Raw genomic sequence first — 57,671 nt, forward strand, 5'->3', positions numbered from 1 at the left:
AATATCAACCCCCACTGGCGCTCGTTTATCAACCTTCTCTGGTGCTTGTCTGCGACGAGTACCTATTTAAATTAACAGCTAAATCGTAGCGTTTGTAGCGCGGTTAATGACAAGAAATTGTATTTTGCACTTAGGCCAGCTATTGGTGCTTTGCTTTTGCCGCCCACAGCTAATCGAAGGTTGCAGGAAAGAGTTTGAATTGTAGTTGAAATCCCATATATTTACTTTCTAATTAACAAAATTGAGTTCGTTTGGAGGTTTTTAGACGAACTGACGTTGGTGGCAATTCAAAAAAAAAAGACAAAATTGAAATAAAATGTAAAAATTTATTTTGATTCATATTTAATTCAAAATAAATTTAAGGATGACAGAAATTCCATATAAAGAAATATCGCTATTAATTTTAGGTACATTAAGTACATTTTTGATTTGGAGAATTCAGTATCAAAAGGATAAAATTAAGAATATTGAAAGCCAACTTTCAGATAGAAAATACAAAATGTATTCAGAACTTATTTACTTAATTTTTGACATAACTAATGCTGAAAAATTAGGCGAAGAAATAACCCAACAAGATATATTAAAACGAATTTTAGGTATTAAAAGAGATATGTTTTTATATGCCCCAGATGAAATGTTCAAAACATTTACAAATTGGACACTTGAACTCAAAAATCAAACAAATGGGACACGACATTTTAAAACATATTTTGAGTTAATGAAATTAGCAAGAAAAGATATGGGGCAAATAAAAACAAAAATAAAATTAGACGATTTTATGCTTTTTTATATGCAAGATGAATTAGCATATAAAGAATTTAAAAGAATAAATGGTTGGTAAAGGAACTGCCACCAATAGCTAGAGTTTCGTTGCGTGCGCAGCACGAACAATGAAACTCCTGTTGAACAGCCTGTCCCGCTTTTTCGGGAGAACCGTTCACTGGCAGGTAATATGGAGTTTTCGTAAAGTTTTGAGAGAGAATATCAAGAGGATTTAGTATCCTCTTTTTTTGGAGTAGTTTTAAGCTTGGTTTTTTGAGTGTTTTTCTTCACTTTTGTGCATAAGTGCCGACCTCGCAGATATACGGCAGTTTTCTAAACTGTGCCCATAACAATGAGCAAATAATGATTGATTTTTCACCCTACAATCTGCAATTGATTTTTTACTTTGATGGATCAAAATCTAGTAAAAACAGTATATAAAATTATTGGCATTGCATTTTGAGGATATAACAGCCATTTTTAGTGCTTTTCACGAATTGTTTTCTTTTAAGAACCATCAAGCAACTTTTTACAGAAAGAATCTTAATTGTAGTTTAAATCCCATATATTTACTTTCTCGGTAACAAAATAAAGTGCGTTTAGAGATTTTTAGACGAAATGAAGTTGTGGGCAATGTTATTGAGTTAATACCTAAAAATTAATGAATCATAATCCTAAAATTTTTATCCACTATTCTTGGGACAATGAACTCCATAAGACATGGACACTTTATTTAGCAAATAGACTTAGCTCAGATGGTGTTGACGTAATCTTTGATCAATATGATTTAAAGTTAGGATCAAACAATAATTATTTTATGGAGCAAATTTCAAAAGCATCGAAAGTTCTCTTGATTATGACTCCAGACTATAAAATTAAAGCAGACAATCGAATTTCGGGTGTGGGATATGAATATCAAATAATAAGTACGGAATTTGCAAAAACAATTTCTACTAACACGAAGTTTCTCCCTATTCTCCGAGCCGGTGATATTGAGTCAAGTATACCTACTTTCCTTCAATCCTTTCTTTATTTAGATGTTAGAGCTGACGGTGAGTTTGAAAGAAAGTATATTGAACTTTTAAAGAACATATATGATGAGCCGCTGAATCCAAAGCCACCTCTAGGCAAAAAACCAAACTTTACGGATGCAAAACCTATTTCAAAAATAAAAACAATGACTGATGTTTTGGGATTAGGATTGTCCCGAGCACAAGTACATAAAATTTTAGGAAAGCCTGACACAAAGGACGCTTTAATAGAAACATATTGGAGTCATGGACTAGAGGTTATTTATAATAAGCATTGGGACAAGGTTGATGGGGTTTTAGCAAAGCGGCAACCGTCAGGAATTAGTTTCGATTATGAGGTAAACGGTATATTCCTTGAAGAAAGCTTTGCGGAGATCAAAGCCAAATTAGGAAATCCTTTAAACTGGGGTTTACCGAATCCATTTACTTCATATGCATTTTATAAAATCGATAATAAGTTTCTTACCATAGCTTTATGGAGAGCAACACCTGATAAAGAATATGCAGATTTCAAAATGGGTACAGCTTACGCTATCGCATATTGCGAAGAACATTCCGCCATTGCATGTGAACCAATAATCGCTGCAACTATTGAAGAAATCAGAGCGCGAAAAAATCTAACTTATCTTGAGAGGAAACCAAAAGATTATGAAATTGATTTTAAAGCAGATTTTTTCAATGAAGAATATATGATTTCGCCTCCATACCCGTTTTTAGGCGGTGGCTACATGATTACTGTATTATTTCAAGAGTCAGGAACACTAGTGGATTTTTGGCTTTATGATTTAATGTGGTCATATCTAGTCATAAGAATGATTGGCTTACGAAATATTAATGAAATAGAAAAATAGAACACTGCTTCCCACTACCGCACGAATCTTTTCGTGTGGTACTTAACCTGATTGCTCAAAATGGTAGATAAGAATAGAGCTAAGTGTAGTTTGATTTTTAGGTCTTTACCTTTTATCGAAGATTTATGAGCTTAGGAGTAATTGTGATAAAAATGGTAATTGGAAGAGTAGGAGGAAGAGGTAGAAAGATGCTGAGATGAGGTGTATTTATTTGTTTTGAAAATTTGTAATAAAAAAACTATACATTAGCAAAACAATAAATACTGACGTTTGTCCGACATAGCAACCCAATTTTGGGTAGATATGTCGGACGCTATCAGATATATATACAAGTTAGTGCCAATTTTCGACCTCACATATGAGACAAATAGCTTTAATATTATTGGTCTTCAGTTTTTACAACGTAAAAGCTAAGTCTGCTTTCGATAAAACGACAAAGGTTATCTAGAAGATTATCTAGAACTCTTTAACAATGAATAATTACCTCTACTATCTCTAATAAAATAAACTGTTTCTTTACCTGGATTTCCTAAACGATGTTTAGATAAGAAAGATTTAGATTTTACTAAAAGATTATTACAAGATTCATTTACATCTTTAACATTGAAAATAGGTTTGATATTTGAGGATGTGATTGTGTTAACAATAGTTGACGGTTTCATATATTTTTTTATTTACAATATATAAAAAATAAATGAGAATTCCTAATTTATATCAACAACAAAATCAATTAATTATAGTAAATTTCCGCTGTTAAAATTAATTTTATGTTTAAGAAGATTTGGAATGATTCGGTAGGTTCAAAAGTAATAGCAGGTGGTATACTTGCTGCTCTAGGATATATTTTACTCTATCTCTACAACTGGTACAAAAGCATTTCATTGATTGAGACTTGGAAGCAAACCAAAGATTATGTAATTCCAATTGCTATAACAGTAGTTGTTTTATACATTGTTCTAACAATTTATTCTAGGTATCAGTATAAGAAGATGATGAAGTTAAACAATGAGGAATTCTCAAAGAATTTCAAAAAGATGTTTGAAGATTATAAGCAAGATATAATAAAAAAACGTAGAACTTCCAGTTTTTGGGACAGAGATAGATATTAGAATATGATAAAACATTACATTTTACTATTACTTATATCGCTGGTTTTTGGGCAACCCAAATCAGAAAACAAGGTTACTAAATCAAAACCAAAAGTTGATGTGGTAAAACCTGTTGAGGTTGTTTCTAAAACTAAAACTGACACAGTAGTTGTAAAAAATCTCTATTGCAACAATTGGAATAGCAAAAGAGACTGCCAAAATAGTCTTGAAAGAATAAAAACCCCGCTACCGCACGAATCCTTTCGTGTGGTACCTAACCTGAATGCTCAGAATGGTAGATAAGAATAGAGCTAAGTGTAGTCTGATTTTTAGGTCTTTACCTTTTATCGAAGATTTATGAGCTTAGGAGTGATTGTGATAAAAATGGTAATTGGAAGAGTAGGAGGAAGAGATAGAAAGATGCTGAGATGTATTTATTTTGATAATTTGTAATAAAAAAACTATACATTAGCAAAACAATAAATACTGACGTTTGTCCGACATAGCAACCCAATATAGGGTAGATATGTCTGACGCTATCAGATATATATACAAGTTAGCAGTTATATTGCCAAAAAACTTAAAAATAACATTTTATGAAATATTTTTTTATTTCCTCAGGATGGATTGCTCAAAGAGAAGAAGAATTACCTCCAGGTGATGATTCAAGATCTGATGAAGAACCGAAATAACAAATTTAAAATAAGATGATATGCAATTAAATTTAAGAAAATCAACTTTATTATTAAGAATAATTGGATCAATTTCATTGATTATATTTATTACTATTCAAGTAGCGGAAATTAATAATATAAACGCAATATACTTTTTGTATTCAAGTGTATTATGTTTTCTGATTATTTTAATCTCTAAATTTCTAATTTATTTAGGTAAATATTATTACAAAGAATGAATCTTTTGCCAACAGCTAAGCTTTCGTTGCGTGGGTAGCACGAACAATGAAACCCCATTGGCGCTCGTTTATCAACCTTCTCTGGTGCTTGTCTGCGACGAGTACCTATTTAAATTAACAGCTAAATCGTAGCGTTTGCAACGCGGTTAATGATAAGAAAATGTATTTTACACTTGGACAGCTATTGGTGTTTTGCTCTCGACGCCCGCAGCAATTCGAAGGCTGCTGGAAAGAATCTTAATTGTAGTTCAAATCCCATATATTTTTTAATTAATAAAATAAAGTTAGTTTGAACGTTTTTAGACGTACTGACGTTGTACGTCATCGAAAAAAAAACAAAACCTACATAAAATAAAAGTATGGATTTTTTTGAAAAATCAATTATTGAACTCCAAAATCAAAGACCAATATTTCATTCTGAAGATGATTTAAAGTTAGCTTTAGCTTTTAATATCAAAGAAAATAATCCCGAATTCGAAATTCGTCTCGAAAGACCTGTAGAATTAGAAATGATTAATCGAAATGGAAAAAAAACAACTGTTCGAGCTCCAATCGATATAGTAGTTATTGATACTAATGGAAATTCTTATCCTATCGAACTAAAATACAAAACGCGAAAAGCAAACATTTCCCTTAATGACGAAAATTACATTTTAGCGGAGCACGGAGCTCAAGATGTGGGAAGATATAGTTTTAGAAAAGATATTTATAGAATTGAAAATTATAAATCAAAGAATTTAAATTATAAATATGGATATGTTTTAATTCTAACAAATGACAAAGCATATTTTGAAAAAAATGTTTTTGAAAAAGACAATATTGACAAACATTTTTCATTCCACAATGGAGCACTACTTAATCCTTTTGATTTAAGTTGGAATTATAGTAAAATGGATAAAACCAAATTCATATTAAATGAAAATAATGTTTGGTGTAACATTAAGTCACAAGAACATTGGACATGCAAAAAAGAAAATTTTTATAAATTGGATTTATTAAAAGATTATGAAATAACTTGGATTGATTTTTCAATAATTGAGAAAACAATCTTTAAATATTGTCTCATAAAAATAGAATAGTAAAAGCGACGACGCACAACAGTGTGCGGTTAGTTGCGTGCGCGGTACTAACAATAAAAGCTGTGTTGAACAGAAAAGTAGGTAGTTTGAAGAAACAAAGTGAATTTGATAAAACGTAATTTTCTTTTCAAAATCTAATATTGGCAATAAGAAAATAAAAATAAATATAGAATTATGAGCAAATTTTTAACTGGCAGTAAATTGGGAGAAGCCATTTATGATATTATATGGGATGCTGAAAGAACACTTTTAATAGTTTCTCCATTTATAAAACTTGATGACTATTTCAAGGAGCTTTTTGACAAACATAAAAACAATCCTAAAATTCATCTGATTTTGGTTTTTGGAAAGAATGAAAATGATATTAAGAGGAGTATGAGTAAGTCAGACTTTGATTATTTTAATAAATTCTTAAATGTAAGTATTATATATGTTCCAAATTTGCATGCGAAGTACTATGGCAATGAAAATAAAGGTATCATTACATCAATAAATCTTTATGATTATTCGTTCAAAAATAATATTGAATTTGGTGTTTATTCAGAACAAAGCATATTAAATCATTTTAAAACATCTGCTGACAACGAAGCTTGGAATGAATGTATAGAGATTGCAGAAAACAATGAAGTGGTTTTTATTAAAAGACCAATTTATCAAAATAAAAAAATCTTAATTAATTTAGGTAAAGACTATATTAAATCTGATATACTTTTTGATTCAACTGAAAAATTTTACGGATTTAGAAAGAACACATCTAACTCTGACAAACGTTTAAACGACTTTCCAGATGAGTTAGAATTAGGGGCATCGGGTAGTCAAAGACCTGAAAGGACAGAAAAAACAGAAAAACAAGAAATAGGGTATTGTATTAGAAGTGGAATTGAAATACCGTATAATCCCAAACAACCTATGACTAAAATGTCTTGGAAAATTTGGAATGAGTATGGAAATTCTGATTTTCCTGAAACCTATTGCCATAAAACAGGTAGAAAATCAAATGGAAAAACCTCAATGAGGAATCCAGAATTGAAATAAAAATTTATCGTTTGATAATGGTTTTAATAAATTAGATTTTATGTTTAATTTGAATTTGTTTTATACCTGCAAATTTAATGGATATCTGAAAAAGCATGTTTTTCCCCCTAAATACAAAAACGAATGTAAAAAAACAACGAGGGCAAGTTTTACCTTCAAAAACAGAACGAGGGTAAATTTTTCATGTATTTATACTTGTGTACGAAACGAGTGTAAGTAACATCCTTGTTCAAAAAACGACATTATGAGCATGAAAGCGACATACAATCATGATATATCCTATAACAATTTACCGCTATTACCGCCACAAGTGGAAATAGAGAGGGACTTATAGTTATTTCAGGACAGGTCAAACGGTCTAAAAACCTAAAACAAGTCTCTGAGAATCGTATATTGGAGATTTTTCAAAGATAGGAGTCCGAATAGGCGATATATAAAAAGAGGTTATTAGACACACTGACGTTGTGCGTCAGCTTAAACCAACATTCTGCATGAAAAAACTAACAAAAAAATAGGAACAATTTTAAAATGATAGGAATTTCAACTGAAACGACAAACGAATCAATGATTGATATTGAAACTCTTTGGGGCAAGTTTTGGGGAGAAAATAGCGCTGACAAAATACCTAACAAAGCAAGTGACGAAATTTATGCTGTTTATACCGACTACCAAAGCGATTATACAGGAAAATATACCTTAATCATTGGCTTTCCTGTAACTACATTTGATAATATTCCTGATGGTTTCGTAGAACGAAATATTTCAGTTGATTTAAACGTAAAATACATATCAAAAGGGAAAATGCCAGAAGCAATATTGAAAACTTGGACAGAAATAGGACAAGACACTCAACTAAATAGAGCTTACCGTGCAGATGTAACCATTCACGGACAAAAATATTATCATCGAGATAACGCAGAAGTCGAAACTTATATTTCAATTATCAAATAGAATTTATGATGGGAGAATTGGCTTTATCACAACTTCGCTTTTTGACATTAGAAAGTCAAGGATTAACAAAGCCATATCCTTTTGGAAAAGGTAAAGATGCAGTTCTTAAAACAGTAGAACATCTCGGATATTTACAAATTGACACCTTGTCAATTGTGGAACGAGCCCATCATCACACACTTTGGACAAGAATTCCAGATTATCAAACAGCATATTTAGATGAATTAGTTGAGGAGCGAAAGGTATTTGAATATTGGTTTCACGCAGCATCCTATCTTCCAATGAAAGATTTTCGTTTTGTATTACCTCAAATGCTAAATGTAAAACAAAGTGAGACACATTATTACAACGCAGACCCAAAAGTGATGAAATATGTTTTAGATACTATTCGTGCAGAAGGTCCCAAAAAAGCAAGAGATTTTGAGAATGAAACCAAAAGAGCAGGAAGTTGGTGGAGTTGGAAACCTACAAAAATAGCACTTGAAAGGCTTTTTTTGCAAGGCGATTTAATGATTTCCAGGAGAAACGGAATGCAAAAAACGTATGACCTCACTGAAAATGTGTTACCAAAATCAATTAATACAACCTTGCCAACTGACCTTGAATTTGCAGAATATTTGGTAAAAACCTATTTGAATGCCTACGGATTTACAACCGTAAAGCAAATTACACATCTTAAAACAGGAGAATTAATAAGAAGAAATGTTGATAAAGTATTAAAATCAATGCTTCAAGCGAGAACGATACAACTGATAAATATTGAAAATAGACCTCCTGTTTTTGTATATAAAGACTTACTTGAAAAATCTTTAAATAGAACAGCTTCAAGCATTCGGCTTTTATCGCCATTTGACAATTCAATTATTCATCGAGACCGAGTAAAACAATTTTTCGACTTTGATTATAAAATTGAATGCTACACACCCAAAGAAAAAAGGCAATTCCGATATTTTTGTTTACCTATTTTATTTGGCGACACATTTATCGGACGAGTTGATTGTAAAGCGCATCGAAAAGAAAAAGAATTTGAACTGATACATTTACACATCGAAAACACTAAAATTGATATTGAATTATGGATAAACCCTTTTTTAGAATTAGTAAAAAATTTTGCTACATTTAATAATTGTGAAAATTTGAAACTAACAAAAGTAAGTCCAATAAAGTTTACAGATAAAATAAGACAAGTATTGACCTAAAACAAAAATCCGAACGCACAACACACGCTACAAGCAATTTAGGCAATAGGCTTTCCCGAAGTATCGGGAGGAAAGTTGGTTTTGTATTGGGGATGATTTGCTTCGCCTGTTCTATCGCTCGGGTGACAAATCCGAAGATTGGACTTAATTTACTCCCAAACCCGCTGCAGTTCCAAAACGCTGTTGGCAATACTTCCCGAAAGTACATAAAAACAATAAAGAAATAAAGAAATGAATGCAATTATACTTCCTGATGAACTAAATTTAGAAAATTTACAATCTGTTCAGATTTTCGACTACCGTAGCTCAAAAGAAATTATTAAACAGCAAATTATTCTTAAACAACATACATTTAGTTTTTTAATTGAGGGAAATAAAGATGTTGTCTTTGACAATACAACGTTATCAATTGATAATTCTAAGTTTCTAATAATGAAGTCAGGAAATTGTTTGATGACCGAAAAACTTTCAGTAATCCGAAATTACAGGAGTGTACTTCTATTTTTTTCCAGCGAAACTCTATTGAAATTCATCCGAAATAACGAACTAAATACAACCAAATTAAACAAATATAAATCAGTTTACTCTTTTGAATATAATGAGTTTATTAAACGATTTGTAAATAGTTTACTAGATATTTCAAAACTTTCAAAAGACACACAAAAGAAGCTACTTGAAGTGAAATTTGAAGAGATAATGCTCTATCTGATAGCAATATACGGTACTGATTTTTTATACTCGTTGTCAGAAAAAAGTAATGATACATCACAAAAATTCATTCAAACTGTTGAAACCAACTGGATGTGCAAACTTACACTAAAAGAATTGGCATTTTTATGTAATATGAGTGTATCAACTTTCAAAAGAGAATTTGAAAAACACTATGCTGAATCGCCTATAAAATGGTTTCAAAATAAAAGATTAGAGTATGCACATCATTTGCTGTACCAAGAACAAAAGAGTTCTTCAGAAATATATTTTGAAGTTGGGTACGAGAATCTATCAAGCTTTATTCAGGCTTATAAATTGAAATATGGAGTTACACCCAAACAGCATCATAAGGATTGAACTTTTAGCAACAGTTTTTGAAAGTTAATCTTTATTTAATCTGCAGTATGACCTTTAAATTTGTATTGAATTAATAAATTTAATAAAATGAAAAAAACAAATTTAATTTTAGCAATGTTCTTACTTTTAGGAACAACTGTTTTCGGTCAAAAAACATTTACTTTATCTAGCAAAGATTTGGGTGGAGAAACCACTAAAGTTCAAGAATTTAACGGATTTGGCTGTTCAGGAGAAAACGAGTCACCTCAATTATCTTGGAAAAATGCACCCGAAGGAACAAAAAGTTTTGCCATCACAATGTATGACCCAGATGCACCAACTGGAAGTGGTTTTTGGCATTGGGTTGTATTTGACATTCCAGAAAACATAAGCGAGTTAGTAACTAAGGCAGGTAATATCAAACTAAATTTAGCACCTAAAGGAGTAATACAAAGTAAAACAGATTATGGAATTAACGGATTTGGAGGCCCTTGTCCACCTGTTGGACACGGTTTTCATCAGTACATCATAACAGTTTATGCACTAAAAACTGACAAATTAGGACTTGACGCAAATAGTAATCCTGCTGTAGTTGGCTTTTATCTTTGGAACAACACTCTTGCAAAAGCTAGCATTGTGGCATATTACAAGCGAGACAAATAGTGTTAACAAAATAGTACTGCCTACAACAGCGGTTTTAATTAATTGAGGTTTAAGGTCTTAATCTTAAACCCTTTATGTAATTTTGTTTTTCGGTATTTAATCGAAAGTTTTGGGTTTGCAAATCCCCAACTTCTTAAAGCCGCGAAACGTCAGGCTTTGAAAAAACCTCTTCAAATTTAGAAAGTATGCGTAGGGCTACCAAAGAAAAATCTCAAATATGGGATTCTCAAGAGGCTGATTTTAGTTTTTTCACAGACAGACGTTAGCGGTCAGGCTAAATAACGACTGTAAAGAGTTAAAACTTATTCAACTTAACTTAAATGGAGATGAGACTAGAGGATTTAGGATATAATGATGAAATTGAAAATTTCAGGATGGAACACAACCTTGAAAATTTCGAAATAGGTAGAGTTATTTCAGAACATAGGGAGCGTTACATCATCAAGACAATAAATGGAGAATTCGAAGCAGAGATAACTGGCAATATGCGTTTCAATGCCAAAAACCGCGCAGATTTTCCGGCAGTGGGAGATTGGGTTACACTTACAACCTATGAATCTGATTTTGCAATAATTCACAACATACTGCCGAGATTTTCAACTATCAAACGTCAGGCAATCGGACAATTTGGAGAGGTTCAAATTATTGCAACTAATATTGATTACGCCTTTTTAGTGCAAGCTGTAGATAGGGATTTCAATATCAATAGACTGGAAAGATACCTAACCATATGTAATTCTTCTAAAGTTAAGCCAATAATTATACTAACCAAAACCGACTTAATTGATGAGATTCAAATAAATGAAATAGTAAACAGCATAAAAATCAGGATTAAAAATGTTCCTATTATTCCAATCAGTAATGAAACAAAAAAAGGGTACGAAGCAATAAATACAATAATTGAGAAAGGAAAAACGTATTGTATGCTTGGATCGTCTGGAGTGGGAAAATCAACTCTTTTAAATAATCTTTCTGGAAAAATGGTAATGAGGACTGATGCAATAAGTCTAAGTACAAACAAAGGAAAACACGTTACAAGTCATAGAGAACTAATCATTCTTGAAAATGGTGGAATCTTAATTGATAATCCTGGAATGCGAGAAGTTGGTATTGCTGATACGGCAAGCGGACTTGAAACTACTTTTGATAGGATTGGCAGACTTTCTGGTAATTGCAGATTCAAAGATTGTACGCATACCAATGAGAAAGGTTGTTCGGTTCTTGAAGCCGTTGAAAAAGGAGAAATTGACAAAGCTTCCTACGAAAATTACCTTAAAATGGAAAGAGAGAAAGCGCATTTTGAATCCACATTGGAAGAGAAACGAAAAAAAGATAAAGATTTCGGAAAAATGGTTAAGACCTTTAAGAAGGGAATCAATAGAAAAAAATAAGGCTCTAATAAAAATAGCCCGAACCGCTGACACACGCTAAGCGAGCATTGCTTTTTTTATTCTAACCGTTAGATTTTCGTCACGAAAAAGTTTTATATTGACGATAGAAATCGGTTCGCTTAGTCGCAAAGTCGCCCAGCGCGAAACGTCAGGCTGTGAAAAAAACCCCGCTCTTTGAAGTGTTCTTATGAAATGCTGCGCGAACGTCTTTGACTTCGCGCACTTTTTTCTATTTCTTATAAATTCTAAATAGGATAAAAGTCCCTGCTGCTCGACTAGCACATAAATGTTTTACAGGGCATTCTTTATATTTTTGGGTTCGGTATTTTTTAAATTCGTAATTCTCCTTTGAACTACTTTTTTTATGCCCGACCTTCAGTCTTGAGCGTTTTTACAGCAAAATCGAGCTTAGAGAGGTCAATAAGCGCTACAAAGGCATCTATAAATCGCACCATATTATCGGTACGTATAGTATCTTCTAAACTTGAAAAACGCATTTGCTGACGGGAAATACCTGTGAGATGTTGCATTCTTGATAATGCGAAAAATCTTCTTTTTATACTAGTATTTTGTTACATTTGATGATAATACAACGGAGGTTTTTTTACAGACTGACGCTATGCGTCACCTTATCACAACCGCTTCGAAGGAACAGAAAACTAAAAATGAAAAACGATAGCTTAAGACACTTTTTGCAGTCCTTCAATATATTGACAGATATTGAAATTGACGATTTCCTGCACCTTTTAACGTATAAAATCTTCAAAAAGGCGGAGTATTTTATTAAAGAAGGCGAAACTTGCAAACAAGTAGCATTTGTTTTAACAGGCAGCCTGCGTTCTTATTATACGTCCGACAAAGAGGAAGAAGTTACTTATTGTATCACTTTTCCAAACAGTTTAATGACTGCTTATTCTTCATTTGTGACTTCACAGCCGACAATGGAAAACATACAAGCTATTACAAAAACTGAATTATTAATCATTCCTAAAGACAAGTTTGAAAAATTAGTGCAACAAAAACCTAATTGGGTCTATTTCTTAAAAACAATAGCAGAACAACAATACATTGAATTAGAAAAAAGAATATTTCAATTGCAAAAAAGCGATGCCACTAAACGATATGCAGACTTAATGAAAAATCATCCAGAGTATGTTCAAAAAATCCCTTTACAATATTTAGCCTCTTACTTAGGTATTTCACAACGACATTTAAGCAGAATACGAAAAGAATTTACTTTTTAGACATTTGTCCTATTTTCAAAGTTTGATAGGATTTAGCTTTGCACATCTAAACGTAAACTAAAGAGATGAGCAAAACAATTTTAATTATAGGTGGCACTGGTTTGATTGGAAAAACTATTCATGAAATGCTTTCGAGCAGAAACCCAGCTTTAAAAATTTTAATCGGAACAAGAAATAAAGGTACCAATCCAAATCATGTTCAAATTGATATAAATGACAAAAACTCTTTTGAATCATTATACAAGCATTCAATCAATCTAATCATACTTTGTACAAAAGATCCCGATAATAATGCTTTAGATTATGCAATAAAATCTAAAATTGATTATATCGATATTACAAAACCGACAAGTGAACTGGTAAAATCTTTAGATTTTACTGAGAAAAGAACCATTGAAAGTAAAATTGTATTTAGTTCCGGATGGATGGGTGGTATTGCACCATTGCTATTATATTCAAAAGGTGTTTTAGCAAATGATGTCAAAAATGTTGAAATTTTGGTTTATTATTCTACTAAAGATAAAGCTGGGAAAAGTTCGGCAGATTTTATGGCTGAAAATGTAAGCAAACCATTTAATTTCTATAAAAATAATACTAAGGTTAATACCAAGCATTTTTTAAATTCAAAGTATCATGTTTTTAATTTTGACGGTAAAAACAGGAAAGTTTATGATTTTGATATCCCAGATTTATATATTTTTAATCAAATAGAAAAGATACCAACTGTTTCAGCCAAACTGACCTTTGATTCTAAACTCATTACTTCTGCTTTAGGCATCATGCAAAAAATAAATTTCTTTAAAATTTTAAATTTTAAAGAACGAAAATTAATATTTGGAGGAAGCGGTAGTGGAGATGTTTCAACCTTTGAAATTTTTGTCTCACACAGTAATTCTAAACAAGAAAAAGTTGTTTTAAAATGTCAAAAAGGTCAATCGGAATTGACCTCTTTTTCCACTGTACTACATGTTGAAAAAATACTTGAAAACAGTTTTCCGAACAGTGTTTATTTTAGCCATCAACTACACAACCCAAAAGATTTTACAGTTTCATTAACTTCAAATAGCTCAATATCGATACATTAAAGAATTTATGAAAAAAATAGTAATTATAAATGGTCATCCAAACAAAGAAAGTTTGAGCTTTGCATTTGCAAAAGCCTATAATAGAGGTGCTACAAATTCAGGGACAGAAGTCAAAGAAATAATAATTGCAGACCTCAATTTCAATCCAAATCTGCAATTTGGGTATCAAAAAAGAACAGAATTGGAGCCAGACCTTTTGAATGCTTGGGAAAAAATTAAATGGGCAGACCATTTAGTTTGGATTCACCCTGTTTGGTGGGGCGGACTTCCTGCGATGATGAAAGGATTTATTGATAGACTTTTTTTGCCAGGCTTTGCATTTCAGTACAGAGAAAACTCAATACTATGGGATAAATTATTAAAAGGTAAAACAGCTCATATTATTACGACACTTGACCAACCGAGTTGGTATTATTGGTTGATATACGGCAGGCCAAGTGTCAATCAATTAAAAAAATCTACATTAGAATTTTGTGGAATTAATCCAGTTAAAGTTTCATACTTTGGCATAATTAAAAACTCAAAAGATACAACAAGACAAAAATGGATTTCAGCGGTTGAAAAATTGGGGAAGCAAAATAAATAAATAAATAAAGGCGAATGCCAACAGCTAGAATTTCGTTGCGTACGCAGCACTTACAGTGAAATTCCTGTTCAACAGCCTGTCCCGATTTTTCGGGAGAACCGAAGTACCTGACGTTAACACTCTGCACTGATCGTAAAAATTCCCCACTGGCACTCATTTGTCAAGGTTCTTTGGTGCTTGTTTGAGACGAGTGCCTACTTAAATTAAAAGTTAAAGCGTAACGTTTCTAACGCGGTTAATGATAAGAAATTGTATTTTTACACTTGGAAAGCTAGTGGCGCTTTGCTCTTGACGCCCACAGCGATTCGTAGGCTGCTGGAAAGAATCTTAATTATAATTTAAATTCCAAATAGTTACGCTCGAATTAACAAAATAAAGTTCGTTTAGAGGTTTTTATCCCGATGCTTCGGGAGAACGGACTTTGGGTCCAATTTAATCGCAGATAAACGACAATAAATAAATATTCAAATAAATATAAAATGAACATACTTAAAAAAATCGCATTAACTTTAATTATCATTATAACGGCAATAAGTTGCAACAACCAGGATAAAACCAAAACAACAGAGCGAACTTCACAACCCCAAAATACTACACCAAGCATATCAAATTTTGTTGGAAATTATGTCTCTGAAAGCTATACAAAAAAAAGCGAAGGATACGATTGGATAGCGGTTTCTGTAAATCAATTATCAGATAGTACAGTTCACATTTCGGTGCGTTCTCGTATGGATAAGAAAAAACCATCTTGCACATTTGATGCTGATGCAATTAAAATATCGAACAATCAATTCAAGTCAAATGTTGATGGCAAACTAATTATCTATACATTTAACAAAGGTTCGATCAATATTGAACCTGAGAAAAATGAGGACAAATACATATTGCAATATTATTGTTCTGGAGGTGGAAACTTTAGCGGGGACTATAAGAAGATTAACGAACCTTTAGATGAAAAACAAATAGATGGTAGGGTATTCATAAAGACACTGTCTTTGCAAAATATTGGATTTGATGTGAGTACCACAGGAAAAGGTTCAATTCAACAACTTACAATTCAACCTTTCGGATTGAAAATAGACAACAATAAAATCACTATAGAAATTGACGGCTCTGTTACCAATGCAGAAGTTGAAGATTTGAATGCTGACGGATTTCCAGAACTTTTAATTTATACTACTTCTGCTGGAAGTGGTAGTTACGGTAATGTAATTGGATACTCTGTAAATGCTGGAAAATCAATCAGTCAAATCTATTTTCCACCAATTTCAGATAATCCAAAAGCAAATAAGGGATATATGGGGCACGATGAATTTGCTATAGTAGAAACGACTCTAGTACAACGTTTTAAAACATACAAAGAAGGGGATGCTAATAGCAATCCAACAGGGAATATTCGCCAAATTCAATACAAATTGAAAGATGGAGAGGCATCCCGAAAATTTATTATTGATAAGATAATTGAATATCCAGAAAAATAGAAAACTGCTACTAACAAGTTAGAGTTTCGTTGCGTGCGAAGCACGAATAATAAAACTCGTGTAGAATAGCCTGTCCCGCTTTTTCGGGAGAACCAAAGTAACTATCCTTACCACTATACAAGTATCGTAAAAATTGTAGAGAAAAATCAAGAGGATTTATAGCGATCGTAGAACATTCGTAGAGGGTCATAAAAAGATCCCGAAGCCTCGGGGATTCTATTATACTATGAGTAAGAAAAACAATTAAACGCGCTTCAGCCGATGTTGGTTTAATTTCTCCGCCTACAACTTACGCCAAATTTTCACCGCTCTTTGAAGGGTTCTTATAAAATGCTGCGCGAACGTCTTTGACTTCGCGCATTTTTTTCTATTTCTTATAAATTCTAAATAGGATAAAAGTCTCTGACTTTAGAAAGAAAGTTTTTAGGAAGAGTAAAGCAAGATTTCTCTCTGAATTAATATCTTAAAAAACATCTTGTTTTTTACCGTAGCTCCCCACTGGAGCTCGTTTGGCAACATTCTTTGGTGCTCGTCTGCGACGAGTACCTACTTAAATTTAAAGATAAAGCGTAGCGTCTGCAACGCGGTTAATGATAAGAAAATGTATTTTACACTTGGACAGCTATTGGTGCTTTGCTTTTGCCGCCCAAAGCTAATATAAGGAGGAAGGAAAGAGTTTGAATTATAGTTCAAAGTGCATATCTTTACTTTCTAGTTACCAAAAGAAAGTTCGTTTGGAGATTTTTAGAGGAACTATAGTTAAATATAATTCCCAAAAATAGAGTGATAGTGATAGGCCTGATTTTGCTACACTGATAGACTAGTTAGAGGTTATTTGAAAAGAACTGTTAAGTATAATGGAAAAATAGCAACTCAAAAGCGTAATCAAAACAAATAGTAATAGTATGAAAAAGGTACAATTCAAAGTAGGCATTAATGCACCTGCGAACAAGATTTATGATTTTATGCTTGGCATCAAAAGTAAATCAACGTATGAGCAATGGACTTCATTGTTTAACCCCACATCTACCTATGAAGGAAGTTGGGATAAGGGCAATAAAATACTATTTATTGGAGTAGATGAGAAAGGAGAAAAGGGAGGTATGGTTTCCAAGATAGCTGAAAACATTTCCAACCGATTTGTTTCGATTCAACATTATGGTATTATGAAAGCGGAAAAGGAAATTACAGAAGGACCAGAAGTGGAAAAATGGGCCAACGGATTTGAAAATTATACGTTCGAGGAAAACAATGGAACTACAACCGTTACGGTTGACTTAGACACTAATGAAGATTTTTTAGAGTATATGAACCAGACCTACCCAAAAGCACTCGATAAGTTGAAAGAACTTTGTGAAAAATAACAATTCCAAGGATATCTTTAAAATTCCAAGAAACAAACAAAGCTTGTAACAGCACCTGCAAGAAATCGGCAGTACATTGGTTAAACAATTCGTTGCGCTTCGTATCAAGTTTGGTGTTGTCAGACAGTTTTCGTCTCCACAATCACGACCTACTTGTAGCTGTAAAACGGGACAGAGTATAGCGGAGAAAGAAGGGGAAATAAAAAAACGAATAGACAATATAAATACAGGAAAACATGACAGATGAAAACACAGTAATAACATTAAATTCAATCAATAGCGAGCTGAAAGTTGTGAAAGAATTAGTTTATGATAAGTGTGGTTTTGATTTGATAAACTTGAAATGGAATTTGGAGAGTGCAGAATACGGAGCTTGTTCATTTAAACTAAACGGAAAGACAATTCAATTTCGGGTATCTAAAATTACACCGACAAAAACAGGTCAGTTTGTTACAATTTGGAAGAGAAACAAATTCGGTATAACAGAACCGTTTGATATATCGGACGACATAGATTTTATAATTATTACGTCAAAAAGTGGCGACAACTTTGGACAATTTATTTTTCCAAAATCTGTTTTGGCGGAAAATGGAATAATAACAAAAAACGGCAAAGAGGGAAAGCGCGGAATAAGAGTGTATCCTCCATGGGACATTGCGACAAATAAACAAGCAGTGAAAACTCAAAGTTGGCAAACAAAATATTTTTTGACAATCAAAAAAGACGCTAAAACGGACCTTGATTTGATTAGAAAATTATTATAAAAAAACGAAATTAGCTAACTGGCTGATTGATATGAATTTTTAAACGGTCTAACTTGGCTTTGCGGAACCAATAATGAAACGCCTGCTGAACGGAACCAATTTCAGATCCTATTGGCATGAAAGGATCTGTCGTTCTCTGGAGTTAAACCCAAACTAAATCTGAATTCTTAAAATTGCATGCTGCAATAAAAATACAAACAATTCGATAAAAGAGAAATCGAAATAGAATTAGGTAAAGACGATAAGACAAATCGTCTCAATTGGCGCTTGCTTATCAACTTTCTTTGGTGCTTGATCGCATCGATTATCTACTTAAATTGCTGGTAAAAAGTAGCTTTTATAACGCGGTCAATGACAAAAAATGGTATGCTACATTTCCACAGTTTATGGTAGTAGATACGTGCCCATCTGTAATCGGAAGCATTCGAAAGAGTTTGAATTATAGTTCAAAGTGCATACCTTTACTTTCTAGTTACCAAAATAAAGATCGTTTAAAGTTTTATCCCGAGGACTGGAGTGAAATTAAGCTGGAAGTAGAATGTACTTCAAACAAAAATAAATAATGGAAAAATACATACGCCAATTAATTACAATTGAATTTGAAGACAAAAAAGAAATTTTTAGTGGTTTTCTTATTGACTGGACAGAAGATTGGATTTTACTCAAAAATAATCCGGTCGATTTTATTATTGATGGCTATACAATCTTGAAAAACAAAAATGTAAAGGCCATCATTCAGGACAAAGATCATGAATTCACGGAAAGGGTTATTAAACTGAAAGGGTTAAAAACAAGTGCCGATGAAATAATTCCGCTACAGGATTTGTCTTCCATCATCCATTTTTTAGCCAATAAATATGAAATTTTTCAGATTGCAACCAAGTCTGACAAAGCGGTTTATTTAGGCAAATTGATAGAATTAAATGAAGAAGAACTGGTCATCGATTTTTTGGGAACCGAAGGACAATTTGAAGGGGAGATGAGTTTCAAACCAAATAAAATAAGAGTGATTGAATTTGATACAGATTACATCAATTCTTTAAAACTAATTGTTGACCAAGAAAAGTCATGAAAAAGGAAAACATTAATCCTAAAAAAAAGGAGGCCTTTTTAAAGGGCCTCCGATTGTAGATTCTGATTTATCATTTATCAACTCATACCGTTCCGTATAAAATGACTATTTGAATTAGCTTTTCCTTTCAGATAGTTTTACTCAAGTGATTAATCAAAATCACACTCAAAGATACAATTAAACAAGTATTAAGTTGTTGTTAATGAGTGATTTAACTATTGATTAACTTCTTAATTATGAAAACCCGCTGTATAGTAAGTTCAGGATTAAGGATTATATTTATATAGTTATAAGATGATGTATGTATTAACCGATATAGTTATTTCAGGATGGGACAAGTTCATTTTTAATTAATCCTTGTCGTCTAAGTCTGTTTCTTGTTCAAGTAAAGATTTTATTTGCTCACCAAAATCATGGTGCCCATCATCGTTATCAGTGCTAATTTCAATAACGCCATCGCCGTCGGTATCAAGCAATAGGTTCTGACTGGCTAATGATGTTAGTTTTGCAATTAGAGCATCAAGTTGTATTTTAATATTAAGTGTTACATCATTACTATTAACTGTAAAGTCTTTAGTTGGATCTGCAAAATCCATTTCAAGTTCAGCATCCTTGCCGCTCCATACAACAAAGTTTTTTCCGTCGATAGTACCTTTTATTAAAAAGGTCTTACCTTCCATTTCACCAGGCTGGATACTTTTTTCAAACTTAAACTTGATTTCCTCATATTGTGCATTTGGAACATTAACAGTAGTTATAATTTGAGACAAAGCTTTGTTAGGATCAAGAATATCTAATAAAAAAGGACCCACAAGTTTAACATCATCATGTAAAGAATCAGTATCAAATCTATCATCCTCCACATCAGTCTCTAACTTGATATTTCCAATGTTGATCTTAAAATCCGTAATAATCACTGTAGAGGCCATACGCGCCGAAGTCATGTTTGTAGTAGACACTGCAGATGCTTTCAATGTAACATTCCCATCTGTAGAGGCATTATCTGAACAAGAACTTGCCATTATGGCTAGCAAACCTAAAATTGATAGTTTTTTCATTTTATATAGTATTTAAGGGGTTACGTAATTAAGAATTATTTTTTAGAGCTTTTTTATATATGATTTATAAAATCGGTTTCGCAAAATTTAAAGTAATGAATAGGGTCTGTGTTTAGTTATTAGTTCTTAGTAAAATAAAGATAAGATGTCTCTCCATTACTGCTACTCTCATTTTTTAGTCTAATGTTAGTAGTGGTATATTCTATAATTTTCCAATTGTCCTCTAATTCATCTAACGCACTATTATCAAATTTTAATAGAAATATATCATGTCCGCTATTTACAAACGTTGACCAAGTTCCACCAATAGTATTTGTTCCTTTTACAGCAGCAACAGTCTCATTCGAATTGAAAGTAAAATTATAACCATTGTAAATTGAAGTTTCATCAATTTTGTTAAAAAAGTAAGAAACATTCCATCCGCCATCTGTCAAAATCGAAATGAAATTCGAATTTCCTACAGTTCCTGAATGAGGATCGCAATCCTGTATATTAGCCTCAATGATGTCCTCAAAATTAGAATTATTTGTAATTAATACTTTTTGACCTTTGGAGTCGGTAATAGAAACTGGATAGTTGATAGAAACAATCACATTGCTTTCTATATTTTCGAAAAAATTATATAAATCGGCATCATTTTGAATAGTAATAGTAGTTGCAATTTGATTATTTGAATTATAAATAGCAATCTTTATTGGATAATTTATATGTATACAGTCAATTTCATCAAACCCATCATCTTCATCACAATTTTCGATAATATCTTCTAATTGATCTGAATTTGCAATGAGTTGAGTTTTCCAATTTCGATACTGAATTGTTATTGGATAAACAAAGTTTACTAAATCATCATCACTTGAAAAAGCATCTAACGCGGCTTGAACCGTGAGATAATCATTTTGGTTAGATACTGTGATTTGTTTTCCATTCACGATAACATTAACCGGCAACTGGATATTAAAACAACTAGAATTATCCAAAACATTATCATGGGAAGTAGCGTTTTGTGATACCCTGGAAATCAAACTCGCAAGAGGAGATGATACGGATAGATTTTGAGTAGTATCTTGAATAATTATTGTTTCCTCATTTTGACAAGAAATAAATAATATAGCCGTAAAGCTCATTAATAAGTATTTAATTGTTTTCATATAAAAAATTAGAGGTTCCTGATAATAAAACAATTTACATCAACATTACCCTACCTAAATCAAAAATAAATATACCTTTACAAAGCAAAAAACATCAAAATAAATGCCAACCAGATCACTATCAAATACTTGTGATGAAATTATGTTTTCAAGATTTTTCAAAAGCCATGCAAAATCACTTCGCAATTTTCTCTTTTATAAATATGGAAACAAAGACCATGCTGACGATTTAACCCAGGAAGCTTTCATTAAACTGTGGCAAAACTGTGCCGCAGTTCCTATTGAAAAAGCAAAATCCTATGTATATATAATTGCCAATAATAGCGCTCTTAATGGGATTGCTCATCAAAAAGTTGTTTTGGAATATGAAAAGAATTTCACGGGTTCTGACAAAACAAATGAAAATCCAGAATTTATACTTGAAGAAAAGCAATTCAAAAGCAAGCTTTTAAAAGCAATTGAAAATTTGAATGAAACACAACGTGTTGCTTTTTTGATGCATCGCATTGACGGAAAAAAATACAGTGAGATTGCTGAAGAATTAAACATAAGCATTAAAGCTGTTGAAAAACGAATGCATTTGGCTTTGGTTGAACTAAGAAAACAAATTGATAGTATAAAGTAGGGTAAATCTATTTGTACTTGTTATAAACACATAAGATGAACACAATGGAAGAGAATCACATTTTATCAAAATGGTTAAACAATGATTTGACAGATGCCGAATTAGCTGATTTTAAAGCTGATCCTGATTATGAAAAATATGAAAAAATCAAAAAATATACGGCTCATTTAGAAGTGCCGGATTTTAATGACACGAAAATTTTAGAACATGTTGTTAGTCATAAAAAAACAACGCCTAAAGGTATTGTTTTGTACAAAAACTGGCTGTTTAAAGTGGCTGCCATTTTAGTTGTCGGGCTAGGTATTACATTAATAATGCAAAATTTTGCCACACAAACCCAATATGCACCAAACGGCAAAAAGAACACTTTTTCGTTACCGGACAATTCCGAAGTTGTTTTGAATGCGGGTTCAGAAATTGAATATAAAAAAAGGAATTGGGACAATAATAGAAACCTTGAGCTACACGGTGAAGCTTATTTTAAAGTAGCAAAAGGCAAAAAATTTGAAGTTACAACTGATCTTGGAAAAGTTGCTGTCCTTGGAACTCAATTCAATGTAAAAGCAAGAAAGAATCGTTTTGATGTAACCTGTTTTGAAGGAAGAGTAAAAGTAAATTACAAAAACACAGAGGTGATTTTAACCCAAGGACAAAGCGTTATTTTTGAAAATGGAAAACAAATAAATACAAGTGTTAATTCTCCTAAACCAGAATGGCTAGAAAATCAAATTGCTTTTAACACCGAAAATTTGCGCAATATATTAGATGAAATTCAAAGACAATACGACGTTTCGATTGAAGTGAAAACGAAAGATTCCGATAAATTATTTACAGGAAAAATACCAACCGATAATCTTGATGTTGCCCTTCAAATTATTGCAACAACTTATCACTTAGAACCAAATAAAATTGCCGCGAACAAAATAATTTTTGAAAAAAAATAAATGTTTTTAAGTAAACGTATTCATCTAATGTTTTTTTGCTTTGCTTTTGCTTTGAGTATATCAGCTCAGGAAAAAAGCAAAGCAATTGCATTAAAAGATATCCTGCAATCGTTAGAAAGACAACACCATGTATCTTTTAATTACATCAATAATGAAATAGTTTCTTTAAAAATTATACCTCCCAAAAAACACTTGTCTCTGAATAAGAAGATTGACTATCTCGAAAAAAAAACCAATCTCTCTTTTGAAAATTTAGATAATAAATTCATTAATGTTTTTAGCAATAATACATTGGACTCAAAAACCATTTGTGGATATGTATTTTCTAAACAAGATAATTCTCCACTGGAAAATGTAAATATTCAACTTGATAATGGCAGTGGAACTTCAACTAATAAAAACGGATATTTTGAACTAAAAAAAGAAGAATCAACTGATTTGTTGATTAGCTACATTGGCTTTAGCACAAAAAAAAATTTAGTCTCTGATTTACCTAATAAAAATTGTCTTAAAATTTATCTTGAAGTTGAAGTTTCTCAACTAAATAATATAATAACCAATAGTTTTTTAACGTCCGGTATTTCAAAAATAATTGATGGAACATTTGAAATAAAGCCTAAGAGACTTGGAATTTTACCGGGCTTAATTGAACCGGATATTTTACAAACCATGTTACAAATTCCCGGTATCTATAGTGTTGATGAAAGTATTTCGAGCATTAATGTACGAGGCGGTACACATGATCAAAATTTATTTTTATGGAACGGTATTAAAATGTATCAAACTGGACATTTTTTTGGATTAATTTCGGCGTTCAATCCTAATTTAGCCCATACAATTTCTATAACAAAAAATGGAAGTTCTGCTTTTTACGGCGAAAGTGTATCGAGTGTGGTGGATATTTCCTCAAACCCAAATAAATTTGAAAAAAATAATTTTAGTGCGGGAATAAATATGATTAATGCTGATATTTATTCTCGGTTTAATATCTCCAAAAAAGGTTTTTTAGAAATTGCCGGAAGAAAATCCATAAGCGATTTTGTACAAACACCAACCTATAAACAATATTACAATAAGGCTTTTCAAAATACAAGTATTACTAATTTTTCCAATAACCAAAATGTAGATTATTCTAGTGACGAGAAATTTAATTTTTACGACATTACAGTTAAATATTCACAAAAAATCGGGCAAAAAGACAATCTGATTTTTGATTTTATAACGATAAGTGACCTTCTAAAAGTTTTTCAAACAGCCCGAATTAATAATACAATTCAGTCGGAAAATAATATTTTATATCAAAAAAATTATGGAGGTAACCTTTCTTGGAAACGAAATTGGAATACAAAAAATAGCAGTAAATTCAATTTTTATACTTCTTCCTATGAACTTGATGCCGAAAAAAACAAAATACAGGATAATCTGATTGTAAGACAGGAAAACAAAGTATTAGAAAATGGTTTCAAACTTGAAAATAACCACATACTCAATTCAAAACTTACTTTTAATAACGGATATCAATTAAACGAAATTAGCACTACAAATTTAGATGAAGTAAATGGTCCAATATTTTATCGAAAAATAAAAGAAGTTCTACGAACTCATGCGCTGATAGTTGAAGGAAAATATAATGATACGATATCCAAAATATATTTGAATATAGGACTACGATTAAACTATATCGAACAATTTAAAAAATACCTTTTTGAACCAAGATTACAGTTTAATTATGCTATTACAAATCACTTTAATTTAGCATTGTTAGGGGAATTCAAAAGTCAATATTGCTATCAGGTTATTGACCTGCAGAAAGATTATTTTGGAATAGAAAAGAGAAGGTGGATATTGGCAAACAATACTACCATTCCTATTCAAAAAAGCAAACAAGCATCTATTAGTTTCTCTTATTCCCAAAACAATTGGTTATTTACTTTAGAAAATTTTTATAAAAAAGTAATTGGAATTAACAGCTCAAGCCAGGGATTTCAAAACCAATTGGAATTTGTAAAAATTAATGGTGATTATGAAGTCTTAGGAATGGAAATGCTTGCGCAAAAGAAAATAAATCATTTCATCACTTGGCTAAGTTATACTTATAATAAAAACAATTATCACTTTCCAAATTTAGAGCAACCTGTATTTCCAAACAACTTTAAATTAGATCATAGTATCTCTTGGGCTGGAATCTATGAAAGGAAAAATCTAAAAATAGCATTGGGTTCAAAATGGTATTCTGGTAAACCCGAGACAACTCCTATAAGTTCCATCATAAATTCTAGTAATCCCTCAAATCCAAAAATTGATTACAATACCCCAAATAATAAAGTCTTGGATGACTTTTTTCAAGTTAATTTTTCGACAACATACAAATGGGAAAGCTTAAATGAAATTCAATATAAACTAGGTTTTTCCGTATTGAACGTATTCAATCGAAAAAACGAAATTAATGAATATTACAGAATAAATACCATTACAAATTCTATTGAAGATGTAAAAACATTTTCACTTAAAAGAACTCCAAATTTAAGTTTTAGAATAACTTATTAGACCTACATTTTAATCCCTTAACAAACTGAAAGATGGTGCAAGTGTTACACTTGGATTACTAAAAACGAACTTAATGCATTATATAAATTAGAAACACAGCGTTTAAAATGCGTTTATGAGAGCGTTTTAGACTTTTTCTGAAGAAAGGATAAATAGTCGTGCATTTGTTCGGAATCTAGTTCAGTGGGGATTTTGTCAAAATAAAGCGAAATGGCCACCACGTGGTGGGAATAATTGTTGAAAGTGCTTGCACTTCTGCCCAAGACAGATGCAGTACGCTCAAAACAATGCAAAAGTTCATCAAAACGGGGAACTTACCGCTTGGCATGATTCAGGATTTTGTTTTCCCTTAAATCTTCTGGATTCTTTTTTTAGTCATAGTGTACGAATTTTAATTATATTCAGTAGGTACAAAATCACAGTGAATGCTCCCGAAGGATTAATTCAATAGCTACTAAAACGTATTTGAGCAATTGGTTTAAAGGAAAATGGTTATATACCTGCAAATTTGATGGATAGATGAAAAAGTAGGTTTCGTTTTGCCTACAAACAAAAAATGAATATAGAAATAAAGTGGGCAAATTTTACCGTCAAAAACAAAACGAGAGTAAACTTTTCAGGTATGTACACTGGTATGCAAAACAAGTATAAATAGAACACTTTTTCAAAAACAACATGATGAGCCAGTAAGCGACATACAATCCTGATTCGCCCTATAACAATTTACGGCTATTACAGCCACAAGCAGAAATAGAGAGTACAAGAATTCTCAAAAAAACAATTACAGCAAGTAGAACATTATTATCACGCAGGATGAATTATTTAAAGCATCCATAGCAGAAAAAAGAAACGATAACCCGGCAACCAAGAGGTTATGCATTACAAAAGTGCCTTATGAGATTGAGTAGAGCAAATTGAAAAACGACCTATATTAATCCCAAATTTTTTTGTGACATTAATGCAAATTAGTAAAGAAAATCAGGCCTGTCCTTCGAGGTCTCTCGACCTCGAACTTTTGCCAGCTGCACTTCCTGCTAAATACTCCTGACGAGCGCCTGGTTATTGCTCTCAAGTACTATTTTTTACGCAAAATTATCGCCATTGTCCCGGTGCCCAACGATATCCGCGTCGAGTTTTATTCCAATGACCTGGTTTATAATAGCGGCCCTCACGTGGCATAGTCCAATAACCATCCCCGTGATAATAAGAGCGTGTTCGATTGTTCCAATACCAGTTGCCTTCTATCCAAATATGGCTGCCACTGGGACGCAAGGGTCTATAAGTTACGTGGTAGGAGGGTTCAACGGAAACATAGCCCGCCGAACAGGCCGTCAACAGTGATGCGATTCCTACTAAACTGATGATATAAAGTAATGGTTTCATGTCCTTGATTTTAAGTAAATTAATTTTTTTATGGTACTCTCCATATATAAAAACCACCATAACTTTTGAAGTACCAGACACAGTCAATTCTGTCAGTATTCAACCCGCTAGTTATCTCGTTTATTCTTCCTTTGAGATTGCTTCGTTTATGGATGATTTTTTTTGCTGTTGCTGTCTGACCTGTTGTTTTCAAAATAGTAATGGGTTAATTTTCTTTTTATTCTTAAAGCAAACTAAAAATATAAAGTATTAAAGATAAGGAATTTACGTGCGTAGTATGTTAAATTATTTTTAAAATAGGTTATGCTTCAAAAATACTCTGCTTTTATTTTAAGAAGTTAAAATTAGAGGAATCGGAGCTATTTTATAAGTTTGCAAGTCTTTTAATTTTGAAATCAGACCAGATACAAGTGCTGATAGGGTAACTCCAACTCAAGCTCATTTACAGTCATGAAAACACCTCAGCTGGAACGAGGGCCTTCCTCATGTCCGATCAGCACATAAACTCCTGAGCGGATTCTCCCGGGTGATTTGCCTTCAATTATACATTTTTTTGAAAGTAAATATGAAATTTTTATAATAGCAACACACTTAGATAAAGCAATTTATCGGATGAAACTTATAAAACAGAATGAGGAATAATTGCTGATCGATTTTTTGGTAGTCGAAGGGGAGTTTGAAGGATGATGAGTTTTAAGCCAAACAAAATAAGAGTGATTGAATTTGATACAGATTACATCAATTCTTTGAAACTAATTGTGAACGAAGAAAAGTCATGAAAAGGGAAAACATTAATCCTAAAAAAAGGAGGCCTTTTTAAAGGGCCTCCGATTGTAGATTCTGATTGACCATTAATCAACTCATACCGTTAAGTAAGAAATGACTATTTGAATAAGCTTCTCTTTTCAGATGGTTTTACTCAAGTGATTAATCAAAATCACACTCAAAGATACAACTAATTAGATAGTAAAATATTGATAATAAGTAAATTAACTATTTTTTAACCTGTCGTTTTACGATGGGCATAAATAGTTAATTTCTGACTTTAGCTATTGGATAGGTTACCAGTTTACTAATCCAAAATTAATCCTAGCCGCAAGGAGAGCGGTAGAATAATAGAGGCAAATCATAGTAAAAAATTCAACCAAGAAATAGCCATCGTACAATAGATGCAGGAGTAGGCAGTATCATGATAATTCAAAAGAATAGGGCATGTTGCAATACGTTGGCCAGGTAAAGTAGCGGATAATAAAAAACCCTCCAGAAAATCCAGAGGGCTAATCATTGAATAAGAACTTATTTTTTCGATTCTTCTATAGAAACTTTTCTAAACTCTTTTAATAGTTTTTCCAGCTCCAAAGTTGATTTACGGGCTCTCGCTCCAGCAGCTTTAACACCTTTCTCAGTTAGTGATTCTGATTCTGTTTTGAATGTTTCGAATTCAGCGTTGATTTTTGCAACTAAATCTTTCATAATAGTATTGTATTAAATTAGGACACAAAAATAAAATTTTGCTTTTTATGCCAGCATGTTTTCATGTTAAACTTGCTAGTTTACCATCAATATTTTTTTTAGTGGGCAAAAACAGATTTTTACAAGATGCTAAATAAATTACGTATTGCCTTCCTTTAGTTGCTCAATAAAAAAGGAGTGGGGCATCCCAGCTCTTGAAAGAAAAGCAGTGGTAAATGATCTGCGACAGATATGTACCAGTAGAGCCAAAAGCAGTGCTAAGTTTTCCCAATGTTAAATCTTTTTCTAAAAATTTTTTATCTCTTTCAAATTTTTCCAATTGTTATAAAAGAGAGGAAACTATTTTAAGTGATTTTTCAATGTAATACAGCTGGACTTTCAGGTTATTTTGGATCTTCTTAAGCGCCTAGTAGCTTTTCTCAATATAAAAATAGGCTACAGATTCATTTGCAAAATCTTCGTTCTCCTGTATAACAGGTAGGGAATAGGTTGTTTTTTTAATATTTTTTAGCTTTTCAATACATCTATTGCCATGATCTTGATTTTCAAACTGATTAATTATTTTTGTTAACAACGGTGTATCAATGGTGTTCAAAGGGTAATAATAAGCCGTCTTCAATAACCAAATGGTGTAATTCATGCATCAGTTTTTCAACAATGACTCTCATCTGATCGACCTCTTCTTTGTTGAGCTTTGATAACTTATGCTGAAGGGTCATATGCTTATCTAAATACGGAAAGAAATCCGTCCAGAACTGTTCTATCATATAATTATATTTGCGTATAGCGGGATCAGCGTAAATGCACAGCTCCCATAATGCCTGACTGGACAGATAATTGGGCAGGTAGTACGTTTTTACAAAAATATAAGTCCTGCAGAAGGACAGAAAAAATAATGCAAAGAAGTATTCTAAACCTTGATAGTTTTCTTTAGTAGTATTAGCTATCGTGAAAAATTGAAAAGCAATAGCTGTGGTGGGCTTGTAATAAAAATACAGATCAGCATGATACCGATGGTGAGGCACCTCCCAATGAAATTCTGGATGATATTGGCTGGAGGAGTACATCAGGTACTTCCCTTGAATAATGGTAGCAAAGAAACTTTGATGCTGGTACAAATTCGTTTGTATCCAATTACGGCTGTGACATATCAAAACAAAATCATATTTCCCGCCGGTTTTGCTTTTTAGGGATTGGGTTAATACTCTTAATTTGTCATTACCCGAACCGTTAGCTATAAGCATCAAATAGTAGGTCATTTTTTCACCATAGGTAATTTGATGATACAAATAGATCTGTTCGGCTTCGACTGATTTTAATATGGTTTCCACAGCAATATCGAGAATTTCATCTTTCAGTTCGTTAGCAATAGGACAGGAAACTTCGTGCTTTTTATACAGCCCATTTTTCAGCAGCTTCTTTAATTCGTCAAACCGTTCTTCGATAAGACGATAAAGACTGTGTTCGGCAATTCCAACGGCTTCGTAGAGTTCGTCTTTATGTATTGGCTCATCATCATTGATCGAAGCTTCTTTTGCTTTTATAAATAAATCAGTAAGATAATATTTGCTGTGGCTGTTTCTCACAAAGTATTTTTGAATATCAGGAAGGTATGCTATAAGACTGTTAATTCTTTCATCTAAAGGTAGCGAAGCAGACTTATTTCCTAAATACAGTTCTTCTAAATAGTCAAGATCATAGGCAATCAATCTTGCATAGGATGTAAAAACACTGTTGGAACAACCTTCTGAAATAAGATTATGGACTTGTGTGTTATGAAGCTCATGATCGTGATAAAAACGCTCTTGAAAAACACTATAGTGCTTCTTGTATTTCTTCCAGTCTGTTGTGATAGTCAGCGGATTTACAGCAGCTGAATTTTGGTAGATAAGAGCCGAGGGCTGGCAGTATAGCTCAATAAAGGGTTGCTCCAAAGAAAATCGATGATGAAGCTTTGCAGAATAGATGAAATAGACAGCGATCTGATCACGATTTCTAACTTTCTGTACCCATTTATTTAGTTGCAATTGTTCCGCATCACTGTTTTTGTCGATATGGATTATCAGTTGTGAAAAAAGGCGAGAGGGTTCTCTGGTAAAAAAGATCTGAATGACAGCATACTGATTAACCAATTGTCTCAAGATATTTTCTAAAAACTCGTTTTCGAGTTTTGGAAATGAAAGTTTTTCTAGAGTTTTCATAATACTATGTTTTTGAAGATTACATAAAGGATAATTTATTCCGCTGAAGGTTCAACCTGTTCGTTTTTCTTTATTCTCTCAACGCCTCTTTCTTTCATCAGTTCCGCTGCATCGAGCATTTTGATTAAATGAATATAAGGTGTCGTAAGGTCGGAGTCAGGATCTACATAATATGGAGACAATGAAAGCTCTGTGATTTCACTTAAGAAAAATTCAAACTGTTGAAGTGTTCTCTCTTCAAATGCACTTTGAAGCACCAAAAAAGGATTGTCGTATTCTTCTTTGGTCAGGGAAGAAAGATGAAATACCGTTTCGGAGCGGGAAGACTCTTTCACTTTCCATTTCTTGTCTTTCCTCTTCAGGCAGTAACAGACTTTGAGAAAAGAGCATATAGCAGTATAAAAGACAAAAGCATTGCAAGGAGCATCCTGCTTGTAGACTTTTGTCTTATAGCAGTGAAGTACAGCTTGACTTAAATTCTGTTTATAATAATCAAGATGTGCAAAGTCAAAAATGACGTCAAATGCCTCAAATGGATTTCCTGCCACAAACCCTGCCCAAAATCTTGTTTCGAAGGATATTTTATTCTTTTTCATATGTAGATAATATTTGCTTTTTTAGTTAGTATTTATCCGAAAAATTGTATTTTTGATTAATACACCAGCAAGTAAGCAATAGATTGTACCGTACCAAACTAGTGGGAGTTGTATCTCACAAACGCAAGCTTGTTTTTTACCAAGACCTATTTTTTTAAAGAATTTTAAATATCTTTGAGCTATGAACACAGCAACAAAACCAAAACATATTGGCAGAAATATCAGCCGGATTAGAGAGCTTAGAGGAATGAAACAAGAAGCATTGGCTAATGCAATTGGTGTAAGCCAGCAATCTGTTTCTAATATTGAAGGAAGTGAAATAGTTGACGATGAAAAACTAATAGCGATTGCTGAAGTTTTGGGAGTATCTGCCGAGGCAATTAAGAATTATAGTGATGAAACAGTATTAAATGTTATCAATAATACTTTTACTAGTCATGATAGTTCAACAATTAATGCAATTAATATTCAGCCCAATTTTAATCCACTTGATAAAGTAGTTGAATTGTACGAACGATTAGTTCAGGCTGAAAAAGACAAGGTTGAGTATTTGGAAAAATTACTAAAAGGGAAATAGCCTTTATAGATGACAAATTAATTCCAAAAAGAGACTCAACAGGGTCTCTTTTTTGTTTAGAGTATTTATGTTTTATTGTTCAATATTAATAAGAAATCAACAAGATGGATAAAACTATTAAACTCCGTGTGAAAAAGGAAATTGGCATCAACAATGAACTTAAAGTATTGAAATTAAAAGGCGCATTAATTACTAAAGGGTATACAGAAATCATTCACATTGCAGATGAAAATGAAGACTTTTATCTTAACTCATTTTCTACTTCCTCTGAGAATAAAAAAGAAGCGAAAGATTTTGTATTGGATTATATTTTTGTCAATAATCTAACTGACACAATAACCTTATTAAATACTTAATCAATAATTGCTGAACGAATTGGTATCTTTTAATACTTCCAAAACTGTATAAAAATGTGCTAAAAATATTTCATACAAAAAATCTCATATCTTAGCATAAAATATTTTTTCTCAAATCAAATATTTGTAAAATTTTATAGATAACTAAGAATATAAACAAGCAAACATGTTACATAATAGTATTTTTTTTGTCGATAAAATAGAGGGAATTTCAATTTGTGACTCCACAATGTACTATTTTACTGGAAGCTCCTTCTCGCGACCAACTGATTTCAAAAGAATCGAAAATGAAAATCATAATTTAAAAAATTGCAAGTCTTGTAAAAAAAATCATCTAATTGACTTAAAAGGACTTGAAAGCAGACTTAAAAATTTTCCCTTTTGCTGTGATTTTCACAAAAGCTTAATCAATGAAAAATGGTTCAATAAAAATGACTTTAATGACGTTGCAAAACTAACTGCGGATAAAATCTATTTTACTTGGGACTTTATACAAAAATTCGTTGATGAACCAGAGTGGGAACAAGAAATTACAGATTATTTAAGCCATGTTATTGATACATTTGGAAGTTTTCCTGTAGATTATGGAGAACCTTTATTTTTGGGTTCTTATCTTAATCGTGTAAAAGAAATGCTGAAAGGCTTGGATGAAAAAAAACACGTAAAAAAGAAGCAAATAATTCTGGATCATGTTAATAGCTACTATCTAAGTACAAGTAAAAAAAAGCAAAGTACCGATTTTAATGTTCTTTTAGCAATATATGATAAATGGTTTAAGACATTTCCATTTGATATTAGTATCTTCAAAGGTCTTAAAGAAAAATTTTCAAAAACACTTCCAATAATTGAGAAAACTAGATATAACAAATATTCAGGATTAGCGATTGCATCTCCTAAAACAAAAAGTAATCTTATAAAATTACTTTGTAATCTAACTAATGAAATCGTTACTGAAATAAACTCATTAAAATTATATGAGGAAGGAAAATTAAATGATTTAGAAAATTACAAATTGGAAATAGTCCTTCATAAAAGAAAACTAAAGTTAAAAGAAGGATATCAAAATGACATTAAAGAACCAAATAGTAGTTACAGAAATATTTTAAAGAGTTGGTTTTCTGATGAAATTGATTTTATAAAAGAGATCGAACCCACTTTACAGTCAATTCAAAATAAAAAAAATAATTTATATCTAGATATATTGTACGCTTGTAGTAAAATGCAAGAAAATAGAATTTTTTGGAAGGCAGATGAAAATGCTAGAACCAAACAAATTTTGGATCTTTTAGAAATTAATTACAAAACAAAAGATCAATCACAAAGTGGAGTTTCTGCAACTGGAATTAGACCAGGATCAATTGATGGAATTGTTATAGATAGTAACCGGATACAGGTTATTATTGAAGCTTTGAATCTAAAGTACCTAAATAAAAATTATATTCAGGATCACATAAGTAAACTTGAAATAAATTATGATAACAAAGGGTTAAAAACGAAATTTCTTATTTCATATTGCGACATCGCAAATGATACTTTTCAAGAATTTTACGAAAAATATGTTTCGTTTATAAATGATGAAGTAAGATTTCAGAATCTTAAACAAAGTTTCGAAAACTTAGAGCCAAATTATGCAAATCAAAGGATCTTGAAGACAATCCACACTCGTGAAAAAGTGATTGTTACGATTTATCATATTTTATTGAAGATGTAATGGAGCTACCCTTTAGAATATTGCATTAGTAAAAGGTTCGAATTATGTAACGTTAGAGGTCTCTATTTTGAATAATAGTATAAAATCAATTTTACAGTACAGAATTGGAAGATGTTAATGGATGAGCTAAAAGGCATAAAGTTATTTTCGTTATTTTTATCCAGTAAAAATATAATATATGAGTTCCTACTTACAATTCAATCGAGAATTACATGTTCTTGTCCGATTTTATAAAGCCACCCTCTATTCTTACGAGCAAACGGATTATTTGCTTTTCAAATGTAGAAAAGAAAAGGAAAGTATGGCTGAGTTAGGATTTACAGAAAAACCACCTAGTTATTATAAAATTAAAGGCCCTGGAATAAGTGAAAATCAGAAGAATCTGTTTGAAATTACATTTGTTCGTTTTGTGTCTGCTTTAGAAGTATATCTTGTCGATCAATTAAGAGATGTTTTTATTCAAACAAAAGAACCGTTTAAAAGGCAAAATTCCAAACCAGAGTTTTCTCAAGCGGAACTATTGTCAATGAAGTCACCTGCTGATATATTTGATAAAATTATCAATAAAGAAACTAGAAAACTAAGTAGTGGTGGATTTAATGAGATAATTAAATATTACAAAGAACACTTTCAAATTAATCTAGCAGATATTTCTCCCGGAAAGAAAAAAATGGAAGAATATCATCAAAGAAGACATCTTTTAGTACATAGACTAGGAAAAACCGACCAGCAATATAGAGACAAATACAATTGCGGATCAAGTCGAATTTCTGTTGATGAATCATATTTAGCAAACTGTTTCGAAGATTTTAAAAATTTTGCTGAAATTTTGAATGATAAGTTAAAGAAAAGATTGCAAGTCAATTTTTCAACAAGTAAAACCAAAATTAAGCCTGAAGCTAAAAGTTTAATAATAGTTGAAATAATAAAAGGCCAACCTAATATTTTTGATAGTAATTATGAATTTTGGGCAGGAGATCAATTGTGCATGTTTACAAATATTTTAGACAACCGCATTAACGAAAGTGATAAGAAATTTAAAATCGCCATCTCAGGAAGTGCAGCCCAAATTTCTAGTTATGGAACAATCCTAAAGAAAGAAGTTGATAGGGGAAAAATAAGAGTTGAATATTTAAGTGCAAAAGAAAATTCGGTAATACCAACACCAAAAAAAAGATTAGATTATAAAACCATTTTGCTTATAAAAGAGAGGCTTCCTGAGCAACCATGGCAAACAGGAATACATAAAATTATTGCCGAGGAACTTGGTTTGTCAAATAAAATAGTAACAAATACAATCAATTATCTTATTAAAAATGGGCAAATTGATTAATTAAAATAAAGTTTATTTTGAAACAGGAGCTAGTAATTCTAATCACAGGCTACGAACCCGATATCGCGGATTTGTAATCCGTCCCATAAAGATTAGTAATTTCAATTTTATAAAAAAAGCTATAGGAATTGTTTTCTTGTAGCTTCTTTTGTGTGTTAACTTTATGGCATATTGTTGCGGGCACGGATTGCAAATCCACACTATCGAACTCGAAGATATATCCGCGCGATCTGGGGCTTTACTTTAAATTTATAGTATTTATTATTATCGCACCATTATTTTTTCGCTTTCCATAAATTGCCGAACTACTGTTTTTATGAAGCAATTGCACATTTGTAATTTCGTGTTTTTTCAAAGGTAAAACTATCGTGTCCAAATCTTTTTTATACTCTAAAACAATACCATCAATCGCAACTATTGGAGAATTTACGAAAGCTCCTTCATTGTAAGCATCTTTTACAGTTTTAATAAAATAAAACTTAGAGGCATCGTTTTCATTTAATATAAAAACGTATTCTTTTAAATGAATATTTCCATGTTTTTTGGCGGCACAACCGAAAACAAAAAAGAGAAAAATAGATAATGTAATTTTTTTCATATATTTTAAATTTCAGCAGTTAGTTCCTAGCCTTGCTACTAACGTTAGTGTGTCTAGTAACCTAAAATAACCTTCTGAGAATTGTCTATTTGAGATTTTTCAAAGATAGGAGTCCGAATATGTAATTCTCCACATTATGTTTTTAGACAGTCTGACGTTTCCTTGCTACAATTGGTTTGGGACTAAATTAAGCTCATTATTCGGATTTGCCAAATCATTCAAATACAAAACCAACTTTCCATTAAACTAAATGCCCAAATCCGTTGTGGCTGTTACCAGCAGTTATATATCCTCAATTACAAAATAATCCTCATCATCTTCTAATTTATTGTAAATATCATTTTCAATAATATCTAATAATTTCTTTATTATGTTCGCTTCTTTCAAATTTTTATTTTCAAGTTCTGCGTTTTCATTTTTTACAATTTCTTCCTTTAACCTCAAATAAGCATATGCTTTTAAAAATAAATTATTAAACCTATATAAGTTAGAATTTTCATCATATATTAGAATTTCACTTCTGGTTGGAGAACATAATTCTGTAAGAAATTTTGAAAAATTAGCTTCATTTATTTGACTTTTGTTGATTTGATTGAATATCTCAGAATGTGAAAATTCATCTTTATTTATCTCCAAACAATTTTCTAAAATTACTTTTGGCATATTAATTTTTGTTCCATTTCCAACTTTAATTGCTTTATCAAATTCAGCTTTAAGAGTATCTGATTTTTCTTCAACTAATTTTGATATTGCTTCATCCAAGTCGTCAAGATTTATTGATACTTTAGTTTTAACAGTTTCATATATTTTTTTGTTGAAGCAAATATTTAAACAAAGTTGGTGACAAATTGAAGGTAATCCACAAGAGTATTTAATAATCTTTGATTTAACTTCCTTTGAAAATATTAAATTTAAAAGTTCTTCCCCCGTATCTATTATTCTTTCTATTTCATCAGGCTTCATATAAGGAATAAAAATTTCGGCGACACGATTATTCATTTCTCTATCGTATTCAATAACTTGACGTGCAGTACCAACGGCTCCTAAAGCAATAATTTTTAAATCTTCATATTCTTCGGACATATCCATAAAAACTTTCATTAATTGTGAAGTTTTTGTTCTGTCTGAGCCTTTAATTTTATGAAAGTCTTCTAAAATCCAACAAGAATTTGAAGCACCATAAAATTTTGCTAATCGTTGAGGCGTTAGTTGTGGAGGAAGTATATGTTTGGTTGTTTCTGTTTTTTGTTTTGTATAATCTCCAAGTTTTATAGTTGCTTTAATGTCTGCATAACTTATGTTCAATTCGGGAGCTATTTTAAAAGTTTTAGAAGAACTATTCTCATTATACAAACCTGAAAGCTGGTCAAATCCGTCAAGTATTATGCTTTCAAAAGTCATACCTTCCATACATCTTGTTGTATATGAGTTTTCGTATGTTTGACTTATTTTGTTTGTTAACAGTGTTGTTTTTCCACAACCTGAATGTCCATATAATACAATTTGTTTTCCAGGTGTATTTAAGGCATCAACAAAATGATTATTTAATTTTCCTTCTCTTTCTACAAATGTAAATTTTGCTGATGAAGTTGGTGTGAAAATTTTTTTTGTTTTATATATAATTAACTTTTCGTCTATCATTTTCGGTTATTTTTTGAATAATTGCCTACAAATCTTATATATGCGAAACAAACTTTCGTTTATACATCCTAATTGAGACGATTGTCTCTATTTTGTAGTATTTGTTGTTTTCCAAATATATAAATTAATACCGAAAACACTGATGAAAATATTTTAGTTTTTATCAGTGTGTTCAAAAGTAACTTCTTTTAATTCTGGTATGTTACGGGAAACCATAATGGCTAGTTTTTTTGTGTAATTTTTCTAGTTTAAATAGTTCCCTGCTAATTTTAATCATAATTCGTCCTCACTGAGAGTCGTAATTTCAATTTTATTAAAAAAGCTACAGAAATTATTTTCTTTAGCTTTTTTTATGTGTTAACCCAGCTCTTCGAGGTGTTCGTTGCGTGGGGCAGACAAAGTCTCCCGCTTTTGACCTCTCGAGTAAAGTAAGTTAGGTTTACTTCTTGGTATACTTGGATTTTTTGATAATGTAATCAATAGGTCGTTACTATATTTACCAATAACATTTAATATACTATTTGATTGCGGTTTTACTGTAGCACGGCAATAAAATGGCTATATCAACAAAGAATTGATCGTATTTAATATTTTTTTGAGTTAAATAAGGAATCGACATAAACCAACTATAAAATGAGCTATGGAATATCAGTACCATTCTGATCGTATTAATTTAACAAGTGTCATATTAGTAGCGTTTTAGACTGTTATATCAATGTGGTTTGATCAAAAATTTTGTAAGGCAACAATCAGGAGGGCACTTTTTTAAGCTCCTCAATAAAAAAGGTTGGTGGCATCTCAGTGTTAGAACGGAAAGCATTGGTAAATCGTTGCGTACTACTGAAACCTGCCTCTTCAGCCAGTGCTGTATTAGTATAATTTCGCAACATTTTATCCGTTTTCAATAAGGATACGATATAGTCCACTTTAAGATCGTTAATGTACTTTGTGAAATTTTTCTCCCTGTAATGATAAATGATTTGTGACAAATATTTACTGTTACAGCCAAAAGCATTACTGAGGGTGCCCAACGTTACATCTTTTTTCAGAAATTTTTTATCCCGTTCAAATTTTTCCAGTTGTTTCAAAAGTAAGGCAACGGTATCTTCATTGATGTCTGGTATCCCTTTTTTTATAGTTTTGATTGCAACAGTAGGTACTTGGCTTTTTTTCATATGCGCATCAAATTTTTGTTTGAACATACTCTTATTTTTGATATGTCTATAGGCGAGGAAAAGTAGGGAGAAAATTACCCGAAAGTCTAGATAAGTATATAAAGGTAAAAGGAAAATTGCTAGAAAATAATATAATAGCTTTATTTAAAAAATTTCTCGGTGATGAAGTAAAAGTTGTTGAAAGTTATTATATCAGTGGATGCGAGCATGACATATTAATCATCTGGAAAGATAACGCACTTATAATTGAAGCAAAAGGATACAATATTAGGGAACCTTTTAGAAATCCTAAAAAAGCCTTTACAAGAATTAAAGACGATTTTAAAAAAAGTATTGGTTATGGTTATGGACAAACACTTCGCGTTGAGACCATTATACTTGAAAAAAAGCCATTAGTAATTCAAGATAATCGGGGTAAAAAGATCGAAACAATCGATACAGCAAAAATAAAAAATTGTTTCTCTATTATAGTTAACATTAACTCATTTGGATTAGTACAAAATGATTTATCGCATCTATTAAATATCCACGAGGACGATATTTATCCTTGGGCGGTTAAATATGACGACTTAGAGATTTTTATTTTAACAATGATTGCACAAGGAATCAATCCTCAAATATTTATTGATTTCCTATTATTAAGAGAAGAACTCCATGGTAAAATAACTTGTTCAGATGAATTAGAAATCTGTGGTGGTTTTCTAACAAAACAAATCATTCATAAAAGAATAAAGTATATGGATACTTTGAAGACATCTCCAGAATTTGGAGATATTTTTGATCAGCAATATAATAAGACTATGGGATTTAAAAACGAGAAAAACCTTTATGAAAAACAAAGTGGGAAATATATGTTTTGGTAGATATATAATCAAATTTTAAATTTGAGTAGAAAAATTTACATTTATAATAAAGTTAGAGATGTTAATTAATCAAGATGTTAAATCAATGGAGCAATTCAATATCTGCAGGGAAGTAAATGGAGACAAAGTCAAAGTAAATAAAATTTCAATTAAAATTTCATAATATTAATCTTAAAAAGAAAAGGCTGCCATTCGGCAGCCTTTGATATTTTGAAAACTATGTATGAACTTCGACTGTACTCTTAGCTGTTGTAATTGTTGCAGGTTTTAAGTTACCGGCTACAGTTTCTGTGTTTGTAACGTGTTTTTCCATCTTCATTTCAGGTTTTAGAGTAATATTATGCATTGTTTTGGCTTCCGCCTGGTATTGTTCTGTTGGGCTATGATGTCCTTCAGGATTCAAAAATTTGTATGAGTATACAATTCCTAGATTAAAATAAGAAAAGGCTGCTAAGAGTACAATAAGTTGATGAACGTTCAAGACAAGTTTTTTGTCTCATGATTTTATATTACAAAAGTACGAAAAAAACTTCATATAAGCAAGTTGATTAATTATTTTGTAATAAAATATACTTAATTATACGTTATAAACCTAAGTTATCATTGAACCCGATAGCGCGGATTTGTAAACCGTCTTCACAAAGAGTAGTAATTTCAATTTGATAAAAAAGCTACAGGAATTATTTCCTTGTAGCTTTTTTGTGTGTGTTAACTTTATAGCTTATTGCTGTGGGCACGGATAACACCTGAGCGATAGCAAAAACTTGAAGATATACCCATGCTATGCGTGGTGTTCGTTGCACGTGCTAGGCAAAATCTCCCGCCTTTGACCTCGCAAGTAAAATAAGCTAGTTTTACTTCTTGGTACGCTAGTACCAGTATAGTTATTATTAAAAATTGTTATGTTATATCAATTTATCGCTCATACGGCATTTCAGTGTAATCTACAAAATGGAATTTGCTTTTATCCAATTCGTTAAGTTTTTCTTTCAATGCGTTTATTTCAACTTCATTAAGTGAAAACCATTCTCTACGGGTGAGATTTGGCATTAAAAATAAATGTAGTTCCTTCTCTAACTCCTTATGAAATTCTGTCATAATATAAAATTTTAATCGAATAGGGAAAGGTATCGCGGTCCTAAAAGCACTTAACCGGGCACTTAAGTTCTTTGTAAAACCAACTTTATATTTATCTGTATTTAAAATATTAACGACATACAATCCAGGAAATTTTGAAGTATGATATTCAATAATTTTTATCATACCGCTACCTTCATAATATACCTTGGAATCAAAGGAAGCTATTCTTGGAAATTCTCGTTCAGCAATATTAAAACCAAGCTTTTCAAGCAATTCTAATGATGGCCAATAATTATCCTTTTCCGGATGATAGATTTTAAAAATTTCATTTGGCATTGAACAGATTTCTCTTGCTTTTGAATAGCCACGATCAAATCCTTCACCATCGTCATGCAAATTTCTAGCCTCTTTTTGTGAAGTTGCAATAGCAAACCAGTTTTCTGAATTACAGGGAGTTGTTACCCAATAGAGGTTTTGTATTTTCATAAGTTGTCCATAAGGTCTACCTGTACAATCTCACTAACTTTCGCATCCGCCTTGATTTAATTTTTAATTTAGGCATCAAAAAAATTTGGGAGTTACAAAAATAGGATGATTTTACTTTAGTCAATATGCAAATAAAAAGTCATGATAGTTAAGAAACATTCTCAAAAAGCCATTTTTTAATAGAAGCGTGACCTCTTACTGTACCTGGTAGATCAACTCTTATAGCTTTTTCAATTTTATGAAAGGAAGATTCTAATTTCCAGTCTATAGACTTCATATATCTGTTGATATATGTAAAATCTCATAGCCCTCATTACGGTCCAATAAATAACTGTCCGGAAATCCAGTAATTTTAGCATTGTCATTTTCTTTTGCTGCAGTCCAACTGTAATTATACTTCAAATCTGATCTCTTAAAATCTGCCATCTTTTTGTTTTTGTAAGGGTTTATATTCCTCTAAGTTAATGATTATAATTATTTAAATAACAATATGTTATAAATATAAAGTAAAAATTTACGCACATCTATCCTTGGTGTTCGTTGTGCGGTCTGGGCAAAGTGTCCCGCCTTTGACCTCGCAAGTAAAATAAGTTAGGTTTACTTCTTGGTATACAATTAGATTTTTTGATAACTTGATCTAATAGCCGTGTTGCAAATGCTTGTTTTACCGCTAGTAGTGAAAATTGGGCTGCTGCGCACTAGCAGCATTTACGAAGCAGAGACACACTGGAAATAGATACTTTTTCATCATTAGTTACAGTATAAATTAGAGCACTATGCTCTTACAAAAATCAATTAAACGGACATGTAGCTGTCTTAGAAGAATTCACTGGGAATATGGTATAAGAAATCACATCAAACGTAGGGTAAACTGCTGTTAATGAATTACTTTTTTTACAAAAAAAACAAGTACGATTTTCAGAATTTCCATAGTATTATTTATGAATATCCATAGATTATCAGTTGGATAGCAATAACATTGCCTATAATTTTGAGGAGGACTACAAAGTAAATAACGGTTTTATAGTAGTATTTCAAAGTAGGGTTAATAGTTTTTACTACTTCGTTTAAAGTCCATAACCAATTAAAAAAACAAATGAAAATGGAACAGAAAACAGTATGTATGTACCCAAAAGATGTTCAGCGGGTTACAGGTAAAAGTTATCGTTTTGCAAGATTACTTTTAATTGATAGTAGAAGACAACTGAATAAAGAGGAGCATCAATTCATAAGTATTGAAGAGTGCTGTTCATACACAGGTTTAAAATTAGAATAAATCAATATACTGCTGCCAAAACTGAGGTAGGTGTAAATTTAAATTTTAGGATATGCGTGAATTTAAAAATAAGTAGTGCAAGTACTCGTGAACTAACGATAACGCAATGAGAACAAGGATACGGGATAGAAGTAATGAGTCCTAAAAAATAAAAAAAGTCCAGACCATCATCCGGCCTGGACTTTTAATGTATAACGCGCAATCAGAACGAAATTAATTTCATTCTTTTCGCTTTCGAACCAGTTTTTTTTAGCAGTATCGAAATAACAAAACTTACAATTGCTCCAAGAATAGCAAGCAAAATTGTTTTCAAAAAGTCTTCTGAATGTAAGTTTGGCACTACACTCAATAAAGTGCCACTGGCAGTCCCCACTAAAGGACTGTTACTCGATTGCATAGCGTTTCAAATTAGTCTCAGTAGTAAGCTGGCTAACGGCCGATAGTACGCCGCCAACAACTGCGAGATAGCCACCTAAAGTGACAACGGTGATCGGTAGAATAATAGGAGCAGCAATGATACTGCCGCCAACTGCCGCCAAAGAGAGACCAATAGTACGGAGTACTTTAAAAAATTTTGGGGTAGGAGCTTTCACTCGTTTGATAACATTCATATTTTTTGTTTTTTAGCAATTCCCTTTAGGAATCATGATTGTACAAGTAATAAAACACTTTCCTTCGCATCCAATTGACGATAGACCACGTTTCGAAGCTTTGTAAAAGCTTTTCTGGATTCAAGTCCTAATCCCGGACCCTTTAGGTGCAATACCGGAGCAATGCAGCCCTGTAATTCTTTTAGGGCATTATTGGCGGGATGAAACAGAATTAAACTCCTGTTGGTAACATCTACAACTTCCAAATGCCAGCTAAATCGCTTACTGTAACGTTTTACGATAAAATATTCACCTTCAGGAATACAAGAAACTACACTAAGATTATCCCTCCATGGCAATTCAATAGTAGCACAGATTGTGGTACCGGTATAGCGAAGTATTCCGTTAGTTCCTTTCGGAAAATAGGTTCTGGTTAATACCAAAACCATACTATAATCCGCTAACGGTTACCAAAGCCAATGGATTATAAGAGCCATTTTTTAAGGCATACATGCTGCCATTGACTTCTTGGTAAAATTCCAACCCCACAACCAAAAATAGTGGTTTAGTGCTATTAGGTGTCACCATATTGCTATGCGTAATGACTGCAGTTGGTAGCATATTCCATGGTAATACTGCCGTTTCCGTATGGGATTCGACAAATGTCTCTGCTTCAAAATCAATTTCAGTTCCAGCCGAAATGATTTTAAAATGTGTTGTCCCGCTAGGGGCAGCAATCATAGTAGCAGGTACAAAAGGCGCAAGGACGACGGTAATGGCACCCGTAGCACGGTCAATGGTTCCCTCATAAGGGGCAAACAAACTGGAACCAAGTGTTCCATTAATGTTAAATTCAAAACCGACTAATAATTCAGCTTCTCCATCAATAACGTTTCGCAAACCTCGTACACTGGTCATGTCAGCTTGAATCACTTTAATCATACTCTGGGTCAGGCGGCTGACCATTCTACTGTCAGAAGAGTTTAAAAGTAAGGTTCTTATCGAAGCTCGCAAGGTTTTGCCTGCCTTACCTGCTCGTCCAAATTCAGAACCATTTTCACGTGTACGTTGAAAAGCAGGATCACTGGCAATTCGTTTGGCGTCAACACCGCCTTTTTCTCTAGCCATGTGACCATCTTTAGTCTTGTAAAAAGTAATATCCCCGATAGTACCTCTCAATTTAATTATACCTTTTTGCTGGGCCATAATTTTATCTGTTATAATGTTAATGTGTAAAATGTTAGGTACATTTTTTCAAACCTTATAAAACCAATTTCGATGCATCTAAAAGCGGATCTACAGTACAAATCTTTAACTATTTTATTGAAAATCAAAGCACTAGTGTCCATAAAGGGCCAAAAAGGCCTATAAAGACCTATAATTACTACTTTGCCCATGTCAAAATGGAAGAATTACAATAAAAAATTCATCTATGAAAAACCCGTTGTATAGTAAGTTCAGGATTAAGGGTTATATCTGTATAGCTATGATAGGATTTATTTAATAACTTGTATAGTTATTTCAAGACGGGTCATATAGTTATTTTAGGACGGGTCACACTGTTTGGTCAGTGTATGGATAAAGCATAGATAGTGTATGCATAATGCATGGATAATGCATGGATAATGCATGGATAATGCATGGATAATGCATGGATAATGCATGAATTGGCTACCGATAATGAAACCGTTACTTTTACTAGTATAGGTAAGGATTCTTGGCAATCTCTGTCTGCTTATTACTTTATTTGATCTTCGACTGCCTTACGATCGATTTGTAACCTTTGCTATTGCATCCCAAGGAACAATAGCGCGTTATTGTTCTACGTGTAGTAAACTCGTTTTTGCAGAACTCACAGATGCGCGTAATTTTAATGTTTGAACTCATAGAAATGTGACTTTAGGTGTCCCACTGTGACTATGTGTGCCTCTGTGTGTCATAAATTGTCTAAAAAAAATAATCTTAGCACCTCAGATTTTGAGGTACAAATGAGATACAAATGGAATCAAAATAACACACAATATCAAAAAGATAATATAAATAAAAACGAGTTATAATATTGTTTGTCAATATTATAACTCGTTTATTTGTTGTTATTTTGTGATACTTTGTTCTACTACTTCCCGATGCAGAAATTAGCAAATATATTTCCTAACAATTCGTCATTAGTAACCTGTCCCGTAATCATTCCAAATTGATACAAAGCTTCCTTAATATCTAATGACATCAAATCGGAGGACAAGTTCGTTTCAAGGCCAAATTTTACTTTTTGTATTTCATCCAAAGCTTTTAGTAAAGAATCGTAATGTCTTGTATTGGTTACGATTGTTTCATTATTCCGTAATGCTCCAGTATTGACAAACGAAAGTAATTGATTCTTTAACTCCTCAACACCTAGTTTTTCTTTTGCAGAAATTAATAAGATTTCTGGAATTTCAGCTTTTAGATTTACAATTTCACTTTCCTCGAGTTTGTCGGCTTTGTTGCCAATAATCACAAGTGGCTTTAATGGAAATTGGTTTTTAATTTTTTCCAGTTCTATTTTTAACTTTAAACCTGATACTTTAAACTCGGAACTGTCAAATAGGAAAACGACAACCTGCGCTTGTTCAATTTTTTCAAAAGTCTTGCGAATCCCGATGCTTTCCACCACATCTTCCGTTTCCCTAATTCCAGCGGTATCTATGAATCTAAATCCGATTCCGCCAATCACTAATTCATCTTCAATAGTGTCACGCGTTGTTCCGGCAATTTCCGAAACTATAGCTCGCTCTTCATTCAATAAAGCATTCAAAAGTGTCGATTTCCCTACATTAGGTTCACCCACAATAGCTACAGGAATTCCGTTTTTAATCACATTTCCTACGGCAAACGAATCGATTAATCGTTTGAGTACGAATTCAATTCTGTTCAATAATTCGTGAAATTGAGTTCGGTCAGCAAATTCTACATCTTCTTCGGCAAAGTCTAATTCGAGTTCGATTAGTGAAGCAAAATTCAATAATTCTTCTCTTAATTTTGCTATTTCGTTTGAGAAACCACCACGCATTTGTTGCATTGCAATTTGGTGTGAAGCTTCATTATCGGATGAAATTAAATCGGCAACGGCTTCTGCTTGGGACAAATCCAGTTTTCCGTTTAAAAATGCTCTTAACGTAAATTCACCAGCATCAGCCATTCGACAGCCTTTTCGAAGCAATAATTGAATAATTTGCTGTTGTATATAAGTAGAACCGTGACACGAAATTTCAATCGTGTTTTCGCCTGTATAGGAATTTGGCCCTTTGAAAATGGATACCAGAACTTCATCCAAAGTTTTGGAGCCATCCATAATATGCCCTAAATGTAAGGTATGCGTTTTTTGAGTTGTTAATTCTTTGTTTTTGATGGATTTAAAAACAGAATTTCCAATAGTAATGGCATCTTGGCCGGAAATCCGAATTACGGCTATAGCTCCAGCTCCCGAAGGAGTTGCCAATGCCACTATGGAATCTTGAGGTATCATATTTAAATTCAATTTGATACAAAAGTAAGCAAAATAGACATGGCTTTAAGACTCGATTATTAAACCATTAACTTTATTTTTTGTTAAAAATTAGCCAAACTGATAATTATCATTCTATTTTGTTTTTTGTTTTGTAAATTTATATAAATAATTGATTTGCAATAATTTAACTGTATTATGAAAAAAATTCTATTTCCTACCGACTTTTCAGAAGTTTCCAAAAACGCGTTTATTTACGCATTGAAATTGGCAGAATCGATTAATGCTGAAATAGTTACAATGCATGTTTACCAATTGCCTCAAGCCAATTATGTTAATGTTTCTGAGTATTTACATGAAATTTATGATGTAACTGAACTTAGTAATTTTGAGAATTACAAAGATGAAGTTCCTGTTTTAAGAAAAATTGCGGAAGCAAACAATTTAACTCACATCAAAATAAGTCATGTTTTGATTTTGGGAAATTTGGTTCCAGAAATAAAAAAAATAACCGAGAATGAAAATTTCGATTTCGTAGTTATGGGAACCAAAGGCGCCACTGGTCTTAAAGAAACTTTTTTCGGTACGATAGCCACAAAAGTTATGAATGATGTCAAAGCATTAGTTTTGGCAATACCGGAGCACTGTAAATATCATCCTATCGAAAAAATACTGTTCATTACACAATACAAACCGGAGGATACAGGTTCTTTTGTAAGAGTTCTGTCTTTGTCCAAAATATTTAAAGCACATATTGATTGCCTTCGTGTAGCGTCTCCGCATCATGAAGTTAAAGACGACACTAGAGAAGATTGGAAGGTATTAGTAGAAAATAATGAAGTTACATTTCACTATATCAAAGGAGAAGATGTGGAAGGAATTATTTTAAATTTTATCGATTTGCATAAAATTAATTTGATAGCAATGCATGTGTATCACAGAAATTTCTTTGAGAAAATTTTCGAAATTAGTCTTTCAAAAAAATTAGCATTTCACATCAATGTACCGATTCTTGCCATTCATGAATAAAATTAATTTCGATTTGAATACTCGAAAAATTCTCAATATTTAGTAGTAAATGAATCCTTTAAAAGCATAATAAAAATGAAAAAAATTCTCTTTCCAACCGACTTTTCTACAGTAGCTACAAATGCTTTTGTACATGCTTTAGAATTTGCAAAAATAGTTCACGGGGAACTTGTTTTATTGCACACTTTTGAACTGCCAATTTATGACAATCAGTTTTTTCCTGAAAATTACGCGGTCATTTATGATTCATTAGAGTTAGCGCAATTTGATATGTTTAAAGAGGAAATCCCAAAATTGCGGGCTATAGCCGAAGAGCGTCATTTGGATAAAATAAAGATGTCTCATAGGCTCATGGATGGGGATTTGCTCCATAATATTAAAAAATGTATCAAAGAAGATAAAATAGATTTTGTCATAATGGGAACTTCCGGAGCCACGGGATGGGATGCTTTTTTTATGGGCACCAATACAGGTTCTGTAATTTCCGGAATAGATGTTCCTATGTTGTGTGTTCCAATAGAAGCCAAATTCAAGAAAATTGAAGTTATTGGATTCACAACTCGTTTTAGAACCAAAGATAAAAAAGCCTTAAAAATGGTGTTGGATATTGCCAAAAAAACGAAAGCAAAAGTAAAGTGCTTGTATGTAAAAACCAGTGATTCTGATGTCTCTAAAGATACAGTTGCTAAATGGGAAGAAGAATTTATTAATGAACCCATTGAATTTTTTGTCATTAACAGCGACGAAGTCAAAGAAACTATTCTGGATTTTATAATGTATAAAGAAGTTGATGTCCTGACAATGCTTACGTATAAAAGAGGTTTTTTTGAAGGGATTTTTAAACCTAGTTTAACAAAAAAAATAGCTACGAATTTTGATATTCCAATTCTAGCCATTCACATTGATTGATTCCGTGTTAATTCAATTGAAATCTTGAATTCTATGTAGTTTGGCATCGCCATTGCCTTTTAATTTAGACCTCAAAGTAATCTATTTCGTTATATTTGCAATTCATCAAATTGAATTATGGAAATATACAAAGCAAAAAAGATTCGCTTTTCAACGGCATTAACTGCAATCAATAAAAAGTACAATAGTATAAGTATTTTAAGACTTTTTACTATTGTACTTTTTTTGGTTTCTATTTATTATTATATGAAAAATAGCGAAGTTATTCTCATAGCTTCCGCCATTTTTCTTTTTGGATTATTCGTTGTCTTGATGCGAATCCATTCTAAATTAGTTTTCGAAAAGCAAGTTAATCAAGCCTTATTGGACATTAATGAAAATGAAATTTCCTATTTGGAAAGAAATAAAATTCCTTTTGAAAACGGACAGGAATTCAATGATTTTCACCATCCGTATGCATATGATTTAGATATTTTTGGCGAACATTCCTTGTTCCAAAACTTGAATAGAACGGCTACTTTTATTGGAAAAAAAACATTCGCAAACCAATTGTTAACACTTCTGTCAAATGATGAAATTACCAGAAATCATCAAGCGGTAAAAGAATTATCTGAAAAATTAGATTGGCGTCAGGAATTTTTGGCTTTCGCCAAAGTAAGCAACGACAATCAATCAAATTACGAGACGCTACTTAAGTGGAGTACATTCAATAGTAAGCCTTTATCTAAAATAAGTATTTTTATTTCCTATTTTTCACCACTTCTTTTTCTGGGAGTTCTGATTGCTTATTTAGTGACTTCTAATACCTTTTTTGCTTCTGTTTTGTCGTATTTGTTTGTTATTAATTTAATGATTTTAGGACGTTTTATTAAGCGAATCCAAGCTGAAGTAGCTAATTCCACAAACATTGATAAAACTATTCATCAATATAGTTTGCTGTTGCAAAAAATTGAAAACGAATCTTTTCAATCACAAAAATTAATCGATTTGCAGCAAAAACTAATGTTCAAAAAAGAAAATGCCAGCGTTCATTTTAAACAATTAGCAGGCTTGTTTTCAAATATGGACAGCATCAGTAATTTCGTAACGGCTACCGTTTTCAATGGAACTTTTCTGTTTAATTTACACGTTTTAAAATCATTAATTCAATGGAAAAATGATCACGCTGAAGCTTTAGAAAATTGGCTGGAAGTTATTGGTGAATTCGAAATGCTAAACAGCTTGGCTAATTTTTCGTATAATAATCCAGAGTTTGTTTATCCAACATTAAACACCAATTTTGAAATTGATTTCACGGATTTAAGTCATCCTTTATTGAATGAAAAAACCAGAATAGGAAATGATGTGCGTTTTCATCCCGAATCATTTATGATTTTAACGGGTTCTAATATGTCCGGTAAAAGTACTTTTCTAAGAAGTTTGGGAATAAACATGGTTTTATCAGGAATGGGTTCGGCGGTTTGTGCTAGTCACGCTAATGTGCATCCGTTACCCGTTTTAGTTTCCATGCGATTATCCGATTCTTTGTCTGATAGTGAATCGTATTTCTTTGCCGAAATCAAGCGCTTAAAGCAAATCATGGACGAATTGGAAAACAGACCCGCATTTGTTTTATTGGACGAAATATTGCGCGGAACAAATTCAGATGATAAACGCAACGGAACAATTGAAGTGGTCAAAAAAGTTATTGGAAAAAAAGCTGTTGGAGCTATTGCAACGCACGATATTGAAGTTTGCTTAACCACAAATGAGTATCCAAATATATTAACTAACAAATGTTTTGAAGTAGAGATTATCAATAATGAACTCCATTTCGATTATAAACTTAGGGATGGAATTTGTAAAAATAGAAGCGCTACATTCTTGATGAAAAAAATGGGAGTGATTTAATTAGTATTGAGTGTTCAGTTTGTCTTTGCGAGGAACGAAGCAAAAACACTATAACGAGCAGTCATTATAATCATTTAAACGAAATATCAAAGAGATTCCTTATTCGATACTGACAAAAATATAGGTGAATAAAAGCAAAAAACCGTCTAATAATTAAACGAGACGGTTTTTTAAATATAAAAATGGTTTGGTTAATAGCGTATTTTAAACTGAACTAGCTGTTCAGCATTACCGGCATTACAAGCATAGTAACTGTTTCACCTTCTTCTAATCCATCAACGGGAGTTAGGATTCCGGCTCTGTTTGGTAATGACATTTCAAGCATAATCATATCGGATTGTAAGTTCGTCAACATTTCAGTCAAGAAACGGGAATTGTATCCTATTTGCATATCATCACCTTGATAATCACATGTCAATCTTTCTTCCGCCTTGTTTGAATAATCAATATCTTCAGCAGAAACATTCAATTCAGCACCAGCGATTTTCAAACGAATTTGGTGAGTTGTTTTATTCGAAAAGATAGCAACACGACGTACAGAACTCAAAAATTGAGAACGATCAATCATCAATTTATTTGGATTTTCTTTAGGAATTACCGCTTCGTAATTTGGATATTTTCCATCAATCAAACGGCACATTAAAACATAATTGTCAAAAGAAAAAGTAGCATTCGAATCGTTGTATTCAATTTTTACTTCAGCATCCGAAGTTCCAAGAATATTTTTTAAGATGTTCAAAGGTTTCTTTGGCATAATAAAATCAGCGACTTGAGAAGCTGTTACATCAGTACGTGCATATTTTACTAATTTATGAGCATCAGTTGCTACAAAAGTCAATCCTTGTGGCGAAAACTGGAAAAATACACCCGACATTACCGGACGTAAATCATCATTTCCGGCAGCAAATATTGTTTTGCTTATGGCTGTTGCCAAAACATCAGCAGGAACAAGTGTTACAGATGGATCGTCTAAGTTTACCGATTTTGGGAATTCATCTCCAGGAGCATAAGCTAAAGCATATTTTCCAGAATTAGAACTGATTTCTATCGTACTATTTTCTTCAACAGTAAAAGTTAAAGGCTGTTCTGGGAATGTTTTAAGGATTTCCAAAAGTAATTTTGCAGGGACAGCAACGATTCCTTTACTTTCTGAATCAATTCCTAATGTAGCAGACATTGTTGTCTCTAAATCAGAAGCGGAAACCGTTAGCACATTATGGTCTAAGTCAAATAAAAAGTTATCTAAAATAGGCAAAGTATTACTGCTGTTGATAACGTTACCTAAAACTTGTAATTGCTTCAATAAGTACGAACTCGATACTATAAATTTCATCTGTTATGTTTTATTTTTTAAGGTATTTCTCTAATTCCGAAATACGATACATTTTACAAATATATCGTAAACTATTCTAGTTTGGAAACTTTTTTATTAACATCTATTTGCTGTATTTTCTTTTTCGAAGGAAAGTAAATCCAACACCAAAAAGGCCTAAAATAAGAATTGGAAGCCCGATAGTTAGGATTTGTGTTCGGGTATAGTTTTCATAAACTTTTTCTTTATCCAATAGAGGTAAATCAAGATCTTTACTTCGAATGTTAATAAGTCCGGTATCATCTAATAGATAATTGACACAGTTTATCAGGAAATCTTTATTATCATACAAATTTCCAGACCTTTGGTCATAACCCAATTCTACCGGTTGAAAGTTTTTATCTAATTGGTTTTTTATCAAATCTCCATCCGAAATTACAATCATTTTGTTCTTTTGTCCTGTGGCTTGAAATGTTTTTTGTTCAAATGGCAAAACTCTATTTTCAAACATAGAATGAAATGAACCTTCTAATAAAACCGAAAGTGGAATTTTCCCTTTGTTCAAGTAATCGTTTGGCGACGTTTCTTCGGCAACGATGTTCAGGTTTATCTCTGACGGAGTTCCTATTTTTTTCGAATATTGTGAAGATTCTAACAGAATGGTTTTCTTGATTCGATTTTTCAAAGTATCGATAGGATTCGCAAAATCAAATTTGATTCCACCTAAATTTTTCACAATCGGATGCAAACTGTTTGGATACACTTGTGGCGCAAACTTCCAGTTGAATTCTTGAAATTGAGTCGCACTTCCTTGTTCACCGGTGGCTAGTTTTATAGGACTTCCTTGTTCATCTTTTACTAAATCAGGATTGATTCGGATGCCGTATTTAAAGAACATATCATTCAAATTCAAATCATTTGGATAAGCTAAAGTGGCTCCAGATGAATCGTATAAACTATCCATTTCAGCCGTAACTTGGTCAATCAACCATAATGTTTTTCCACCATTGATGATAAATTGGTCCAAAACTTGTTTCTCCGCATCGGTAAACGTTTCAGTAGGTTTTGCAATAACAGCTAAGTCATATTTTTCTAAAGCTTCTAAACTTCCAACTGGATTTTTGGCAACTGAATCTAAAGTAAAAGGACCAATATGGTAACTTTCGCGCACTTGCAAAAGAAATTTAGCCATCAAAATATCTTGTAATTCACCGTTTCCTTTAATGACTGCGATTTTCTTTTGTTTGGCTTTGGTAATCTTATTCAACGCTTCGGCAATGGAGTATTCCAAATGCTGCACAGATCCAATTACTTTTTGGGTAGTTGAAGCACCCATAATGTTTTTCAGCAAAGGAATATTTACTTCCTTATTGTCATAAACGGCAATTGCCCAAGGAAAAACCATCGCTTGGGATTGCTTCCCTTTATCGTCAACGGTTATGTTTATTGGCGTAAGCCCTTTTCGATACAACTCTTTAATATTGTCCATATTGGCATCTTCATTATCCAAAGGATCTACGAATTCAAAAATGATATTTTTGTTGTACGCCTGAAATTCTTCTAGTAATTGTTTAGTTTCTTGTTGTAAACGCTTGAATTCGGCAGGTAAATCGCCTTGCATGTACACTTTTATAGACAACGGATTTTGAACTTGCTTAATAATATTCAAAGAAGTAGGGGAAAGCGTGTATCTTTTATCTTTTGTTAAATCAAAACGATGAAAAAAGGAACTTCCTATTACATTCGCAAGCACTACAATGGCTAGGATAATCAATACTGATTTTAGGTTATTTTTCTTAGAACTAGTCATTACGATTTGAAAGATTTTAGATTATAAACAGTAAATGAAAGAAAGACAACGGCTATGCTTGTAAAATAAAGAATATCTCTGGTGTCTAATACGCCTCGGCTCATGCTTTTGAAATGATCTTGCATTCCTAATGAAGCAATTATGGAAGACATATTTGGAACAACAGAAGCTAAACCTTCAAAACCGAAATAGAAGAAAAAACATAAAAATACGGCTACAATAAAAGCTACAATTTGGTTGTCAGATAAGGTTGATGTGAATATTCCAATAGCTGAATAAGCGCCAATCAGGAATAATAATCCAAAATAAGAACCAATCGTGCTTCCCATATCGATATTGCCTTCTGGCATTCCTAAACTAGAAATTACGGCTACATAAATAAATGTTGGAATTATCGCCATTACAATCAAAAGCAAAGCGCCAAGAAATTTTCCATTTACAATTTGCCAAATGCTCAATGGTTTCGTCAGCAATAATTCTAATGTTCCTTGTTTTTTTTCATCCGAAAAACTACGCATTGTTACCGCGGGAATCAAGAATATTAAAATCCAGGGTGCTAAGGTAAAAAACGGTGTCAAATCAGCAAAACCGGTATTCAGAATGTTATAATCTCCTTCAAAAACCCAAAGAAACAGTCCATTGATAATTAGAAAAATGGCAATAACTAAATAACCTATGGGCGAACCGAAAAAGGATTTTATTTCTCGTAATACTATTGATTTCATTTATTTTTTTGTTTAAAGTTTCAAATGTTTAAGGTTTAAAGTTCCCAATCCAACAACTTTAAACCTTAAACTTTAAACTATTTTTTATTCTAAACTTACTAATTTATCCACACTCCACGCTTCTGGTTTGTCGTTGAATAATTTCTTGGTGAATGTCCAAACATCATAAAAAAGTTCGGAATTCCTGTAATTTTCCAAATCAGCTTCAGTTTCCCAATAGCTGTAAGTGAAGAAAATACTTTTGTTATTTTTATCCTGATACAATTCTAAGAAACGATTTCCGGGCGCATTTCGTATTTTATCTTTCATTAACTCAAAGTTTTCCAAAAATGCAGGAATATGCTCCTCGTGAAAACTCAATTTTACTATTCGTACAAACATTTAGATTTATGATTTTAGATTAACGATTTATGATTCCTTAACACTGCTACCTGAACACTATATTTATTATATCTCTATAATTCAATCCAAGTAAGCTATTCGCTGAACCTACTTTGGATGGATTGCTTCTAAAAATGGCAATTTCAAGAAAACCGGCTTCATTGAAAATCGCTAATTTTTCGCCCTCATATGATTTAATAGGATATTTATCAGAACTCGCAATTGCGGAATAGTTGGGCAAAATTGTTTTAATATTTTTGGTTTTCAAAACAATTTCATAAGGTCTTCCTTTGGCAACTTCGATAAAATATTTTTTAGAAATATTAGTAATTACATTTCCAAAATGGTCAATGTAAATCACATGACCTTTTAATGAATTCCCATCAGCGGAAAGAACAGCTTGTAAGTCGGTTACTTGTTTAATACTATTTATTTCTTTCCCAATAACGTTCATCAAGCCGCCCTTAGCAAGATGACAGGCTACGGTTACAAACACATCTAAATCTGCAGCATCACTGGGTAAACGATCGTGAATGTTTATCGCTACAATTTTTTGAGGGACAATTTTTTGCGAAAGCATGCTCAAAATACCATTATCGGCAGCAATAAAATAATGATCGTTCCATTGCATCACAATATGTTGGTTTTCCTTATTGTGTTCCATATCCACACCAATAAGGTGAACAGTGCCTTTTGGAAAGCTCGCATAAGATGCTCCAATAATGTAACTGGCTTCTACCGTGTTGAATGGGTCAATTTCATGAGAAATGTCAATGATTTTAGCTTCGGAATACTCAGACAAAATTTTCCCTTTCAACGCACCTACAAAGTGATCTTTCAAGCCGTAATCGGTAGTTAGGGTAATTATTGACATAAATTTGTTTATAACTATTGGTGTTATGTAAACCTAATTTTATTAAATTTGAGAAGTGCAAAGCTAATAATAGTAAACTCAAAAAACGAAAAACAAAAAACAATTTCTTTTTTAAAACTAGAAATATACCCGACAGCCAATTGATTTATAAAAAAATTAATTCCAATTTAAAACTACCTCATTTGAACGAAAGAATAATCGAGCTCATAGACATCGCTCCAAAAGACTTTTGGGGCGCTCAAGACACTCATCTTGAAACAATTAAAAAATATTATCCAAAATTGAAAATTGTCGCTCGGGGAACAACTTTAAAAGCTTTTGGAGAAAAAGAAGTTTTAGACGAGTTCGAAAAACGTTTTCAGCGATTAATGGTGCACTTTTCAAGATACAATAACATTGATAATAATGTAATCGAACGCGTTATTTTAGGCGATGTTCAGGAAGACAGAAAATTTCAAGGTCAGGATAAAATATTAGTGCATGGAGTAGGAGGAAAAATTATAAAGGCTATGACTCCCAATCAGCAATTGCTGGTGGATACCATGGAAAAAAATGATATGGTTTTTGCCGTTGGACCAGCCGGAACCGGAAAAACCTACACCGGAGTTGCCATGGCAATTAAAGCACTGAAAGAAAAACAAGTTAAACGTATCATTCTAACGCGCCCCGCAGTTGAAGCAGGGGAGAACCTTGGTTTTCTTCCGGGTGATATGAAGGAAAAATTGGATCCGTACATGCAACCTTTATATGATGCTTTGCGCGATATGTTACCTAATGAAAAGCTCGAAGATTATATTTTAAAGGGAATTATCCAAATTGCGCCTTTGGCATTTATGCGAGGTAGAACATTGGATAATGCTTTTGTAATTTTGGATGAAGCCCAAAATACTACGCATTCCCAAATGAAAATGTTTCTTACCCGTATGGGAAAAAGTGCTAAATTTATGATTACTGGTGATCCAGGTCAGGTCGATTTACCACGAAGAACCATTTCCGGACTCAAAGAAGCCTTATTGGTTTTGAAAGATATTGATGGAATTGGAATCATTTATTTAGACGACAAAGACATTGTACGTCATAGATTAGTCAAAAAAGTAATTGACGCCTATAAAATGATTGAAAATAACGATTAACAAATTCCCAAAATTTTGAAGCGGAAAGCAAGTTCATTTTCAGTAGAGAATGGATTTACTTTCAGCTTTACTATTTTAAAAAACAAAAGTTAATATCTAAAGCTTTAAATAAAATCCAATTGATTCCTTTTGTATGTCTTATAAATGCAATAAATTTGGAATTAATAAAATTTCAGTTAAAAGAAATGATTTTAAAAGATAAAATTAAAGTAGTTATCAGTGATTTAGACGGAACTTTACTCAATTCAGATCACAAAATTTCCCAATATACCAAAACTGTTTTTCAAGAACTTCACAATCAAAATTATTTAATTATTGTAGCAACTGGTCGCCACCACTTGGATGCGATGCCAATTGTAGCAGGACTGGATGTTCCTTTATATTTAGTTACTTCAAATGGAGCGCGCATACATTCTCCTGAAAAAGAGCTTCTTTTTTCTATAAATATGGAAAGCGACGCCATAAAATCTGTTTTGTCTTTAGATATTGATCCTGAAATAACAACCGTATTGTTCAGAGAAAATGTTTGGCAAACCAACAAGCACAATGAAAAATTAAACGAATTTCAACCTGAAGTAAATTATCATCCTGAACTTGTCGATTTTTCCAATTTAGAGGATTTGAGCGCTATAAAAGTTTTTTTTACACATCCTAAACATTCAAAATTAATTGAATTACGCGATAAAATTTTAGAAAATCATACCGGACTTTTTAGCCATGCGTTTAGTTTGCCTTTTTGTTTAGAATTTATGGATAAGTCAGTGGACAAAAGTGTTGCGATTGCTAAAATTCTGGAGAAAGAGAATTTTGTTTTCGAACAAACAATTGCTTTTGGTGATGGCTATAATGATGAA

52 protein-coding genes and 1 pseudogene (1 of these 53 running past the window's edge) are annotated in these 57,671 nt (G+C 32.2%); 32 read left to right on the top strand and 21 right to left on the bottom strand.

All coding sequences use genetic code 11. The features are described 5' to 3' along the window. The first annotated feature begins 364 nt into the window (after window positions 1-364). The 18 genes and pseudogenes from BC952_RS12215 to BC952_RS12300 all read left to right on the top strand — a co-directional run bounded on the left by BC952_RS12215 (window position 365) and on the right by BC952_RS12300 (window position 19,606). Entirely contained in the window at window positions 365-841 is a 477-nt protein-coding gene (locus BC952_RS12215; RefSeq protein ID WP_121365900.1) for a hypothetical protein, read from the top strand. A gap of 582 nt (window positions 842-1,423) precedes the next feature. Continuing rightward, a complete protein-coding gene (locus BC952_RS12220; protein WP_121365901.1) occupies window positions 1,424-2,644 on the top strand; it encodes a toll/interleukin-1 receptor domain-containing protein in 1,221 nt (406 codons plus the stop codon). A gap of 767 nt (window positions 2,645-3,411) precedes the next feature. Beyond that, window positions 3,412-3,753, top strand: coding sequence for a hypothetical protein (locus tag BC952_RS12225; RefSeq protein WP_121365902.1), 342 nt, complete (start codon window positions 3,412-3,414; stop codon window positions 3,751-3,753). A gap of 3 nt (window positions 3,754-3,756) precedes the next feature. Continuing rightward, complete coding sequence (locus tag BC952_RS12230; protein WP_121365903.1) at window positions 3,757-4,035, top strand: hypothetical protein; 279 nt, start codon at window positions 3,757-3,759, stop codon at window positions 4,033-4,035. Window positions 4,036-5,004: 969 nt separating this feature from the next. After that, entirely contained in the window at window positions 5,005-5,724 is a 720-nt protein-coding gene (locus tag BC952_RS12235; protein ID WP_121365904.1) for a hypothetical protein, read from the top strand. Window positions 5,725-5,898: 174 nt separating this feature from the next. Further along, window positions 5,899-6,759: a phospholipase D family protein gene (locus BC952_RS12240; RefSeq protein ID WP_121365905.1), complete on the top strand. Its 861-nt coding sequence runs from the start codon at window positions 5,899-5,901 to the stop codon at window positions 6,757-6,759. Between the two features lie 525 nt (window positions 6,760-7,284). Next, a pseudogene (locus BC952_RS12245) lies at window positions 7,285-7,710 on the top strand (GyrI-like domain-containing protein); the annotation flags it as partial. A gap of 5 nt (window positions 7,711-7,715) precedes the next feature. After that, on the top strand, window positions 7,716-8,909 hold the full coding sequence (locus BC952_RS12250) for a winged helix-turn-helix domain-containing protein (protein WP_121365907.1): 1,194 nt from the start codon (window positions 7,716-7,718) through the stop codon (window positions 8,907-8,909). A gap of 231 nt (window positions 8,910-9,140) precedes the next feature. Continuing rightward, window positions 9,141-9,977: a helix-turn-helix domain-containing protein gene (locus BC952_RS12255; RefSeq protein WP_121365908.1), complete on the top strand. Its 837-nt coding sequence runs from the start codon at window positions 9,141-9,143 to the stop codon at window positions 9,975-9,977. Window positions 9,978-10,064: 87 nt separating this feature from the next. Beyond that, window positions 10,065-10,619 carry a YbhB/YbcL family Raf kinase inhibitor-like protein gene (locus BC952_RS12260; RefSeq protein ID WP_121365909.1) on the top strand — a complete coding sequence of 185 codons (555 nt, stop codon included), beginning with the start codon at window positions 10,065-10,067 and terminating at the stop codon, window positions 10,617-10,619. A 320-nt stretch (window positions 10,620-10,939) separates the two neighbouring features. Further along, window positions 10,940-12,010, top strand: coding sequence for a ribosome small subunit-dependent GTPase A (gene rsgA, locus BC952_RS12265; RefSeq protein WP_244200148.1), 1,071 nt, complete (start codon window positions 10,940-10,942; stop codon window positions 12,008-12,010). A gap of 665 nt (window positions 12,011-12,675) precedes the next feature. After that, window positions 12,676-13,254: a Crp/Fnr family transcriptional regulator gene (locus BC952_RS12270; RefSeq protein WP_121365910.1), complete on the top strand. Its 579-nt coding sequence runs from the start codon at window positions 12,676-12,678 to the stop codon at window positions 13,252-13,254. 65 nt (window positions 13,255-13,319) lie between these two features. Continuing rightward, window positions 13,320-14,339, top strand: coding sequence for an NAD-dependent epimerase/dehydratase family protein (locus tag BC952_RS12275; protein ID WP_121365911.1), 1,020 nt, complete (start codon window positions 13,320-13,322; stop codon window positions 14,337-14,339). Between the two features lie 7 nt (window positions 14,340-14,346). Further along, a complete protein-coding gene (locus BC952_RS12280) occupies window positions 14,347-14,925 on the top strand; it encodes an NAD(P)H-dependent oxidoreductase (RefSeq protein WP_121365912.1) in 579 nt (192 codons plus the stop codon). A gap of 479 nt (window positions 14,926-15,404) precedes the next feature. Further along, window positions 15,405-16,406 carry a PliI family lysozyme inhibitor of I-type lysozyme gene (locus BC952_RS12285; protein ID WP_121365913.1) on the top strand — a complete coding sequence of 334 codons (1,002 nt, stop codon included), beginning with the start codon at window positions 15,405-15,407 and terminating at the stop codon, window positions 16,404-16,406. A gap of 905 nt (window positions 16,407-17,311) precedes the next feature. After that, window positions 17,312-17,770 carry an SRPBCC domain-containing protein gene (locus tag BC952_RS12290; protein ID WP_121365914.1) on the top strand — a complete coding sequence of 153 codons (459 nt, stop codon included), beginning with the start codon at window positions 17,312-17,314 and terminating at the stop codon, window positions 17,768-17,770. 236 nt (window positions 17,771-18,006) lie between these two features. Beyond that, window positions 18,007-18,534 carry a MepB family protein gene (locus tag BC952_RS12295; protein WP_121365915.1) on the top strand — a complete coding sequence of 176 codons (528 nt, stop codon included), beginning with the start codon at window positions 18,007-18,009 and terminating at the stop codon, window positions 18,532-18,534. 562 nt (window positions 18,535-19,096) lie between these two features. Next, complete coding sequence (locus BC952_RS12300) at window positions 19,097-19,606, top strand: hypothetical protein (RefSeq protein ID WP_121365916.1); 510 nt, start codon at window positions 19,097-19,099, stop codon at window positions 19,604-19,606. A 350-nt stretch (window positions 19,607-19,956) separates the two neighbouring features. On the opposite strand, the gene BC952_RS12305 is transcribed toward BC952_RS12300, so the two are convergent. Further along, window positions 19,957-20,664, bottom strand: coding sequence for a hypothetical protein (locus tag BC952_RS12305; RefSeq protein ID WP_121365917.1), 708 nt, complete (start codon window positions 20,662-20,664; stop codon window positions 19,957-19,959). A 119-nt stretch (window positions 20,665-20,783) separates the two neighbouring features. Continuing rightward, window positions 20,784-21,815: a hypothetical protein gene (locus BC952_RS12310; RefSeq protein WP_147405281.1), complete on the bottom strand. Its 1,032-nt coding sequence runs from the start codon at window positions 21,813-21,815 to the stop codon at window positions 20,784-20,786. Between the two features lie 103 nt (window positions 21,816-21,918). Between BC952_RS12310 and BC952_RS12315 the strand changes: the two genes are divergently transcribed. Genes BC952_RS12315 through BC952_RS12325 form a run of 3 tightly spaced genes read left to right on the top strand, consistent with a single transcriptional unit; the run spans window position 21,919 to window position 25,931 of the window. Then, entirely contained in the window at window positions 21,919-22,440 is a 522-nt protein-coding gene (locus BC952_RS12315) for an RNA polymerase sigma factor (protein WP_121365919.1), read from the top strand. Between the two features lie 35 nt (window positions 22,441-22,475). Continuing rightward, window positions 22,476-23,384 (top strand): FecR family protein, encoded by a 909-nt coding sequence (locus tag BC952_RS12320; RefSeq protein WP_244200149.1) that lies wholly within the window; start codon window positions 22,476-22,478, stop codon window positions 23,382-23,384. Next, a complete protein-coding gene (locus BC952_RS12325) occupies window positions 23,385-25,931 on the top strand; it encodes a TonB-dependent receptor (RefSeq protein ID WP_121365920.1) in 2,547 nt (848 codons plus the stop codon). A gap of 2,679 nt (window positions 25,932-28,610) precedes the next feature. Here the strand turns inward: BC952_RS12325 and BC952_RS12340 are convergent. The 3 genes from BC952_RS12340 to BC952_RS12355 form a co-directional block, all read right to left on the bottom strand. Further along, on the bottom strand, window positions 28,611-28,787 hold the full coding sequence (locus tag BC952_RS12340) for a histone H1 (RefSeq protein WP_113637024.1): 177 nt from the start codon (window positions 28,785-28,787) through the stop codon (window positions 28,611-28,613). A 581-nt stretch (window positions 28,788-29,368) separates the two neighbouring features. Next, entirely contained in the window at window positions 29,369-30,988 is a 1,620-nt protein-coding gene (locus BC952_RS12350; RefSeq protein WP_121365924.1) for a hypothetical protein, read from the bottom strand. A gap of 35 nt (window positions 30,989-31,023) precedes the next feature. Beyond that, entirely contained in the window at window positions 31,024-31,584 is a 561-nt protein-coding gene (locus BC952_RS12355) for a hypothetical protein (RefSeq protein ID WP_121365925.1), read from the bottom strand. A gap of 181 nt (window positions 31,585-31,765) precedes the next feature. On the opposite strand from BC952_RS12355, the gene BC952_RS12360 reads away from it, so the two are divergent. From BC952_RS12360 to BC952_RS12375, 4 genes are all read left to right on the top strand, one after another. Continuing rightward, window positions 31,766-32,161 carry a helix-turn-helix domain-containing protein gene (locus BC952_RS12360; protein WP_121365926.1) on the top strand — a complete coding sequence of 132 codons (396 nt, stop codon included), beginning with the start codon at window positions 31,766-31,768 and terminating at the stop codon, window positions 32,159-32,161. 104 nt (window positions 32,162-32,265) lie between these two features. Beyond that, window positions 32,266-32,517 (top strand): hypothetical protein, encoded by a 252-nt coding sequence (locus BC952_RS12365; RefSeq protein ID WP_121365927.1) that lies wholly within the window; start codon window positions 32,266-32,268, stop codon window positions 32,515-32,517. A 166-nt stretch (window positions 32,518-32,683) separates the two neighbouring features. Then, a complete protein-coding gene (locus BC952_RS12370) occupies window positions 32,684-34,228 on the top strand; it encodes a hypothetical protein (RefSeq protein WP_121365928.1) in 1,545 nt (514 codons plus the stop codon). 178 nt (window positions 34,229-34,406) lie between these two features. Further along, entirely contained in the window at window positions 34,407-35,561 is a 1,155-nt protein-coding gene (locus tag BC952_RS12375) for a hypothetical protein (protein ID WP_121365929.1), read from the top strand. Window positions 35,562-35,799: 238 nt separating this feature from the next. On the opposite strand, the gene BC952_RS12380 is transcribed toward BC952_RS12375, so the two are convergent. The 3 genes from BC952_RS12380 to BC952_RS12390 all read right to left on the bottom strand — a co-directional run bounded on the left by BC952_RS12380 (window position 35,800) and on the right by BC952_RS12390 (window position 39,002). Next, window positions 35,800-36,159, bottom strand: coding sequence for a hypothetical protein (locus BC952_RS12380; RefSeq protein WP_121365930.1), 360 nt, complete (start codon window positions 36,157-36,159; stop codon window positions 35,800-35,802). Window positions 36,160-36,441: 282 nt separating this feature from the next. Continuing rightward, window positions 36,442-37,800 carry a hypothetical protein gene (locus tag BC952_RS12385; protein WP_121365931.1) on the bottom strand — a complete coding sequence of 453 codons (1,359 nt, stop codon included), beginning with the start codon at window positions 37,798-37,800 and terminating at the stop codon, window positions 36,442-36,444. 749 nt (window positions 37,801-38,549) lie between these two features. After that, window positions 38,550-39,002 carry a helix-turn-helix domain-containing protein gene (locus tag BC952_RS12390; protein ID WP_121365932.1) on the bottom strand — a complete coding sequence of 151 codons (453 nt, stop codon included), beginning with the start codon at window positions 39,000-39,002 and terminating at the stop codon, window positions 38,550-38,552. A gap of 89 nt (window positions 39,003-39,091) precedes the next feature. On the opposite strand from BC952_RS12390, the gene BC952_RS12395 reads away from it, so the two are divergent. Next, on the top strand, window positions 39,092-39,838 hold the full coding sequence (locus BC952_RS12395) for a hypothetical protein (RefSeq protein ID WP_121365933.1): 747 nt from the start codon (window positions 39,092-39,094) through the stop codon (window positions 39,836-39,838). 217 nt (window positions 39,839-40,055) lie between these two features. On the opposite strand, the gene BC952_RS12400 is transcribed toward BC952_RS12395, so the two are convergent. From BC952_RS12400 to BC952_RS14880, 4 genes are all read right to left on the bottom strand, one after another. Then, complete coding sequence (locus BC952_RS12400) at window positions 40,056-40,319, bottom strand: hypothetical protein (RefSeq protein WP_121365934.1); 264 nt, start codon at window positions 40,317-40,319, stop codon at window positions 40,056-40,058. A 434-nt stretch (window positions 40,320-40,753) separates the two neighbouring features. Next, a complete protein-coding gene (locus BC952_RS12405) occupies window positions 40,754-41,404 on the bottom strand; it encodes a GIY-YIG nuclease family protein (protein WP_121365935.1) in 651 nt (216 codons plus the stop codon). Between the two features lie 148 nt (window positions 41,405-41,552). Then, a complete protein-coding gene (locus BC952_RS15145) occupies window positions 41,553-41,681 on the bottom strand; it encodes a hypothetical protein (protein ID WP_279629648.1) in 129 nt (42 codons plus the stop codon). Next, entirely contained in the window at window positions 41,678-41,830 is a 153-nt protein-coding gene (locus BC952_RS14880) for a hypothetical protein (protein WP_167445784.1), read from the bottom strand. Before BC952_RS14880 ends, BC952_RS15145 begins: the two co-directional genes overlap by 4 nt. A gap of 676 nt (window positions 41,831-42,506) precedes the next feature. Between BC952_RS14880 and BC952_RS12410 the strand changes: the two genes are divergently transcribed. Further along, the gene (locus tag BC952_RS12410) at window positions 42,507-42,680 is read left to right on the top strand and encodes a hypothetical protein (RefSeq protein ID WP_244200150.1); all 174 of its coding nucleotides are present in this window, start codon (window positions 42,507-42,509) and stop codon (window positions 42,678-42,680) included. Window positions 42,681-43,063: 383 nt separating this feature from the next. Here BC952_RS12410 and BC952_RS12420 read toward each other — a convergent pair whose 3' ends face one another. From BC952_RS12420 to mnmE, 4 genes are all read right to left on the bottom strand, one after another. After that, entirely contained in the window at window positions 43,064-43,291 is a 228-nt protein-coding gene (locus BC952_RS12420; protein ID WP_121365938.1) for a hypothetical protein, read from the bottom strand. A gap of 32 nt (window positions 43,292-43,323) precedes the next feature. Then, a complete protein-coding gene (locus BC952_RS12425) occupies window positions 43,324-43,719 on the bottom strand; it encodes a DUF5675 family protein (RefSeq protein WP_121365939.1) in 396 nt (131 codons plus the stop codon). Window position 43,720: 1 nt separating this feature from the next. Continuing rightward, window positions 43,721-44,476, bottom strand: a complete 756-nt coding sequence (locus BC952_RS12430; protein ID WP_121365940.1) for a hypothetical protein — start codon at window positions 44,474-44,476, stop codon at window positions 43,721-43,723. A 910-nt stretch (window positions 44,477-45,386) separates the two neighbouring features. Then, the gene (mnmE, locus tag BC952_RS12440; RefSeq protein ID WP_121365941.1) at window positions 45,387-46,775 is read right to left on the bottom strand and encodes a tRNA uridine-5-carboxymethylaminomethyl(34) synthesis GTPase MnmE; all 1,389 of its coding nucleotides are present in this window, start codon (window positions 46,773-46,775) and stop codon (window positions 45,387-45,389) included. 177 nt (window positions 46,776-46,952) lie between these two features. Here mnmE and BC952_RS12445 point away from each other — a divergent pair, with 177 nt between their 5' ends. The 3 genes from BC952_RS12445 (at window position 46,953) to BC952_RS12455 (ending at window position 50,582) form a co-directional block, all read left to right on the top strand. Then, the gene (locus BC952_RS12445; RefSeq protein WP_121365942.1) at window positions 46,953-47,783 is read left to right on the top strand and encodes a universal stress protein; all 831 of its coding nucleotides are present in this window, start codon (window positions 46,953-46,955) and stop codon (window positions 47,781-47,783) included. 75 nt (window positions 47,784-47,858) lie between these two features. Continuing rightward, on the top strand, window positions 47,859-48,692 hold the full coding sequence (locus BC952_RS12450) for a universal stress protein (RefSeq protein ID WP_121365943.1): 834 nt from the start codon (window positions 47,859-47,861) through the stop codon (window positions 48,690-48,692). Between the two features lie 117 nt (window positions 48,693-48,809). Continuing rightward, on the top strand, window positions 48,810-50,582 hold the full coding sequence (locus BC952_RS12455) for a MutS-related protein (protein ID WP_121365944.1): 1,773 nt from the start codon (window positions 48,810-48,812) through the stop codon (window positions 50,580-50,582). A 214-nt stretch (window positions 50,583-50,796) separates the two neighbouring features. Here BC952_RS12455 and dnaN read toward each other — a convergent pair whose 3' ends face one another. The 5 genes from dnaN to BC952_RS12480 form a co-directional block, all read right to left on the bottom strand. Further along, window positions 50,797-51,915 carry a DNA polymerase III subunit beta gene (gene dnaN / locus BC952_RS12460; protein ID WP_121365945.1) on the bottom strand — a complete coding sequence of 373 codons (1,119 nt, stop codon included), beginning with the start codon at window positions 51,913-51,915 and terminating at the stop codon, window positions 50,797-50,799. Window positions 51,916-52,018: 103 nt separating this feature from the next. Next, a complete protein-coding gene (gene gldG / locus BC952_RS12465) occupies window positions 52,019-53,704 on the bottom strand; it encodes a gliding motility-associated ABC transporter substrate-binding protein GldG (RefSeq protein WP_121365946.1) in 1,686 nt (561 codons plus the stop codon). Beyond that, the gene (gene gldF / locus BC952_RS12470; RefSeq protein WP_121365947.1) at window positions 53,704-54,429 is read right to left on the bottom strand and encodes a gliding motility-associated ABC transporter permease subunit GldF; all 726 of its coding nucleotides are present in this window, start codon (window positions 54,427-54,429) and stop codon (window positions 53,704-53,706) included. The genes gldG and gldF overlap by 1 nt, the downstream gene beginning before the upstream one ends. 84 nt (window positions 54,430-54,513) lie before the next feature. Next, window positions 54,514-54,810: a putative quinol monooxygenase gene (locus BC952_RS12475; RefSeq protein WP_121365948.1), complete on the bottom strand. Its 297-nt coding sequence runs from the start codon at window positions 54,808-54,810 to the stop codon at window positions 54,514-54,516. 46 nt (window positions 54,811-54,856) lie between these two features. Beyond that, complete coding sequence (locus tag BC952_RS12480) at window positions 54,857-55,684, bottom strand: SAM hydrolase/SAM-dependent halogenase family protein (protein ID WP_121365949.1); 828 nt, start codon at window positions 55,682-55,684, stop codon at window positions 54,857-54,859. Window positions 55,685-55,866: 182 nt separating this feature from the next. On the opposite strand from BC952_RS12480, the gene BC952_RS12485 reads away from it, so the two are divergent. Together BC952_RS12485 and BC952_RS12490 are read left to right on the top strand one after the other, a co-directional pair. Further along, window positions 55,867-56,817 (top strand): PhoH family protein, encoded by a 951-nt coding sequence (locus tag BC952_RS12485; RefSeq protein ID WP_121365984.1) that lies wholly within the window; start codon window positions 55,867-55,869, stop codon window positions 56,815-56,817. 155 nt (window positions 56,818-56,972) lie between these two features. Continuing rightward, window positions 56,973-57,671, top strand: partial view of an HAD family hydrolase gene (locus tag BC952_RS12490; RefSeq protein ID WP_341866851.1) — the 5' portion only. It continues 147 nt past the right edge of the window; 699 of the gene's 846 nt are visible here — the first part of the coding sequence; the start codon lies at window positions 56,973-56,975; its stop codon lies off the right edge, out of view.

The sequence above is a fragment of the Flavobacterium limicola genome, from assembly GCF_003634755.1.
In the GTDB taxonomy this organism is placed as follows: domain Bacteria; phylum Bacteroidota; class Bacteroidia; order Flavobacteriales; family Flavobacteriaceae; genus Flavobacterium; species Flavobacterium limicola.

Coding starts and splice junctions, on each gene's coding strand:
- BC952_RS12360 (WP_121365926.1), top strand. CDS start 31,766: ATGAACACAGCAACAAAACCAAAACATATTGGCAGAAATATCAGCCGG.
- BC952_RS12325 (WP_121365920.1), top strand. CDS start 23,385: ATGTTTTTAAGTAAACGTATTCATCTAATGTTTTTTTGCTTTGCTTTT.
- BC952_RS12350 (WP_121365924.1), bottom strand. CDS start 30,988: ATGAAAACTCTAGAAAAACTTTCATTTCCAAAACTCGAAAACGAGTTT.
- BC952_RS12410 (WP_244200150.1), top strand. CDS start 42,507: ATGGAACAGAAAACAGTATGTATGTACCCAAAAGATGTTCAGCGGGTT.
- BC952_RS12295 (WP_121365915.1), top strand. CDS start 18,007: ATGACAGATGAAAACACAGTAATAACATTAAATTCAATCAATAGCGAG.
- BC952_RS12260 (WP_121365909.1), top strand. CDS start 10,065: ATGAAAAAAACAAATTTAATTTTAGCAATGTTCTTACTTTTAGGAACA.
- BC952_RS12420 (WP_121365938.1), bottom strand. CDS start 43,291: ATGAATGTTATCAAACGAGTGAAAGCTCCTACCCCAAAATTTTTTAAA.
- BC952_RS12215 (WP_121365900.1), top strand. CDS start 365: ATGACAGAAATTCCATATAAAGAAATATCGCTATTAATTTTAGGTACA.
- BC952_RS15145 (WP_279629648.1), bottom strand. CDS start 41,681: ATGAAGTCTATAGACTGGAAATTAGAATCTTCCTTTCATAAAATTGAA.
- BC952_RS12310 (WP_147405281.1), bottom strand. CDS start 21,815: ATGAAAACAATTAAATACTTATTAATGAGCTTTACGGCTATATTATTT.
- BC952_RS12480 (WP_121365949.1), bottom strand. CDS start 55,684: ATGTCAATAATTACCCTAACTACCGATTACGGCTTGAAAGATCACTTT.
- BC952_RS12450 (WP_121365943.1), top strand. CDS start 47,859: ATGAAAAAAATTCTCTTTCCAACCGACTTTTCTACAGTAGCTACAAAT.
- BC952_RS12240 (WP_121365905.1), top strand. CDS start 5,899: ATGAGCAAATTTTTAACTGGCAGTAAATTGGGAGAAGCCATTTATGAT.
- dnaN (WP_121365945.1), bottom strand. CDS start 51,915: ATGAAATTTATAGTATCGAGTTCGTACTTATTGAAGCAATTACAAGTT.
- BC952_RS12445 (WP_121365942.1), top strand. CDS start 46,953: ATGAAAAAAATTCTATTTCCTACCGACTTTTCAGAAGTTTCCAAAAAC.
- BC952_RS12220 (WP_121365901.1), top strand. CDS start 1,424: ATGAATCATAATCCTAAAATTTTTATCCACTATTCTTGGGACAATGAA.
- BC952_RS12380 (WP_121365930.1), bottom strand. CDS start 36,159: ATGAAAAAAATTACATTATCTATTTTTCTCTTTTTTGTTTTCGGTTGT.
- BC952_RS12315 (WP_121365919.1), top strand. CDS start 21,919: ATGCCAACCAGATCACTATCAAATACTTGTGATGAAATTATGTTTTCA.
- BC952_RS12235 (WP_121365904.1), top strand. CDS start 5,005: ATGGATTTTTTTGAAAAATCAATTATTGAACTCCAAAATCAAAGACCA.
- BC952_RS12255 (WP_121365908.1), top strand. CDS start 9,141: ATGAATGCAATTATACTTCCTGATGAACTAAATTTAGAAAATTTACAA.
- BC952_RS12365 (WP_121365927.1), top strand. CDS start 32,266: ATGGATAAAACTATTAAACTCCGTGTGAAAAAGGAAATTGGCATCAAC.
- BC952_RS12370 (WP_121365928.1), top strand. CDS start 32,684: ATGTTACATAATAGTATTTTTTTTGTCGATAAAATAGAGGGAATTTCA.
- BC952_RS12320 (WP_244200149.1), top strand. CDS start 22,476: ATGAACACAATGGAAGAGAATCACATTTTATCAAAATGGTTAAACAAT.
- BC952_RS12275 (WP_121365911.1), top strand. CDS start 13,320: ATGAGCAAAACAATTTTAATTATAGGTGGCACTGGTTTGATTGGAAAA.
- gldF (WP_121365947.1), bottom strand. CDS start 54,429: ATGAAATCAATAGTATTACGAGAAATAAAATCCTTTTTCGGTTCGCCC.
- BC952_RS12230 (WP_121365903.1), top strand. CDS start 3,757: ATGATAAAACATTACATTTTACTATTACTTATATCGCTGGTTTTTGGG.
- BC952_RS12430 (WP_121365940.1), bottom strand. CDS start 44,476: ATGGCCCAGCAAAAAGGTATAATTAAATTGAGAGGTACTATCGGGGAT.
- rsgA (WP_244200148.1), top strand. CDS start 10,940: ATGGAGATGAGACTAGAGGATTTAGGATATAATGATGAAATTGAAAAT.
- BC952_RS12290 (WP_121365914.1), top strand. CDS start 17,312: ATGAAAAAGGTACAATTCAAAGTAGGCATTAATGCACCTGCGAACAAG.
- BC952_RS12280 (WP_121365912.1), top strand. CDS start 14,347: ATGAAAAAAATAGTAATTATAAATGGTCATCCAAACAAAGAAAGTTTG.
- BC952_RS12385 (WP_121365931.1), bottom strand. CDS start 37,800: ATGATAGACGAAAAGTTAATTATATATAAAACAAAAAAAATTTTCACA.
- mnmE (WP_121365941.1), bottom strand. CDS start 46,775: ATGATACCTCAAGATTCCATAGTGGCATTGGCAACTCCTTCGGGAGCT.
- BC952_RS12475 (WP_121365948.1), bottom strand. CDS start 54,810: ATGTTTGTACGAATAGTAAAATTGAGTTTTCACGAGGAGCATATTCCT.
- gldG (WP_121365946.1), bottom strand. CDS start 53,704: ATGACTAGTTCTAAGAAAAATAACCTAAAATCAGTATTGATTATCCTA.
- BC952_RS12455 (WP_121365944.1), top strand. CDS start 48,810: ATGGAAATATACAAAGCAAAAAAGATTCGCTTTTCAACGGCATTAACT.
- BC952_RS12355 (WP_121365925.1), bottom strand. CDS start 31,584: ATGAAAAAGAATAAAATATCCTTCGAAACAAGATTTTGGGCAGGGTTT.
- BC952_RS12300 (WP_121365916.1), top strand. CDS start 19,097: ATGGAAAAATACATACGCCAATTAATTACAATTGAATTTGAAGACAAA.
- BC952_RS14880 (WP_167445784.1), bottom strand. CDS start 41,830: ATGGCAGATTTTAAGAGATCAGATTTGAAGTATAATTACAGTTGGACT.
- BC952_RS12340 (WP_113637024.1), bottom strand. CDS start 28,787: ATGAAAGATTTAGTTGCAAAAATCAACGCTGAATTCGAAACATTCAAA.
- BC952_RS12305 (WP_121365917.1), bottom strand. CDS start 20,664: ATGAAAAAACTATCAATTTTAGGTTTGCTAGCCATAATGGCAAGTTCT.
- BC952_RS12270 (WP_121365910.1), top strand. CDS start 12,676: ATGAAAAACGATAGCTTAAGACACTTTTTGCAGTCCTTCAATATATTG.
- BC952_RS12405 (WP_121365935.1), bottom strand. CDS start 41,404: ATGAAAATACAAAACCTCTATTGGGTAACAACTCCCTGTAATTCAGAA.
- BC952_RS12285 (WP_121365913.1), top strand. CDS start 15,405: ATGAACATACTTAAAAAAATCGCATTAACTTTAATTATCATTATAACG.
- BC952_RS12375 (WP_121365929.1), top strand. CDS start 34,407: ATGAGTTCCTACTTACAATTCAATCGAGAATTACATGTTCTTGTCCGA.
- BC952_RS12390 (WP_121365932.1), bottom strand. CDS start 39,002: ATGTTCAAACAAAAATTTGATGCGCATATGAAAAAAAGCCAAGTACCT.
- BC952_RS12250 (WP_121365907.1), top strand. CDS start 7,716: ATGATGGGAGAATTGGCTTTATCACAACTTCGCTTTTTGACATTAGAA.
- BC952_RS12425 (WP_121365939.1), bottom strand. CDS start 43,719: ATGGTTTTGGTATTAACCAGAACCTATTTTCCGAAAGGAACTAACGGA.
- BC952_RS12225 (WP_121365902.1), top strand. CDS start 3,412: ATGTTTAAGAAGATTTGGAATGATTCGGTAGGTTCAAAAGTAATAGCA.